General features: G+C 73.2%; 65 protein-coding genes and 1 tRNA gene (2 of these 66 only partly in view). 29 read left to right on the top strand and 37 right to left on the bottom strand.

Going from position 1 to position 53,808, the window contains the following annotated elements; translation table 11 throughout:
* Positions 1–1,123, top strand: the 3' portion of a protein-coding gene (locus tag BLU55_RS01080; protein WP_172833841.1) for an ATP-binding protein. The gene continues 992 nt to the left of window position 1, outside the view; only the last 1,123 of its 2,115 coding nucleotides appear in the window; its start codon lies beyond the left edge, outside the window; its stop codon occupies positions 1,121–1,123.
* Positions 1,124–1,148: 25 nt separating this feature from the next.
* On the opposite strand, the gene BLU55_RS01075 is transcribed toward BLU55_RS01080, so the two are convergent.
* Genes BLU55_RS01075 through BLU55_RS01060 form a run of 5 tightly spaced genes read right to left on the bottom strand, consistent with a single transcriptional unit; the run spans position 1,149 to position 3,988 of the window.
* Positions 1,149–1,397, bottom strand: a complete 249-nt coding sequence (locus tag BLU55_RS01075; RefSeq protein ID WP_231916991.1) for a DUF3618 domain-containing protein — start codon at positions 1,395–1,397, stop codon at positions 1,149–1,151.
* Positions 1,398–1,457: 60 nt separating this feature from the next.
* Complete coding sequence (locus BLU55_RS01070; protein WP_091725218.1) at positions 1,458–2,231, bottom strand: energy-coupling factor ABC transporter ATP-binding protein; 774 nt, start codon at positions 2,229–2,231, stop codon at positions 1,458–1,460.
* On the bottom strand, positions 2,228–2,926 hold the full coding sequence (gene cbiQ / locus BLU55_RS01065) for a cobalt ECF transporter T component CbiQ (protein WP_091725217.1): 699 nt from the start codon (positions 2,924–2,926) through the stop codon (positions 2,228–2,230). Before cbiQ ends, BLU55_RS01070 begins: the two co-directional genes overlap by 4 nt.
* A 4-nt stretch (positions 2,927–2,930) precedes the next feature.
* The gene (locus BLU55_RS19585) at positions 2,931–3,272 is read right to left on the bottom strand and encodes a PDGLE domain-containing protein (RefSeq protein ID WP_172833840.1); all 342 of its coding nucleotides are present in this window, start codon (positions 3,270–3,272) and stop codon (positions 2,931–2,933) included.
* Complete coding sequence (locus BLU55_RS01060) at positions 3,269–3,988, bottom strand: energy-coupling factor ABC transporter permease (RefSeq protein ID WP_172833839.1); 720 nt, start codon at positions 3,986–3,988, stop codon at positions 3,269–3,271. The genes BLU55_RS19585 and BLU55_RS01060 overlap by 4 nt, the downstream gene beginning before the upstream one ends.
* A gap of 68 nt (positions 3,989–4,056) precedes the next feature.
* On the opposite strand from BLU55_RS01060, the gene bcp reads away from it, so the two are divergent.
* The 3 genes from bcp (at position 4,057) to BLU55_RS01045 (ending at position 4,940) form a co-directional block, all read left to right on the top strand.
* Positions 4,057–4,554, top strand: a complete 498-nt coding sequence (bcp, locus tag BLU55_RS01055) for a thioredoxin-dependent thiol peroxidase (RefSeq protein WP_091725215.1) — start codon at positions 4,057–4,059, stop codon at positions 4,552–4,554.
* Between the two features lie 30 nt (positions 4,555–4,584).
* A complete protein-coding gene (locus BLU55_RS19685) occupies positions 4,585–4,845 on the top strand; it encodes a hypothetical protein (protein ID WP_197681055.1) in 261 nt (86 codons plus the stop codon).
* Positions 4,846–4,858: 13 nt separating this feature from the next.
* Positions 4,859–4,940 (top strand) — tRNA-Leu (locus tag BLU55_RS01045).
* 26 nt (positions 4,941–4,966) lie between these two features.
* Here the strand turns inward: BLU55_RS01045 and rdgB are convergent.
* The 5 genes from rdgB to BLU55_RS01020 are packed head-to-tail and all read right to left on the bottom strand — an operon-like array spanning position 4,967 to position 8,585.
* Positions 4,967–5,605: an RdgB/HAM1 family non-canonical purine NTP pyrophosphatase gene (rdgB, locus tag BLU55_RS01040; protein ID WP_269457932.1), complete on the bottom strand. Its 639-nt coding sequence runs from the start codon at positions 5,603–5,605 to the stop codon at positions 4,967–4,969.
* The gene (rph, locus tag BLU55_RS01035; RefSeq protein ID WP_091725214.1) at positions 5,602–6,324 is read right to left on the bottom strand and encodes a ribonuclease PH; all 723 of its coding nucleotides are present in this window, start codon (positions 6,322–6,324) and stop codon (positions 5,602–5,604) included. Before rph ends, rdgB begins: the two co-directional genes overlap by 4 nt.
* 22 nt (positions 6,325–6,346) lie before the next feature.
* The gene (locus tag BLU55_RS01030; protein WP_091725213.1) at positions 6,347–7,132 is read right to left on the bottom strand and encodes an ABC transporter permease; all 786 of its coding nucleotides are present in this window, start codon (positions 7,130–7,132) and stop codon (positions 6,347–6,349) included.
* The gene (locus BLU55_RS01025) at positions 7,129–8,070 is read right to left on the bottom strand and encodes an ABC transporter ATP-binding protein (protein ID WP_197681054.1); all 942 of its coding nucleotides are present in this window, start codon (positions 8,068–8,070) and stop codon (positions 7,129–7,131) included. Before BLU55_RS01025 ends, BLU55_RS01030 begins: the two co-directional genes overlap by 4 nt.
* Before the next feature lie 41 nt (positions 8,071–8,111).
* Positions 8,112–8,585 (bottom strand): MarR family transcriptional regulator, encoded by a 474-nt coding sequence (locus tag BLU55_RS01020; RefSeq protein WP_197681053.1) that lies wholly within the window; start codon positions 8,583–8,585, stop codon positions 8,112–8,114.
* A 63-nt stretch (positions 8,586–8,648) separates the two neighbouring features.
* Here BLU55_RS01020 and BLU55_RS01015 point away from each other — a divergent pair, with 63 nt between their 5' ends.
* From BLU55_RS01015 to BLU55_RS01005, 3 genes are read left to right on the top strand one after another with little or no spacing between them, the layout of a single operon-like run.
* Positions 8,649–9,776 (top strand): ABC transporter substrate-binding protein, encoded by a 1,128-nt coding sequence (locus BLU55_RS01015; protein WP_091725209.1) that lies wholly within the window; start codon positions 8,649–8,651, stop codon positions 9,774–9,776.
* Between the two features lie 57 nt (positions 9,777–9,833).
* The gene (locus BLU55_RS01010) at positions 9,834–11,249 is read left to right on the top strand and encodes an APC family permease (protein ID WP_091725207.1); all 1,416 of its coding nucleotides are present in this window, start codon (positions 9,834–9,836) and stop codon (positions 11,247–11,249) included.
* Positions 11,246–12,259 carry an acetamidase/formamidase family protein gene (locus tag BLU55_RS01005; RefSeq protein ID WP_091725205.1) on the top strand — a complete coding sequence of 338 codons (1,014 nt, stop codon included), beginning with the start codon at positions 11,246–11,248 and terminating at the stop codon, positions 12,257–12,259. The genes BLU55_RS01010 and BLU55_RS01005 overlap by 4 nt, the downstream gene beginning before the upstream one ends.
* Positions 12,260–12,262: 3 nt before the next feature.
* Here BLU55_RS01005 and BLU55_RS01000 read toward each other — a convergent pair whose 3' ends face one another.
* Genes BLU55_RS01000 through clpS form a run of 9 tightly spaced genes read right to left on the bottom strand, consistent with a single transcriptional unit; the run spans position 12,263 to position 17,212 of the window.
* The gene (locus BLU55_RS01000) at positions 12,263–13,021 is read right to left on the bottom strand and encodes an MBL fold metallo-hydrolase (RefSeq protein ID WP_091725203.1); all 759 of its coding nucleotides are present in this window, start codon (positions 13,019–13,021) and stop codon (positions 12,263–12,265) included.
* On the bottom strand, positions 13,018–13,845 hold the full coding sequence (gene murI / locus BLU55_RS00995) for a glutamate racemase (RefSeq protein WP_091725201.1): 828 nt from the start codon (positions 13,843–13,845) through the stop codon (positions 13,018–13,020). Before murI ends, BLU55_RS01000 begins: the two co-directional genes overlap by 4 nt.
* Before the next feature lie 27 nt (positions 13,846–13,872).
* Positions 13,873–14,289 carry a hypothetical protein gene (locus BLU55_RS00990; protein ID WP_091725199.1) on the bottom strand — a complete coding sequence of 139 codons (417 nt, stop codon included), beginning with the start codon at positions 14,287–14,289 and terminating at the stop codon, positions 13,873–13,875.
* A complete protein-coding gene (locus tag BLU55_RS00985) occupies positions 14,282–14,671 on the bottom strand; it encodes a hypothetical protein (RefSeq protein ID WP_091725197.1) in 390 nt (129 codons plus the stop codon). The genes BLU55_RS00990 and BLU55_RS00985 overlap by 8 nt, the downstream gene beginning before the upstream one ends.
* Complete coding sequence (locus tag BLU55_RS00980) at positions 14,668–15,618, bottom strand: PLP-dependent cysteine synthase family protein (protein WP_091725195.1); 951 nt, start codon at positions 15,616–15,618, stop codon at positions 14,668–14,670. Before BLU55_RS00980 ends, BLU55_RS00985 begins: the two co-directional genes overlap by 4 nt.
* The gene (locus BLU55_RS00975; RefSeq protein ID WP_091725194.1) at positions 15,615–15,899 is read right to left on the bottom strand and encodes a MoaD/ThiS family protein; all 285 of its coding nucleotides are present in this window, start codon (positions 15,897–15,899) and stop codon (positions 15,615–15,617) included. Before BLU55_RS00975 ends, BLU55_RS00980 begins: the two co-directional genes overlap by 4 nt.
* The gene (locus BLU55_RS00970; protein ID WP_091725192.1) at positions 15,896–16,324 is read right to left on the bottom strand and encodes a Mov34/MPN/PAD-1 family protein; all 429 of its coding nucleotides are present in this window, start codon (positions 16,322–16,324) and stop codon (positions 15,896–15,898) included. The genes BLU55_RS00975 and BLU55_RS00970 overlap by 4 nt, the downstream gene beginning before the upstream one ends.
* Before the next feature lie 19 nt (positions 16,325–16,343).
* Positions 16,344–16,919, bottom strand: coding sequence for a DUF2017 domain-containing protein (locus tag BLU55_RS00965; protein WP_091725190.1), 576 nt, complete (start codon positions 16,917–16,919; stop codon positions 16,344–16,346).
* Positions 16,916–17,212: an ATP-dependent Clp protease adapter ClpS gene (gene clpS, locus BLU55_RS00960; protein WP_091725189.1), complete on the bottom strand. Its 297-nt coding sequence runs from the start codon at positions 17,210–17,212 to the stop codon at positions 16,916–16,918. Before clpS ends, BLU55_RS00965 begins: the two co-directional genes overlap by 4 nt.
* 46 nt (positions 17,213–17,258) lie before the next feature.
* On the opposite strand from clpS, the gene BLU55_RS00955 reads away from it, so the two are divergent.
* Positions 17,259–18,545, top strand: a complete 1,287-nt coding sequence (locus tag BLU55_RS00955; RefSeq protein WP_197681052.1) for a nicotinate phosphoribosyltransferase — start codon at positions 17,259–17,261, stop codon at positions 18,543–18,545.
* A gap of 11 nt (positions 18,546–18,556) precedes the next feature.
* Positions 18,557–19,111: a nicotinamidase gene (locus tag BLU55_RS00950; RefSeq protein ID WP_091725187.1), complete on the top strand. Its 555-nt coding sequence runs from the start codon at positions 18,557–18,559 to the stop codon at positions 19,109–19,111.
* Positions 19,112–19,400: 289 nt separating this feature from the next.
* On the opposite strand, the gene BLU55_RS00945 is transcribed toward BLU55_RS00950, so the two are convergent.
* A complete protein-coding gene (locus BLU55_RS00945; RefSeq protein WP_091725186.1) occupies positions 19,401–20,183 on the bottom strand; it encodes an enoyl-CoA hydratase-related protein in 783 nt (260 codons plus the stop codon).
* 63 nt (positions 20,184–20,246) lie between these two features.
* Here BLU55_RS00945 and BLU55_RS00940 point away from each other — a divergent pair, with 63 nt between their 5' ends.
* Positions 20,247–20,918, top strand: coding sequence for a metallophosphoesterase family protein (locus BLU55_RS00940; protein WP_091725184.1), 672 nt, complete (start codon positions 20,247–20,249; stop codon positions 20,916–20,918).
* A 19-nt stretch (positions 20,919–20,937) separates the two neighbouring features.
* Positions 20,938–21,825, top strand: coding sequence for a ParB/RepB/Spo0J family partition protein (locus BLU55_RS00935; RefSeq protein WP_091725183.1), 888 nt, complete (start codon positions 20,938–20,940; stop codon positions 21,823–21,825).
* A 30-nt stretch (positions 21,826–21,855) separates the two neighbouring features.
* Here BLU55_RS00935 and BLU55_RS00930 read toward each other — a convergent pair whose 3' ends face one another.
* The 7 genes from BLU55_RS00930 to BLU55_RS00900 form a co-directional block, all read right to left on the bottom strand.
* Entirely contained in the window at positions 21,856–23,046 is a 1,191-nt protein-coding gene (locus BLU55_RS00930) for an ABC transporter ATP-binding protein (RefSeq protein ID WP_091725181.1), read from the bottom strand.
* A 30-nt stretch (positions 23,047–23,076) separates the two neighbouring features.
* Complete coding sequence (locus tag BLU55_RS00925) at positions 23,077–23,916, bottom strand: carbohydrate ABC transporter permease (protein WP_091725179.1); 840 nt, start codon at positions 23,914–23,916, stop codon at positions 23,077–23,079.
* Entirely contained in the window at positions 23,913–24,845 is a 933-nt protein-coding gene (locus BLU55_RS00920; protein WP_269457931.1) for a carbohydrate ABC transporter permease, read from the bottom strand. Before BLU55_RS00920 ends, BLU55_RS00925 begins: the two co-directional genes overlap by 4 nt.
* Entirely contained in the window at positions 24,842–26,134 is a 1,293-nt protein-coding gene (locus BLU55_RS00915; RefSeq protein ID WP_197681051.1) for an ABC transporter substrate-binding protein, read from the bottom strand. The genes BLU55_RS00920 and BLU55_RS00915 overlap by 4 nt, the downstream gene beginning before the upstream one ends.
* A 155-nt stretch (positions 26,135–26,289) precedes the next feature.
* Positions 26,290–28,002 (bottom strand): glycoside hydrolase family 13 protein, encoded by a 1,713-nt coding sequence (locus BLU55_RS00910; RefSeq protein WP_091725178.1) that lies wholly within the window; start codon positions 28,000–28,002, stop codon positions 26,290–26,292.
* Positions 28,003–28,068: 66 nt separating this feature from the next.
* Positions 28,069–28,881 (bottom strand): hypothetical protein, encoded by an 813-nt coding sequence (locus BLU55_RS00905; RefSeq protein WP_091725176.1) that lies wholly within the window; start codon positions 28,879–28,881, stop codon positions 28,069–28,071.
* A gap of 160 nt (positions 28,882–29,041) precedes the next feature.
* On the bottom strand, positions 29,042–30,238 hold the full coding sequence (locus BLU55_RS00900; protein WP_091733237.1) for a homogentisate 1,2-dioxygenase: 1,197 nt from the start codon (positions 30,236–30,238) through the stop codon (positions 29,042–29,044).
* Between the two features lie 37 nt (positions 30,239–30,275).
* Here BLU55_RS00900 and BLU55_RS00895 point away from each other — a divergent pair, with 37 nt between their 5' ends.
* From BLU55_RS00895 to BLU55_RS00880, 4 genes are read left to right on the top strand one after another with little or no spacing between them, the layout of a single operon-like run.
* Positions 30,276–31,067, top strand: coding sequence for a hypothetical protein (locus BLU55_RS00895; RefSeq protein ID WP_091725174.1), 792 nt, complete (start codon positions 30,276–30,278; stop codon positions 31,065–31,067).
* A complete protein-coding gene (locus BLU55_RS00890; RefSeq protein ID WP_091725172.1) occupies positions 31,064–32,224 on the top strand; it encodes a fumarylacetoacetate hydrolase family protein in 1,161 nt (386 codons plus the stop codon). Before BLU55_RS00895 ends, BLU55_RS00890 begins: the two co-directional genes overlap by 4 nt.
* A gap of 55 nt (positions 32,225–32,279) precedes the next feature.
* Entirely contained in the window at positions 32,280–33,212 is a 933-nt protein-coding gene (locus BLU55_RS00885; protein ID WP_091725170.1) for an NAD-dependent epimerase/dehydratase family protein, read from the top strand.
* Complete coding sequence (locus tag BLU55_RS00880; RefSeq protein WP_231916990.1) at positions 33,209–33,583, top strand: VOC family protein; 375 nt, start codon at positions 33,209–33,211, stop codon at positions 33,581–33,583. Before BLU55_RS00885 ends, BLU55_RS00880 begins: the two co-directional genes overlap by 4 nt.
* Before the next feature lie 64 nt (positions 33,584–33,647).
* On the opposite strand, the gene BLU55_RS00875 is transcribed toward BLU55_RS00880, so the two are convergent.
* Positions 33,648–34,097: a hypothetical protein gene (locus BLU55_RS00875; protein ID WP_091725167.1), complete on the bottom strand. Its 450-nt coding sequence runs from the start codon at positions 34,095–34,097 to the stop codon at positions 33,648–33,650.
* An 83-nt stretch (positions 34,098–34,180) separates the two neighbouring features.
* Here BLU55_RS00875 and BLU55_RS00870 point away from each other — a divergent pair, with 83 nt between their 5' ends.
* From BLU55_RS00870 to BLU55_RS00855, 4 genes are all read left to right on the top strand, one after another.
* Positions 34,181–34,729, top strand: a complete 549-nt coding sequence (locus BLU55_RS00870) for a hypothetical protein (protein WP_091725165.1) — start codon at positions 34,181–34,183, stop codon at positions 34,727–34,729.
* 8 nt (positions 34,730–34,737) lie between these two features.
* Positions 34,738–35,412 carry a hypothetical protein gene (locus tag BLU55_RS00865; protein ID WP_091725162.1) on the top strand — a complete coding sequence of 225 codons (675 nt, stop codon included), beginning with the start codon at positions 34,738–34,740 and terminating at the stop codon, positions 35,410–35,412.
* Between the two features lie 92 nt (positions 35,413–35,504).
* Positions 35,505–35,819, top strand: a complete 315-nt coding sequence (locus tag BLU55_RS00860; protein WP_231916989.1) for a DUF1905 domain-containing protein — start codon at positions 35,505–35,507, stop codon at positions 35,817–35,819.
* A 234-nt stretch (positions 35,820–36,053) separates the two neighbouring features.
* Positions 36,054–36,392 carry a YciI family protein gene (locus BLU55_RS00855; protein ID WP_091725159.1) on the top strand — a complete coding sequence of 113 codons (339 nt, stop codon included), beginning with the start codon at positions 36,054–36,056 and terminating at the stop codon, positions 36,390–36,392.
* 45 nt (positions 36,393–36,437) lie between these two features.
* Here the strand turns inward: BLU55_RS00855 and BLU55_RS00850 are convergent, their stop codons facing one another.
* Positions 36,438–38,576: a sensor histidine kinase gene (locus BLU55_RS00850; RefSeq protein WP_157682655.1), complete on the bottom strand. Its 2,139-nt coding sequence runs from the start codon at positions 38,574–38,576 to the stop codon at positions 36,438–36,440.
* Between the two features lie 404 nt (positions 38,577–38,980).
* Between BLU55_RS00850 and BLU55_RS00845 the strand changes: the two genes are divergently transcribed.
* Positions 38,981–40,612 carry a S8 family serine peptidase gene (locus BLU55_RS00845; RefSeq protein WP_157682654.1) on the top strand — a complete coding sequence of 544 codons (1,632 nt, stop codon included), beginning with the start codon at positions 38,981–38,983 and terminating at the stop codon, positions 40,610–40,612.
* A 73-nt stretch (positions 40,613–40,685) separates the two neighbouring features.
* Here BLU55_RS00845 and BLU55_RS00840 read toward each other — a convergent pair whose 3' ends face one another.
* Together BLU55_RS00840 and BLU55_RS00835 are read right to left on the bottom strand one after the other, a co-directional pair.
* Positions 40,686–41,360, bottom strand: coding sequence for a response regulator (locus BLU55_RS00840; RefSeq protein WP_091725154.1), 675 nt, complete (start codon positions 41,358–41,360; stop codon positions 40,686–40,688).
* Between the two features lies 1 nt (position 41,361).
* Positions 41,362–42,516, bottom strand: coding sequence for a sensor histidine kinase (locus BLU55_RS00835; RefSeq protein ID WP_157682653.1), 1,155 nt, complete (start codon positions 42,514–42,516; stop codon positions 41,362–41,364).
* 167 nt (positions 42,517–42,683) lie between these two features.
* Here BLU55_RS00835 and BLU55_RS00830 point away from each other — a divergent pair, with 167 nt between their 5' ends.
* The 3 genes from BLU55_RS00830 to BLU55_RS00820 all read left to right on the top strand — a co-directional run bounded on the left by BLU55_RS00830 (position 42,684) and on the right by BLU55_RS00820 (position 44,456).
* Positions 42,684–43,382: a hypothetical protein gene (locus BLU55_RS00830; protein ID WP_091725151.1), complete on the top strand. Its 699-nt coding sequence runs from the start codon at positions 42,684–42,686 to the stop codon at positions 43,380–43,382.
* A 76-nt stretch (positions 43,383–43,458) separates the two neighbouring features.
* Positions 43,459–44,142, top strand: coding sequence for an AzlC family ABC transporter permease (locus tag BLU55_RS00825; protein ID WP_091725149.1), 684 nt, complete (start codon positions 43,459–43,461; stop codon positions 44,140–44,142).
* Positions 44,139–44,456: an AzlD domain-containing protein gene (locus BLU55_RS00820; RefSeq protein WP_231916988.1), complete on the top strand. Its 318-nt coding sequence runs from the start codon at positions 44,139–44,141 to the stop codon at positions 44,454–44,456. The genes BLU55_RS00825 and BLU55_RS00820 overlap by 4 nt, the downstream gene beginning before the upstream one ends.
* Before the next feature lie 168 nt (positions 44,457–44,624).
* Here BLU55_RS00820 and BLU55_RS00815 read toward each other — a convergent pair whose 3' ends face one another.
* The gene (locus tag BLU55_RS00815) at positions 44,625–45,431 is read right to left on the bottom strand and encodes a hemerythrin domain-containing protein (RefSeq protein WP_091725147.1); all 807 of its coding nucleotides are present in this window, start codon (positions 45,429–45,431) and stop codon (positions 44,625–44,627) included.
* 120 nt (positions 45,432–45,551) lie between these two features.
* Between BLU55_RS00815 and BLU55_RS00810 the strand changes: the two genes are divergently transcribed.
* Complete coding sequence (locus BLU55_RS00810; protein ID WP_197681050.1) at positions 45,552–46,586, top strand: response regulator transcription factor; 1,035 nt, start codon at positions 45,552–45,554, stop codon at positions 46,584–46,586.
* A 213-nt stretch (positions 46,587–46,799) separates the two neighbouring features.
* Here BLU55_RS00810 and BLU55_RS00805 read toward each other — a convergent pair whose 3' ends face one another.
* A complete protein-coding gene (locus BLU55_RS00805) occupies positions 46,800–47,690 on the bottom strand; it encodes an AurF N-oxygenase family protein (protein WP_091725144.1) in 891 nt (296 codons plus the stop codon).
* A 59-nt stretch (positions 47,691–47,749) separates the two neighbouring features.
* Here BLU55_RS00805 and BLU55_RS00800 point away from each other — a divergent pair, with 59 nt between their 5' ends.
* Entirely contained in the window at positions 47,750–48,445 is a 696-nt protein-coding gene (locus tag BLU55_RS00800; protein ID WP_091725142.1) for a TetR/AcrR family transcriptional regulator, read from the top strand.
* A 14-nt stretch (positions 48,446–48,459) separates the two neighbouring features.
* On the top strand, positions 48,460–48,726 hold the full coding sequence (locus tag BLU55_RS00795; protein WP_091733231.1) for a DUF4873 domain-containing protein: 267 nt from the start codon (positions 48,460–48,462) through the stop codon (positions 48,724–48,726).
* A 126-nt stretch (positions 48,727–48,852) separates the two neighbouring features.
* On the opposite strand, the gene BLU55_RS00790 is transcribed toward BLU55_RS00795, so the two are convergent.
* The 4 genes from BLU55_RS00790 to BLU55_RS00775 all read right to left on the bottom strand — a co-directional run bounded on the left by BLU55_RS00790 (position 48,853) and on the right by BLU55_RS00775 (position 51,700).
* Positions 48,853–49,056, bottom strand: a complete 204-nt coding sequence (locus BLU55_RS00790) for a zinc-ribbon domain-containing protein (RefSeq protein WP_091725141.1) — start codon at positions 49,054–49,056, stop codon at positions 48,853–48,855.
* Positions 49,057–49,122: 66 nt separating this feature from the next.
* Positions 49,123–50,493 carry an FtsX-like permease family protein gene (locus BLU55_RS00785; RefSeq protein WP_091725140.1) on the bottom strand — a complete coding sequence of 457 codons (1,371 nt, stop codon included), beginning with the start codon at positions 50,491–50,493 and terminating at the stop codon, positions 49,123–49,125.
* Entirely contained in the window at positions 50,490–51,179 is a 690-nt protein-coding gene (locus BLU55_RS00780) for an ABC transporter ATP-binding protein (protein ID WP_091725138.1), read from the bottom strand. The genes BLU55_RS00785 and BLU55_RS00780 overlap by 4 nt, the downstream gene beginning before the upstream one ends.
* Positions 51,176–51,700 (bottom strand): PadR family transcriptional regulator, encoded by a 525-nt coding sequence (locus tag BLU55_RS00775; RefSeq protein WP_091725137.1) that lies wholly within the window; start codon positions 51,698–51,700, stop codon positions 51,176–51,178. Before BLU55_RS00775 ends, BLU55_RS00780 begins: the two co-directional genes overlap by 4 nt.
* Positions 51,701–51,793: 93 nt before the next feature.
* On the opposite strand from BLU55_RS00775, the gene BLU55_RS00770 reads away from it, so the two are divergent.
* The 3 genes from BLU55_RS00770 to BLU55_RS00760 all read left to right on the top strand — a co-directional run.
* Complete coding sequence (locus BLU55_RS00770) at positions 51,794–52,219, top strand: MarR family winged helix-turn-helix transcriptional regulator (protein ID WP_091725135.1); 426 nt, start codon at positions 51,794–51,796, stop codon at positions 52,217–52,219.
* 45 nt (positions 52,220–52,264) lie between these two features.
* A complete protein-coding gene (locus BLU55_RS00765) occupies positions 52,265–53,479 on the top strand; it encodes an MFS transporter (RefSeq protein ID WP_091725134.1) in 1,215 nt (404 codons plus the stop codon).
* 192 nt (positions 53,480–53,671) lie between these two features.
* A protein-coding gene (locus BLU55_RS00760) for a GntR family transcriptional regulator (RefSeq protein WP_091725132.1) crosses the window boundary here: on the top strand, positions 53,672–53,808 show its beginning. Its footprint extends 532 nt past the window's final position; 137 of the gene's 669 nt are visible here — the first part of the coding sequence; the start codon lies at positions 53,672–53,674; its stop codon lies off the right edge, out of view.

Genomic DNA, 53,808 nt, shown 5'->3' with positions numbered 1-53,808 from the left:
GGGCTACCGGGCCGACGACCTGGTCGGCAGCAGCGACCCGGTCCGCTTCCACGACGACCGCGAGATCCACGAGCGGGCGCGCGCGCTCGGCGTCGCCCCCGGGTACGCCGCCGTGACCGCCCCGGTGGCAGCCGGGGCCGAGCAGGACACCCGTGACTGGACCTACCTGCGCCGTGACGGCAGCCAGGCCACCGTGTCGGTGAGCGTGACCGCGGTCCGGGGCGTCGACGGCGCCCGCGTGGGCTTCCTCAGCGTGGTGCGCGACGTGACCGACCGGCGGGCGGCCGAGCAGGCGATGCTGCAGGCGCTGGACAAGGAGCGCGAGACCAACCGCCGGATGCTCGAGCTCGACCGGGCCAAGAACGAGTTCGTCAGCTCGGTCAGCCACGAGCTGCGCACCCCGCTGACCAGCATCGTGGGCTACACCGAGATCCTGGGCCACGACCTCGCCGACAACCTGACGCAGATGCAGCGCGACCTCGTGGACCGGATCGACCGCAACGGCGAGCGACTGCTCAGCCTCGTCGAGGACCTGCTGACGCTGGCCCGCGTCGAGGACGGCGAGCTGCGCCTCGACCTGGTCGAGACCGACCTGTGCCGCCCCGTGCGGACCGCTGGCGAGGAGGTCGCGCACGCCGCCCGCAAGCGCCGCATCGCGCTCCAGGTGCGCACGCCCGACCACCCGGTCGTGCTCATGGCCGACCCGGGCCACGTCGAGCGGCTGGTCCTCAACCTGCTCAGCAACGCCATCAAGTTCACCCCGGAGGGCGGCTGCGTCGACCTGCTGCTCGAGGTCGACGAGACCCACGCGGTGGTCGTGGTCAGCGACAGCGGGGTGGGGATCCCGCTGGAGGAGCAGGACCAGCTGTTCACCCGCTTCTTCCGCTCCTCGACCGCCACCGCGGGGGCGATCCAGGGCACCGGGCTCGGCCTGGCGATCGTGCGCTCGATCGCGCAGGCGCACGGCGGCAGCATCGAGGTCGACTCCGCGCCGTCGGAGGGCACCACCTTCACCTTCCGGCTGCCGCTGCGCGCGGTCGTGCCAAAGGTCGTGCCCGACCTCGACGGCGGCGCCGCGGGGGCCCCGCTCGCGCTCCCGGCCGGGGCCGAGCCGACGCGCTAGGCGGCGTCGCTGCCGGTGCGCGAGCTCAGTCGCGGACCACGCGACGGACGAGGACGAAGAGCGCGACGACGCCGGCCACCCCGCCGACGACCTTGATGATGTTGTCCTGGCGGGGCGCACCGCTCGGGTCCACGAAGTAGGCCTTCACCGAGGCGACCTCGCGCTTGACGATCGTCTTGGGGCTGGCCCGGTAGACGAGCTGGTCGATGGTCGCGGCGAGGCGGTCGCGAGTCTGCTCGATCTCGCGCTCGAGGGACGACACCTGGTCGTTCACAGTGGCTGGCTCCTGTCGGATCACACGTCGCGTGCCCGGCCGGGAGGTCCCGGCGGGCGGTCAGGCAGGAAGGTTACCAACGGCCCCGGGGCGCGGCAGGCTGGCCGGGTCGAAGCCGAACGGCAGCTCCAGCCGGTGGCGGCGCATCAGCTCCGCGTCCGTCATCAGGTCGTACGTCGCCCCGTCGGCCACCACCTGGCCGTCGTGCAGCACGACCGACCGCGGGCACAGCTCCAGGGCGTAGGGCAGGTCGTGCGTGACCATGAGGATCGTGACGTCCAGCGCCCGGAGCAGGTCGGCCAGCTCGCGGCGCGAGGCCGGGTCGAGGTTGGACGACGGCTCGTCCAGCACCAGGATCTCGGGCTGCATCACCAGCACGGTCGCGACCGCCACCCGACGGCGCTGGCCGAAGGAGAGGTGGTGGGGCGGCCGGTCGGCGTGCTCGGCCATGCCGACCTGCGCCAGGGCGGCCTCGACGCGGTCCTGGAGCTCGCTGCCGCGCACGCCCAGGTTGGCCGGTCCGAAGGCGACGTCCTGGCGGACCGTGGGCATGAACAGCTGGTCGTCCGGGTCCTGGAACACGATGCCGACCCGACGGCGGACCTCCTGCAGGTGGGCCTTCTCGACCGGCATCCCCGACACGTGCACCGAGCCCGCGCCGGCGGTGAGGATGCCGTTGAGGTGGAGCACCAGCGTGGTCTTGCCAGCCCCGTTGGGGCCCAGCAGGGCGACCCGCTCGCCGCGGTGGACGTGCAGGTCGACGCCGAACAGGGCCTGGTGGCCGTCGGGATAGGCGTGGGCGAGACCGCGCACGTCGAGGACCGGGACGCTCACGCGTGGGCCTCCCGCCGGTGGTCGTCGAGGTCGGGCATGCGGCCGTCGTACCCCCGGGCGAGCATGGCGAGGTGCACCCGCTCGCCGCGCTCGTAGGAGCGGATGAACAGCGCGCCGAGCGTGCGCCCCAGCAGCGGCCAGTGGCGCGGCGAGCGCGGGTCGAGGCCGCGCGAGCGCATCGCGACGGTCATCCGGCCGAGCTCGGCCGTCACCACGTCGAGGTAGCGCAGCATGAAGCCCATGATCTGCACGATCTGGTCGGGCATCCGCAGCCGCCGCAGCCCCACCAGGACGTCCTGCGGCTCGGTGGTGGCCGCCAGGGTCAGCGAGGCGAGCACGCCCAGCGACCCCTTGACCAGCAGCCCCCAGGCCGCCAGCAGGCCGGGCCCCGAGAGCGAGAGGCCGAGCACCTCGACCCGCTCCCCCTCGGCGATGAACGGCACCAGCACCGCGAACAGCACGAACGGCGTCTCCACCAGCATCCGCTTGGCCAGGAACAGCGGCGGCACCCGGCTGAGCGCGACCACGGCGAGCAGCACCACCAGGTGGACCCCGAACACCGGGAACCACTGGCGGGGGGTGGCCACCACCACGAGGACGAAGCCGAGCAGCACCAGCAGCTTCACGTGCGCCGGCGCGCGGTGGACGACGCTGTGGCCGTGGACGTGCAGGCGGTGGCCGTGGCCGGCCCCCACCGGGTCAGGCCCCCGCGCGGGTGGGGCGGCGCTCGTCGTCGGTCGACCCCGCGGGCTCGTCGCGGCGTCGGAGCAGCCAGAACAGGCCTCCGGCGAGCAGCAGCGTGATCCCGGCGCCCGCGACCCCGGCGATGCCGCCGCTGAGGCGGTCGTCGTCGACGCCCTTGGTCTGGTAGCCCGCGAACGGCCCCTCGGCGGTCGGCGAGGCCTGCTCCCGGTCGATGAAGCCGGTCTTCTCGGCGACGAAGTTGAGGCCGTCGGGGTGGGAGCTGGCGTAGAAGCTGCCGACCCCGGCGATCAGCAGGCTGACCACGAGGAAGGCGAGCAGGAAGCGGGTGCGGCTCATGCGGTCTCCTGCCGGCGGATCGTCTGCTGGGGGACGACGGGCTCGCGGATCTCGAGGGCGCGCTCGCCGAGGACGCGCCGGGCGCCGTGGACCAGGTCGGGCCGGACCGCGACCACGGCCCCCACGACCAGCGCGGTGATGACGGCCTCGCCGACGCCGATGACGACGTGCCAGGCGAGCATCGCGGTCAGCACCCGCTCGAAGGCGATGGGTGCGGTGCCGCCGACCTCGAAGAGCAGCGCGAACACCAGGGCGGCGCACGGCACGCTGACCAGGGCACCGAAGGCGGCCGCCGGCGCGACGGAGCCGAGCCGCCGGGGCAGCACCCGTCGGGCGAGCACGAAGGCCCCCCAGCCCACCCAGACACCCACGATCGCCATCAGGTCGATGTTGGTGCCGATGGCCGTGATGCCTCCGTCGGCCATGAACAGCGCCTGGACGATGAGCACGGTCGACAGGCACAGGGTCGCGGTCCACGGGCCGACGAGCACGGCGGCGAGCGCCCCGCCCAGCAGGTGGCCGCTGGTGCCCGCCGCGACGGGGAAGTTCATCATCTGGCCGGCGAAGACGAAGGTGGCGACGAGGCCGGCCATGGGGGCGGTACGGTCGTCGAGCTCCCGCCGGGCACCGCGCAGCGCCAGGGCGAGCCCACCCGCTGCGACCACCCCGGTGGCGATGGACGTCGGTGCGTCGAGGAACCCGTCGGGAACGTGCATGCGACGCACACTACGTTATTGCAAAACGTTCGCAACAACTCTCCGACCGGACAGGACAGGACCCCCCGATGAGCGAGCCGACCCCCACCCCCGCCGCCCGCCTCTCCCCCGGGGACGAGGCCCCCGACTTCACGCTGCCGACCGACACCGGCGACCAGGTCAGCCTCTCCTCGCTGCGCGGCCGCAAGGTGATCGTCTACTTCTACCCGGCGGCGATGACCCCGGGCTGCTCCACGCAGGCCTGCGACTTCACCGACTCGCTCGACTCCCTGCGCGGCGCGGGCTACGAGGTCGTCGGCATCTCGCCGGACAAGCCCGCCAAGCTGGCGAAGTTCCGCGAGCGCGACGGCCTCACCATCACGCTGGCCTCCGACGAGGACCGCGCGGTGATGTCGGCGTACGGCGCGTTCGGCGAGAAGAAGCTCTACGGCAAGGTCGTCCAGGGCGTCATCCGCTCCACCGTCGTGGTCGACGAGGAGGGCCGCGTCGAGGTCGCGCAGTACAACGTCAAGGCCACCGGCCACGTCGCCAAGCTCCGCAAGGACCTGGGTCTGGCCACCGCCTGAGCTGTCGGCGGGCGACCGTACGGTCCTGCTGTGGCCGCCCATCGCAAGTACACCCGGGAGCTCCTCGAGGAGGCCGTCCGCCACTCGACGTCGGTCGCCGACGTGCTGCGGTTCCTGGGGCTGCTTCAGGCCGGCGGCACGCACGCCCACGTGAGTCGCACCATCCGGGCGTTCGACCTCGACACCACGCACTTCGTCCGTCACCAGGGCGGAGGCCAGCACCGCAGACTCGGGCCCGAGCACGTCTTCCAGGTGCTGCCTGCGGGATGCACCGACGCCCCGCCCTCCTAGACTCCATCCACCCGTCGGAGTGGTGGAACCGGTAGACACGCGGCACTTAGGATGCCGTGCCTCAGGGCGTGGGGGTTCGAGTCCCCCCTCCGACACCCAGGCCGCGCGACCTGTCGTCTCGTCAGCCCCGCAGGGCGGCCGCCACCTGCGGTGCGATCTCGCGCAGGGCGCGGCCCCGGTGGGAGACGGCGTCCTTGTCGTCGGGCGTCATCTCCGCGGCCGTGAGGTCCGCCCCGGCCGCCTGGTCGTCGGGCACGAACAGCACGTCGTAGCCGAAGCCCCCGGACCCGCGGGTCTCGCGGACGACGCGGCCCGGCATCCGGCCCTCGACGACGAGCTCGGTGCCGTCGGGGGCGGCGTACGCCACGGCACAGCGGAACTGTCCCGCCCGGCGCGGGTCGGGGACGTCGGCCAGCTGGTCGAGCAGCAGCGCGTTGTTGCGCTCGTCGCTGCGCGGCTGGCCCGACCAGCGGGCCGAGAGCACCCCCGGCATGCCGTTGAGGGCGTCGACGCACAGGCCGCTGTCGTCGGCCAGGGAGGGCAGGCCGGTGGCCCGCAGCCCGGCCCGCGCCTTGAGCAGGGCGTTGCCCTCGAAGGTGGGCTCGTCCTCGACCGGCTCGTCGTAGGCCACCACGTCGTCGAGCCCGAGCACCTCGACACCGGGCAGGTGCGCCTCGAGGATGCGTCGCATCTCGGCCAGCTTCTTGGCGTTGCGCGAGGCCAGGAAGACCTGCGTGCCGCCCGGGCTCCCGGCGCTCACCCCTGGAGGGCCTCGGCCTGGATCCGGGTCAGGTCGGCGCAGCCCGAGACCGCGAGGTCGAGCAGCGCGTCGAGCTCGCGGCGGTCGAAGGGGGCGCCCTCGGCCGTGCCCTGGACCTCGATGAACCTGCCGGTGCCGTCGATGACGACGTTCATGTCGGTCTCGGCGCGCACGTCCTCCTCGTAGGGCAGGTCGAGGCGCGGGACGCCGTCGATGATGCCGACCGAGACGGCGGCCACCGAGCCGGTGAGCGGGTCGCCGCTCAGGGCGCCCTGGCCGCGCAGGTGCGCCACGGCGTCGGCGAGGGCGACGTAGGCCCCGGTGATCGCGGCGGTGCGGGTGCCGCCGTCGGCCTGGAGGACGTCGCAGTCGAGCACGATGGTGTTCTCGCCGAGGGCCTGGTAGTCGATGACCGCGCGCAGCGAGCGGCCGACCAGCCGCGAGATCTCGTGGGTGCGGCCACCGATCTTGCCCTTGACCGACTCGCGGTCCGAGCGGGTGTTGGTGGCCGACGGGAGCATGGCGTACTCCGCGGTGACCCAGCCCAGCCCGGAGCCCTTGCGCCAGCGGGGCACGCCCTCGGAGGCCGAGGCGGCGCACAGCACCCGGGTGCGGCCGAACTCGACGAGCACGGAGCCGGCCGGGTGGTCCTGCCAGTGGCGGGTGAGGGTGATGGGGCGCAGCTCGTCGTCGGCGCGCCCGTCTGCTCGGGTCGTCATGCGGGCGAGCCTACGGGGCGGGCTACTTCACCTCGGCGCGCAGGATCCGCACCAGCCCGAGACCGAGCGGGAGGCCCAGCCACAGCAGCCCCGAGACCAGGAGGTGGGCCCACTCGACGCCCGAGATGCTCCAGTCGAACAGCGGCGCCTGGGCGTTGGCGAAGTCGATCCAGGGCCGCAGGTCCTCGAACCAGCCGATCAGCCCGGCGGCCACGGCGAACAGGATCGGGACCACGAAGGAGTAGGCGAAGTAGACGACGATCGCGGCGGCCGTGTTGAGCAGCAGCGCGGCGATCGCGAAGCCGGTGACCATCGAGACGCCCTGGAGCACCACGAAGCCCTGCAGCGAGGTGTCGCCGAGGTCCCACGAGATGTCGCTGCCCGACAGCACGCCGAAGACCAGGTTGCTGAGCACGGCGGTCACGACCGCGATCACGGCCACCACCAGGGCCAGCACGAGCCCGGCCACCAGCTTGGCCAGCACCACGCGGCTGCGGGCGGGCTCGAGCGCGAAGGTGACCATCGCGGTCCGCTGCCCCCACTCCCCCGTGACGAGCATGATGCCGAGCACGGGCAGCAGCAGCCCGGTGGTGTACGTCGTGGTGGCCATCAGCACGCCGAAGTCGAGCGGCAGGTCCTGCACCGCGAAGGTGACCATGGCCAGCACCATCACCACGATGGTCAGGCCGGCGGTCACCGCGAGCAGCCAGAAGCCGGCCCGCGTGTCGTAGCTCTTGCGCAGCTCCACCTTGACCAGCCGGCTGAACGGCGTCCGGATGGTGCGGGACAGGTCGAGGGTCTGGCTCATCGAGGCGCTCCCGGGGTCGCGGTGGGGGCCTGCGGTGCGGACGTCTGGAGCGGCTCGCGGGCGTCGTCGGCGGTCAGCTGGAGGAACATCTCCTCCAGGCCGGCGCCCTCGGCGGGCCGCAGCTCGACCAGCACCACGCCGGCGGCCGCCGCGGCGCGGCCGACGTCGACGGGGTCGGCCTCGGCACGGAAGGCACCGTCGCCCGAGGGCAGCGCCGCGATCCCCGCGGCCGCCAGGGCCTGCGCCAGGGCACCGGTCTCGAGCGGCTTCACGTAGGTGCCCTTGGTCTGCAGCAGCTCGGCCTTGCTGCCCTGGGCCACGATCCGGCCGCGGCCGATGAGCACCATCTCGTCGGCGATCATCTCCACCTCGTGGAGCAGGTGCGAGGAGAGCAGCACGGTGCCGCCGCCGGCGGCGAAGCTGCGCAGCAGCCCGCGCATCCAGTGGATGCCGGCGGGGTCGAGCCCGTTGACGGGCTCGTCGAGGACGAGGACCGAGGGGTCCCCCAGCAGCGCGTTGGCGATGCCGAGCCGCTGCCGCATGCCGAGGGAGTAGTTGCGGACCCGGCGCTTGGCCTCGACCCCGTCCAGGCCGACCAGGGCCAGCATCGCCTCGACCCGCTCCTTGCCCACGCCCATCGTGTCGGCCGAGAGCCGCAGGATCTCGCGGCCGGTGCGGCCGGCGTGCTGGGCGGAGGCGTCGAGCAGGACGCCGACGTGGCGCGAGGGGTTGGGGATGTCGGCATACGCGTGGCCGCCGATCAGCGCCCGGCCCTCGTCGGCCGAGGTCAGGCCGACCATGATGCGCATGCTGGTGGACTTGCCGGCGCCGTTGGGTCCGAGGAACCCGGTCACCAGACCGGGCTTGGCGGTGAAGGAGACCCGGTCGACCGCCGTGAAGCTCCCGTAGCGCCTCGTCACGTTCTCGAGGGTGATCACGCGCGCCATCATGCCAAGCCGGAGCGGCGCGGACGTGAAGGTCAAGTGCCCTGGGCGCGGCTCCCGGGGGGCCGCGACAGGCCGTGGAGCTCGTCGAGGTCGGCCCGCCACCGCGGATCCGCGAGCAGCGCCTGCTCGTGGGCCGCGACCACGGCCTCGAGCACCTCGAGGCGGCGGCGACCGACGCGGGCGAGGTGCACCCGCACCCGCCGGCGGTCCTCCCCCGCCTGCCGCCGGTAGACCAGCGCGGCGTCGGCCAGGGCGTCGGTGACCCGGGTGAGCGTCGCCGCGGGCAGCGCGAGGACCTCGGACAGCTCGCCCATGGTGTGGCCCTCGCCGTCCCCCAGCGCCCGCAGCAGCCGCCACTGGTCGAGCGTGCAGCCGTCGGCGGCCAGGGCCTCGGCGGCCCCGCGGGCCGCCCGGCGCTGGAGCGCGCTGAGCCGGTCGACCAGCGACGGGGGCAGCGCGTCGGCGTGGCTCGTGCGGTCGGGCGCGGGCACGGTGGTGGTCGTCACGGCCGTCGTCCCCATCGCCCGGCACCCCCTCGTCCTCCCGGTGACGCGGAGCATACTCACCCCGTGGAGATCGAGGTGGCGCTCACCGACCCGCTGGAGGCGCGGCTGGTCCCGCGCCCCGCCGGTCGGCTCCGCGTCGGCCTGGTGATCCCGCAGTCGGGCCCGCTGGGCCTCACCGGGCCCTCCGCCCTGGACGCCGCGCTGCTGGCGGCCCACGAGGTCAACACGGGCGACCGGGTGCGGGGGCGGGCCCTGGACCTGGTGCTCGTCGACGGTGGTCGGCGGCCCGCGGAGGTCGCCGCGGAGGTGGCGGCGCTGACCGCGGTCGGGGCGGTCGACGCGCTCGTCGGCTTCCACACCAGCGACGTGCACCGTGCCATCGAGACGGTCGTCGGCGGCCGCACGCCGTACGTCTTCACGCCGCCGCACGAGGGCGGCCGGCGCCGCGCCGGGGTGGTCTGCCTGGGGCCGGACCCCGCCCGGCAGCTGCGCGGACCGATCGCCTGGCTGACGCGGACCCACCTGCTGCGGCGCTGGGCGCTGGTCGGCAGCGACTACATCTGGCCCCGGTCGGTGCACCGCCACGCCCGTCGGCTGGTGGCCGAGCAGGGCGCCGCGGTGGTGCTCGAGGCCCGGGTGCCGCTGGGCGGTGTCGACGAGCGTCTCGACCGGCTCCTCGACGACCTGGCCACCTCGCGGGCCGACGCCGTGCTGCTCAGCCTCGTCGGACGCGACCTGGCCGCCTTCAACGCCGCCGCCCGCGCGGCGGGGCTCGACCGCCGCCTGGTGCGGCTCTCGGGCGCGCTGGAGGAGAACGGCCTGATGGCCTCCGACGGCGACCGCACCGGCACCCTGTACGCCGCGATGTCGTCGTTCACCTCGCTGACCGACGACGCCCACCTCGACCTCGCCGCCCGCCACGCGGCCCTGCTCGGCCCGCAGGCACCCGTCCTCGACTCGTACGCCGAGGGCGTCCACGACGGCATCCACCTCGTCGCCTCGCTGGCCTCCCGCGACGCGCTGGACGCCCTGGTCGCGACCGACCGGACGCCCCTGTCGCGCTCGGCCCCCGAGGTCGGCGCCGTGCGCAGCCGCCGCGGGATGCACCTGGCCCGGGCCGAGGCCTTCGGGTTCGAGGTCGTCGCCGGCGCGCCCACGGGTCGGACACGAGATCCTTCCATCTGGAAGTAGTTGGTCCTAGGCTCCCCCGTGGCCGCACCGGCGGCCCGGACCCCGACGAGGACCCCCATGCGCGAACCCGACCTCTCGCCCCACGACGTGGAGCGCTACGGCTACACCCAGGAGCTGCACCGCTCGCTCAGCTTCACCGACCTGCTGGTCTACGGCCTGGTCTTCATGGTCCCGATCGCCCCCTTCGGCATCTTCGGCGGCGTCTTCCAGGGCTCGGGCGGGATGGTGGCGCTGGCCTACGCCATCGGCATGGTGGCGATGATGTTCACCGCCCTGTCGTACGCCGAGATGTCGCGGGCCTTCCCGATGGCGGGCTCGGTCTACACCTACGCCGGCCGCGGCATCGCCGCCCCGGTCGGGTTCCTGTCGGGCTGGATGATCCTGCTCGACTACGTGCTGATCCCCGGCCTGCTCTACCTGATCGCCTCGATCGCGATGCACTCGCTGCTCGGCAGCATCCCGGTCTGGCTGTGGCTGGTCGCCTTCGTGCTGCTCAACACGGTCGTGAACTACACGGGCATCGAGATGACCGCCAAGGTCAACAAGGTGATGCTGGTGGGCGAGCTCGTGGTGCTGGCGATCTTCGTCGTCATCGGCGTCGTCGCGCTGGCCATGGGCCGAGGCCGCGGCTTCGACCTCACCCCGCTCTACAACGCCGACACCTTCTCGGTCTCGCTGGTGCTCGGCGCGGTCTCGATCGCGGTGCTGTCCTTCCTGGGCTTCGACGGCATCTCGATGCTGGCGGAGGAGAACAAGGAGTCCGCGCACGCGATCGGCCGCGCCATGATCGCCGCGCTGCTGCTCGCCGGCACCCTGTTCGTCGTGCAGACCTGGATCGCCGCGCTGCTCGTGCCCGACCCGCAGGCGCTGATCCGCGACGGCGACTCCGGCGGCACCGCCTTCTACGACGCGGCCGCCGTGGCGGCCGGTCCGTGGCTGGCCAAGCTGACCGCGCTGGCCACCGCCATCGCGTGGGGCTTCGCCAACGCGCTGGTCGCCCAGCTCGCCACGTCGCGGCTGCTCTACGCCATGGCCCGCGACCGCCAGCTGCCGTCGTTCCTGGCCAAGGTCCACCCCACCAAGGGCGTCCCGGTCAACGCGACCCTGCTCGTCGCCGTGGTCTCCCTCGTCCTCGGCCTCTACATGGCCTCGCGCGACGACGGCATCACGCTGCTCAGCACGCTGGTCAACTTCGGCGCCCTCAGCGCCTTCCTCGTGCTCCACGTCTCCGTGGTCTGGCACCACGTCGTGCGCCACGGCAGCCGCGAGTGGTTCAAGCACCTGGTCTCCCCCGTGCTCGGCTTCGTGATCCTGGCCTTCGTCGTCGTCAACGCTGACGTCGCCGCCCAGACCCTCGGCTTCGTGTGGCTGGCCATCGGCGTCGCGCTCCTGGTCTTCCTGCTCGCGACCGGCCGTCGCCCCGAGCTCGTGCTCGACGACACGGCCGGTGCGGACCAGGGGGCGACCCGATGACCGAGGTCCGTCGCCTGGCCCCGACCCCGGAGCAGTACTCCTTCGCCTTCGGGGGCCGCGAGCCGCTGCTCACCGTCGCGCCCGGCACGATCGTCGAGGTCACCACCGAGGACTGCTTCGGGGGCCTGGTGCGCGGCCACGACGACCTGCCCAGCCAGGTCTGCACGTTCCCCTACCTCAACCCCGTCAGCGGCCCGATCGCCGTCGAGGGCGCCGAGGTGGGCGACACCCTGGCCGTGCACTTCGTGGAGATCGTGCCGCGCCGGGACTGGGCGGTCTCGACGACCTTCCCGCACTTCGGGGCGCTCACCACCACCCACGAGACCGCCATGCTGCACCCCGCCCTCGAGGAGCGGGTGTGGGTCTACGAGCTCGACGTCGCCGCCGGCACCTGCCGCTTCACCGCCCGCCGCTCCGACTTCTCGGTCGAGCTGCCGCTGGACCCGATGCACGGGACCGTGGGGGTCGCCCCGGCGGCCGGCGAGGTCCTGATGAGCATCACGCCCGCCGCGCACGGCGGCAACATGGACACCCCCGAGCTGCGGGCCGGCGTCACGGCGTACTTCCCGGTCAACGTGCCCGGCGGGATGCTCTCGATCGGCGACGGCCACGCCCGCCAGGGCGAGGGCGAGGTCTGCGGGACCGCCGTCGAGGCAGCCATGGACACCGTGGTCGTGGTCGACCTGGTCAAGGGCGGCGCCCCGTCGTCGCCCCGCCTGGAGAGCGACGACTTCCTCATGACCACGGGCTCGACGCGGCCGCTGGAGGACGCCTACCGGATGAGCCAGCTCGACCTCGTCGGGTGGACCGGCTCCCTGCTCGGGCTCGACGACCTCGACGCCCTCCAGCTGGTCAGCCAGGCCGGCCTGGCGCCGGTGGGCAACGTCGTGGACACCAGCTACACGATGGTCAGCAAGCTGCCCAAGGCGCTGCTCGGCGCCGCCACGGCGTACGACGGGACGCACGACCGGCTGCGCCGCATCGGGGCGGAGCACCTGCGTCGGCGCTGAGGCTCAGACGTCGTACGTCGCGCCCGGCACGGCGAGCTCGGCCGGGCCGGCGTACTCCCCCTGGGCCTCGCGGAGGACCTGCTCCCGGTCGTGCCACGGCGGGACGTGCGTCAGCACCAGCTTGCGGGAGCCGGCGCCGGCGGCCGTGCGGCCGGCCTCGGCGCCCGTGAGGTGGAGGTCCGGCGGGTTGGGGGCGCCCTCCATGAAGGACGCCTCGCAGAGGAACACGTCGGCCTCGCGGGCGGTGTCGTCGAGCCCGTGGCACACGCCGGTGTCTCCCGAGTAGGCCAGCACCCGGCCGTCGGCCTCGATCCGCAGGCCGTACGCCGTCACCGGGTGCACCACCCGGCGGGCGGTCACGGTGAAGGGACCGACCTGGATCGCGGTGGTGCCGTAGGGCACGAAGTCGAACTCCTCGGTCATGCCCGGCTCCTCCTCGAGGTCGTAGGCGCGCGCCATCCGCCCCGCGGTGTCGGTCGGACCCCACACCGGGATCCGCGGCATCGCGCCGTCGGGGTGGTACTTGCGCATCACGTAGTAGCCGCACAGGTCGAGGCAGTGGTCGGCGTGCAGGTGGGAGAGGAAGACCCCGTCGATGGTCGCGGCGTCGACGTAGCGCTGCAGCTGGCCCAGGGCGCCGTTGCCGAGGTCGAGCAGGATCCGCCAGGTGCGGCCGCCGTGCTCGGCCTCGACGAGGTAGCAGCTGGCCGAGGACTCGGGGCCGGGGTAGGAGCCCGAGCAGCCGACGACGGTGAGCCTCATCCGGCCATCACCCAGGCGCCGCCGGCGTACTGCGTCGCCTGCTGGAGCTCGGGGCCGAGGAAGCGACGGCCGATGGTGGCGAACTCCTCGGGCTGCCCGGTGGTGAGGAAGCGGTGGACGGGCCGGTCGCCCGACTGGTCCTGGACCCGACGCTCGAGGCCGTGCTGGACCAGCGTGCGGTAGACGTCCTTGGCGCACTCCTCGGCGCTGCTCACCAGCGTGACGCCGTCGCCCATGACCAGCGAGATGACGCCGGTCAGCAGCGGGTAGTGGGTGCAGCCGAGGATGAGGGTGTCGACGTCGTCGGCCAGCAGCGGGTCGAGGTAGTCGTGGGCCGCGGCCAGCAGCTCGGGTCCGCTGGTGACGCCCTGCTCGACCAGCTCGACGAAGCGCGGGCAGACCCGCGTGGACAGGGTCACCTGCGGCACCGCGGCGAAGGCGTCGTCGTAGGCCATCGACTCGGCGGTGGCGCGGGTGCAGATGACGCCGACGCGACCGCTGCGGGAGGCGGCCACGGCGCGCCGCGCGGCGGGCAGGATCACCTCGACCACGGGGACGTCGTAGCGCTCGCGGGCGTCGCGCAGCACCGCGGCGCTGGCGGAGTTGCAGGCGATGACGAGGGTCTTGACGCCCTGCTCGACGAGGTGGTCGAGGCACTCGAGGGCGTACTCGCGGACCTCGCCGATCGGCTTGGGGCCGTAGGGCTGGCGCGCGGTGTCGCCGAGGTAGACGACCAGCTCGTGGGGCAGCTGGTCCATCACGGCACGGGCGACCGTGAGCCCCCCGAAGCCCGAGTCGAAGATCCCGATCGGCGCGTCACTCACAGGGGCGAGGCTAACCGGCCACGTGGCTCAGCGGGGCGTTTGGCGAGCCAGGTCACGACGTGTCAGCCACCACAGGCCGGCGACCGGCAGCACGAGCGGCACGAAGCCGTAGCCCGCACCGAAGTCCGACCACACCGTCTGGTCCGGGTAGTCCTGGGGCAGCACGAGGCTGGTCAGCCCCACGGCGAGCACGCCGACGAGCTCGATGCCGACGGTCGCCAGGCCCAGGCGGCGCCGGCCGGTGGCGAGCGCGAAGGTCGCCACGCAGTAGACGAGCGCCGCCAGCGCGCTGAGCAGGTAGGGCACCGGGGCCTGGGAGAACTCCGTCGACAGCTGCAGCACCGACCGGCCGGTGGCGGCGAAGGCGAACACGCCGTAGACGAACACCAGCACCCGGCCGAAGCCGCGGGTCAGCGCGCCGGAGCGGCGGGTCGGCTCAGCCACCGGCCCTCATCCCCGCCAGCGTCCAGATGTCGCTGAGCCGCAGGAACATGAACGGCACCAGCAGCACCGCGACCAGCAGGACGGCGGTGCCGCCGCGGGTCCGCTCGCCGACCGACCACACCACCCCGGCGGGCAGCAGCAGGACGGTGCCGACCAGGTAGCCGACGTACTCCACGACGGGCAGCGCGTCGGGCGCACCGTCGCCCAGCGCCCGGACCACGCCGAGCACCAGGAGCAGGAGCAGCAGCACCTCGACGGCCGCCAGCAGGTTGAGCAGCCACCGGTCGGGGGTGCGGTCGCGCACCAGCAGCACCACGATCCAGACCGTGGCCACCGCGCAGCCCGCGCCGGCGACCGTCATCACGGCGGCGAACGCGCTCACGCCCAGAGCTGCCCTTCGAGCCGGTCCTCGGCCTCGTCGATCGTGCCCTCGTAGGCGCCGGTCGAGAGGTACTTCCAGCCGCCGTCGCACACGATGAAGGCGATGTCGGCCCGCTCCCCCGCCTTGACGGCCTTGGCCGCCTGGCCGAGCGCGGCGTGCAGGATGGCGCCGGTCGAGATGCCGGCGAAGATGCCCTCGGCCTCGAGCAGCTCGCGCACCCGGCGCACCGCGTCGCGGGGCCCGACCGAGAAGCGGGTGTCGATGAGCGAGGCGTCGTAGAGCTCCGGGACGAAGCCCTCGTCGAGGTTGCGCAGGCCGTAGACCAGCTCGCCGTAGCGCGGCTCGGCCGCGACGATCCGCACGTCGGGCTTGTGGGCCCGGAAGTAGCGGCTGACGCCCATCAGGGTGCCGGTGGTGCCGAGACCGCCGATGAAGTGGGTGACCTCGGGCAGGTCGGCCAGGATCTCGGGGCCGGTGCCCTCCTCGTGGGAGAGCGCGTTGGCGTGGTTGCCGTACTGGTAGAGCATCACCCAGTCGGGGTGCTCCTCCGCGACCCGCTTGGCCACCCGCACGGCCTCGTTGGAGCCGCCCGCGGCGGGCGAGGACACGATCTCGGCGCCCCACATCCGCAGCAGCAGCCGCCGCTCCTCGCTGGTGTTCTCCGGCATCACGCACACCAGGCGGTAGCCCTTGAGCTTGGCCGCCATGGCCAGGGAGATGCCGGTGTTGCCCGAGGTCGGCTCGAGGATGGTGCAGCCGGGCCGCAGCAGGCCGTCCTGCTCGGCCTGCTCGATCATCCGCAGCGCCGGCCGGTCCTTGATGGACCCGGTCGGGTTGCGGTCCTCCAGCTTCGCCCACAGGCGTACGTCGGGCGACGGCGAGAGCCGCGGCAACCCGATCAGCGGGGTGCCGCCGACCGAGTCGAGGAGGTTGTCGAAGCGGGTCATCCGCCGGCGACGGCGGGGAGCACGACGACCTGGTCGCCGTCGGAGAGCTCGGTGCCGAGCCCACCGGTGAAGCGGACGTCCTCGTCGTTGACGTAGAGGTTGACGAAGCGGCGCAGGTCGTCCTGGCCGTCCTTCTGCTCCACGAGGCGGTCCTTGAGACCGGGGTGGTTGCTCTCCAGGTCGGCGATCAGGTCGGCCAGCGTGGCGCCGGCGCCCTGGACGGCCTTCTCACCGCCGGTGTAGGTGCGCAGGATGGTCGGGATGCGGACCTCGATGGTCATGAGTACTCCTTCACGAAGGTGACCTCTTCCTCGGCCACCTCGCCGTCGATGATGCGGTATGACCTGAACTCCACAGGCCCGTCGCTATTCCCGTGCTCGCGTGTGCTGACGAGCACGTAGTGCGCACCGGGCTCGCTCGCGAGCCCGATGTCGGTGCGGCTGGGGTAGGCCTCGGTGGCGGTGTGCGAGTGGTAGACCACGACCGGCTCCTCGTCGCGGTCCCACAGGTCCTTGTAGAGCGCGAGCAGCTCCTGGGAGTCGAACTCGTAGAACGTCGGGGAGCTCGCCGCGTTGACCATCTCGACCACGCGCTCGGCGCGGTCGCTGCCCTCGGGGCCGGCGACGATGCCGCAGGCCTCGTCGGGGTGGTCACGCTTCGCGTGCGCGACCAGCTGGTCGCGCACGGCCGTGGTGAGGGTCAGCACGGGGAAAGGGTAGGCGAGATCAGGCTGCGGACCGGACCAGGGTCTCCTGGAGGAACCCCAGCCACTCGTAGATCGCGTGCACCTGGGACCGCGGGTCCTCCTCGGGCAGGTCGTGCCAGTGCTCCTCGTCACCGTCCTCGATGCCGAGCCGGGTGGCGATCGCGAGGCGCATGTCGGTGAACGAGCGCATCCACGTCATGGCGGCCGCGTCGTCGAGCTCGACGTCGATGAACACGCCGTCCTCGGGCTCGGTGCCGAGGCCGGCCTCCTCGAGGGCGTCGATGACGGCCGCGGCGGCCGAGGCCTTGCCGTCGCGCAGCGTGGCCTCGGTGAAGCGCCGGAAGTCCGAGGCCGCCTCCTCGTCCTCGAGGTACGCCGTGGGGAACAGCCGCGCCAGCACGGGGTCCTCGGGCTCGGTGGTGGGCCCGGAGAAGTCGAGCAGCTGCTCGAGGGGGTCGCCGGTGGGCTGGGTCGCCTCCTCGTTGCGCAGCAGCTCGATCAGCTGACCGGCCAGCGAGCGCAGCAGGTCGGCCTCGAAGGCGGTGAAGGTGGCCACGGCGAGGCCGCTGCGGCGCACCCGCTTGAAGCCGCTCACGGGGCGTCCGAGCGCTGCATCGTGGCCCACAGGCCGAACTCGTGCATCGCCTGCACGTCGCGCTCCATCTCCTCGCGGGTGCCGGTGGACACCACGGAGCGGCCGTCCTCGTGCACTTCCATCATCAGCTTCTCGGCCTTCTTCCTCGAGTAGCCGAAGTGCCGCTGGAACACGAAGGTGACGTAAGACATCAGGTTGACCGGGTCGTTCCACACGATCGTCACCCACGGCGTCTGCAGCCCGGTGACCTCGTCGACGACGGGTTCGTCGAGCTCGACGGGAGAGGTGGGCACGACCTCATTGTGCACGGGCCCGTCGGCCCCGCCCTAGGGTGACCCGGTGACCACCGCGCTGCTCACCGACCACTACGAGCTCACGATGCTGCAGGCCGCGCTTGCCTCCGGGGCGGCCGACCGCCGCTCGTTCTTCGAGCTCTTCCCCCGGCGGCTGCCGGCCGGACGCCGCTACGGCGTGGTCGCGGGCGTCGGGCGGGCGCTGGACGCCATCGAGGACTTCCGCTTCGGCGAGGCCGAGCTGCAGATGCTCTCCGAGGAGCGCATCGTCGACGACCGCACCCTGGCGTGGCTGGCCGACTACCGCTTCCACGGCAACATCTGGGGGTACGCCGAGGGCGAGGTCTACTTCCCCTACTCCCCCCTCATGGTCGTCGAGTCGACCTTCGCCGAGGCGGTCGTGCTCGAGACGGTGCTGCTCTCGATCTACAACCACGACTCGGCCATCGCCTCGGCCGCCTCGCGGATGACCTGGGCGGCCGGCGACCGGCCCTGCATCGAGATGGGCTCGCGGCGCACCCACGAGTGGGCGGCGGTGGCGAGCGCGCGGGCGGCGTACGTCGCGGGGTTCACGGCGAGCTCCAACCTGATGGCGCGGCTGCGCTACGACGTGCCCACCACCGGCACCAGCGCCCACTCCTTCACGCTGCTGCACGACAGCGAGGCCGACGCGTTCCGCGCGCAGGTCGACTCGCTGGGGCGCTCCACGACGCTGCTCGTCGACACCTACGACATCGAGGAGGCGGTCCGGCTCGGGGTCGAGGTCGCCGGCGCCGAGCTCGGGGCGGTGCGCATCGACTCGGGCGACCTCGGCGTGCTGGCCCACCGGGTCCGCGCCCAGCTCGACGACCTCGGCGCCCACGACACCCGCATCATCGTCACCTCCGACCTCGACGAGTTCGCCATCGCCGGGCTCTCGTCGGCGCCGGTCGACGGCTACGGCGTCGGCACCGAGCTCGTGGTCGGCAGCGGCCACCCCACCTGCGGCTTCGTCTACAAGCTGGTCGCCCGCGAGGACGACCACGGCCGGCTCGTCGGCGTCGCGAAGAAGAGCACCGACAAGATCTCCATCGGCGGCCGCAAGTACGCCCTGCGACGGCTCTCCCCGCGGGGCGTCGCCGAGGCCGAGGTGGTCGGCATCGGCCAGCCCGCCGTCAACGACGGCGACGACCGGGTGCTGCTCACCCCGCTGGTCAAGGACGGCGAGGTCGTCGGGCGCGAGCCGCTCAAGGCCGCCCGGCAGCGCCACCTGCGCTCGCGCGGCGAGCTGCCGCTGGTCGCCCGCCAGCTCTCCAAGGGCGACCCCGTGATCGAGACCGTCCACGAGCGATAGCCTCGGGCCCCATGAGCCAGGCGCTGATCGTCGTCGACGTCCAGAACGACTTCTGCGAGGGGGGCTCGCTGCCGGTCACCGGTGGCGCCGCCGTCGCGGCCAAGATCTCCGAGCTGCTCGGCGGGGCGACGTCGTACGACGCGGTCGTGGCCACCCGCGACCACCACGTCGACCCGGGCGCCCACTGGTCGAGCGACCCCGACTACGTCGACACCTGGCCCCGGCACTGCGAGGTCGGCACGACGGGCGAGGAGTTCCACCCCGACCTGGTCAACCGGCCCTTCGACGCGATCTTCCTCAAGGGCGAGCACCAGGCGGCGTACTCCGGGTTCGAGGGCACCGCCTCCGACGGCTCCGCCCTGGCCGACTGGCTCCGCGAGCGCGGCGTGGACCACGTCGACGTGTGCGGCATCGCCACCGACCACTGCGTCCGCGCCACCGCCCTCGACGCCGTCCGCGCGGGCTTCTCCACGCGCCTGCTCGGCGACCTGTGCGCCGGCGTCGCCCCCGCCTCCACCGAGGCCGCGCTCGCCGAGATGCGCGAGGCCGGCGTCCAGCTCGCCTGACCCCTCGAGACGGTCGCCAGGGCGACCTCCTCGGGGAACGACCACGTGTCGGTCCCTGAGGAAGGACGAAGTCCTGTCTCGAAGGGCCCGATCCGACCCCGACCACCGGTCCCTGAGGAAGGACGAAGTCCTGTCTCGAAGGGCCCGATCCGACCCCGACCACCGGTCCCTGAGGAAGGACGAAGTCCTGTCTCGAAGGGCCCGATCCCGCCACGACCCTTCGAGACGGTCGCTGGAGCGACCTCCTCAGGGAACGAGCGTCGAAGGGCCCCGGACGAGCCTCGGCGGGCTACTCCCCGCGGAACACCGGGGGCCGGCGCTCGGCGAAGGCCCGCATGCCCTCGGCGGCGTCGGCCGTGCGCAGCAGCACCGCCTGGCCCGCACGCTCCCGGGCGAAGGCGGCCTCGAGGCCGTCGAGGGCGGCGGCGTTGACGGCGCGCTTGGTGGCGGCCTGCGCCAGCGGCGGACCGGCGGCGAGGCGGGCCACGAGTTCGGCGAGCACGCCCGCGTGGTCGGCGTCGGCTGCGACGTGGGAGACCAGCCCGGCGGCGTGAGCCTCCTCCGCACCCACGCGCTCCGAGAGCAGCGCGAGCCGCATCGCCCGCGCCCGGCCGACGGCGGCGACGACCAGGGCGGAGGCCCCGCCGTCGGGCATCAGGCCGATGCCGGTGAAGGCCAGGGTGAGCGAGGCCGACGCGGTGGCGACGACCAGGTCGCAGGCCAGCGCGAGGGGGACGCCGACACCGGCCGCGACGCCGTTGAGCCCGCACACCACCGGGGTGTCGAGCTCGAGCACCGCCCGGACCAGGGCGTTGGCGCCGTCGACGGAGCCGCCGTCGTAGTTGTCATGGGCGTCCTGCCCGCCCAGGTCGGCCCCGGCGCAGAAGGCCCGGCCGGCGCCGGTGAGCACCACGACCCGCACCTCCTCGCGGGCCTGGGCGCCCCGCAGCTCGGCGGTCAGCGCCGCCACCATCTCGCCGGTGAGCGCGTTGTACTGCTCGGGCCGCTGCAGCGTCAGCCACAGCGCCGCGCCCTCCAGCCGTACGTCGACGCCGGTGCTCGTGGGGGTCATCGCGCCAGCGTCCCAAAGCGCGACGAGGTGCGTGATCCACGCCACGCCGGTAAAGTCGAGGGGATGGTCCACACCCTGGTGATCGCCGACGAGATCGCGTCCAACCTGCAGGAACGCACCCTGCGGGAGATCGCGCCCGACCTCGTGCTGTCCGCCGGCGACCTGCCCTGGGACTACCTCGAGTGGGTGGTCTCCACCGTCAACTGCCCGATGGTCTTCGTGCCGGGCAACCACGACCCCGAGGTCCGCTCGGCCCGCGAGAGCCGCAGCGGCCTGTGGACCGAGGGCGGGATGTTCTCCGACGGTCCGCGTCCGCTCGGCGTCATCCACGGCGACCAGCAGGTCGTGGAGGTGGCCGGGCTGCGGATCGCCGGACTCGGCGGGTGCGTGCGCTACCGGCCCGGCCCCCACCAGTACACCCAGCGCCAGTTCGCCACCCGCGCGGCGCGGCTGGCCCGCAAGGCGCGGCGCGGCGGTCCGGTCGACGTGCTGCTCACCCACGCCCCGCCGTTCGGGGTCGGCGACGAGGAGGACCGCCCCCACGTCGGGATCGAGGCGCTGCACCCCCTCATCGCCAAGCTCGAGCCGACCTGGCACCTGCACGGCCACATCCACCCCTTCGGGATGGCCAAGCCCGACCGCGTGATCGGCGACACGGTGATCCGCAACGTGATCCCCTGGCGCGTGCTGGACATCACCCCCCGAACCGCTGCGATCGTCTCGAAGCCGGCCTGAGGCGGAGGACAATGGAGCCATGGTGAGAGACACCGGCTCCCCCCGCCTCGATGCCGAGAACGACTTCCTGCGTGCCCGTCGGCACCAGTCGCTGTCGAAGCTCGCGGGCTGGCTGCGCGCCGACGCGGACGCCGCCAAGGAGAGCCTGTCGTTCTCCGAGGTGGTCGCGGCCCTCGGCCGTCGCGGCGAGCGCTCCCTCGGCGTCCAGCTGATCCCACTGGAGCAGATCGTCGGCTCGGTCGACAAGGTCCGCGACTTCGACCGCCGCTTCCGCCCGACCTCCGACCGCAGCCGCCAGCGCTGGGAGCAGATCTCGCGCAAGACCCGCGAGGGCCACTCGTTCCCGCCGATCGACGTCTACAAGCTCGGCAACCTCTACTTCGTGCGCGACGGCCACCACCGCGTCTCGGTCGCCCGGTCGCTCGGCGCCACCGAGATCGAGGCGCTGGTCACCGAGATCGACACCGTGGTGGACACCGAGGGCATCGGCGGGCGCCGCGACCTCGACGGCAAGAACTGGGGCTTGCGGTTCCTCAAGCGGGTGCCGCTCACGGGTCGTCGCCGCGCCGAGATCACCTGCTCGGACCCCCACGACTACCACCGGCTCGCCGAGATGGTCGAGGCCTGGGCCGCGCGGCTGATGCACGCCGAGGGCGCCTACTTCGACAAGGAGGAGATGGCCCGGCGCTGGTTCGACGAGGAGTATTCCCCCGTGCTGGAGATGATCGACTCCGCGGGCGTCCGCGGCCCCCTCGAGACGGGTGCCGACGCCTACATCCGGGTCGCGGGCGAGCGCTACCGGTTGATCCGCGAGCACGCCTGGAACAACGACGTGATGGACATGATCCGCGAGCAGCAGCAGCGGGCGCGCCGACGCACGACGCCCGGCGGGGCCGTCCGGGCCTGACCCGGACGACCCCTCCTCCCGGGCCCGGTCTCAGGCGGGGGTGCCTGCCTCGGCGTGGCTGGTGTCGGTGAGGTTGTCGCCGGTGTCGGCGTCGAAGACGTGCATCTTCGAGGTGTCGACCCACAGGTGGGCCTGCTCGCCGGAGCGCACCCGGGCGGCGGCGTCGAGGCGCGCGTTGACCTGCGTGCCCTCGCCGTGCATGTCCTGGCCGGTGTCGGCGGCGAGGTCGTCGAGGTCGCGCGAGGCGGCGGCGTCGCCGCGGATGGTGAAGTAGGCGAACACGTCGGAGCCCATCGACTCGACCAGGTCGACGCCGACGTCGAACGTCGAGCCGGGCTTGTCGCCGACCAGCGCGGCGTCCTCGAAGTGCTCGGGACGGATGCCGACGATCACCTGCTTGCCCTTGGCCCGGCTGACCGCCTGCCGGATCCGGTCGGGCATCTGCAGCGGGCCGAGGCCGGTCTGCAGGGTGTCGCCCTCGATGGTGGCGGGCAGGAAGTTCATCGCGGGGCTGCCGATGAAGCCGGCGACGAACAGGTTGCGGGGGCTCTCGTAGAGCTCGCTGGGCGAGCCGACCTGCTGCACGATGCCGCCGCGCATCACCACGACGCGGTCGCCGAGCGTCATCGCCTCGGTCTGGTCGTGGGTGACGTAGAGGGTGGTGGTGCCCAGCGACTTCTGGATCCGCGAGACCTGGGTGCGCATCTGCACGCGCAGCTTGGCGTCGAGGTTGGACAGCGGCTCGTCCATGAGGAAGGCCTTGGGGTTGCGCACGATCGCGCGGCCCATGGCGACGCGCTGGCGCTGGCCGCCCGAGAGGTTGGCCGGCTTGCGGTCGAGGTGCTGGGTCAGCTCCAGCATGGTCGCGGCCTCGTCGACCTTGGTCTTGATCGTCGCCTTGTCCACGCCCGCCAGCGTGAGCGGGAACGCCATGTTCTCCCCCACCGTCATGTGCGGGTAGAGCGCGTAGGACTGGAAGACCATCGCGATGTCGCGGTCCTTGGGCGCCTTGTCGTTGACGACCTTGCCGTCGATGCGCAGCTCGCCCTGGGTGATGTCCTCGAGCCCGGCGACCATGTTGAGCGTCGTGGACTTCCCGCAGCCCGAGGGGCCGACCAGGATGATGAACTCGCCGTCGGCGATGTGCAGGTTGAAGTCGTCGACGGCCAGCGCGCCGTCGGGGTACCTCTTGACCACGTGGTCCAGGACGATGTCAGCCACGAGATGCTCCTTTGTTGGTGGTCGCGGGCCTCAGCCCTTGACCGCTCCGGACGTGAGACCGGCGACGATGCGCCGCTGGAAGAACAGCACGAAGATCACGATCGGGATCGTGATGATGACCGCCGCCGCGGCGATGGCGGCCGTCGGCTTCTCGAAGGTGGTGGCGCCGGTGAAGTAGCTCATCGCCGCCGGCACGGTGCGGGCGTTGTTGGTCGAGGTCAGCGAGATGGCGAACAGGAAGTCGTTCCAGCAGGCGATGAAGACCAGGATCGCGGTGGTGAACACGCCCGGCATGGCCAGCGGCGCGATCACCTTGCGGAAGGCCTGGTACGGCGTGGCGCCGTCCATCTTGGCGGCCTTCTCCAGCTCCCACGGGATCTCGCGGAAGAACGCCGAGAGGGTGTAGATGCCCAGCGGCAGCGCGAAGGTGATGTAGGGCAGAATCAGCCCCGGCCAGGTGTCGAACAGGCCCAGCGTCGTCCAGATCTTGAACAGCGGCGTCACCAGCGCGATCTGCGGGAACATCGAGACCAGCAGCGACATCGCCACGATGGTCCGCTTGCCGGGGAAGTCCAGCCGGGCGATGGCGTACGCCGCCATGGTGCCGAGCACCAGCGCGATGAAGGTCGCGATCAGGCAGATGCCGATCGAGTTGACCAGCGCGCGGATGAAGTCCTGGTTGCTGAAGATCTGGGAGTACGCCGTGCCGACCGGGTTGCGCGGCAGCAGGTTGCCGTCGTTGAGGGTGTCGTCGCCCTTGAGGGAGAGCGAGATGATCCAGACGACGGGGATGAAGGCGTAGAGCAGGACCAGCACGTCGGCGACGGCCCAGCCCGCCTTCTTCGCGGGGCTGATCGTGGCGGTGCTCATCGGCTCTCTCCTTGCCCCGGGGCGGCCGCTCCGAAGAGCTTGACGAACACGAAGGCGATGATCGCGATCGTGAGGAAGATCAGCACCGACATCGCCGACCCGATGCCGAGGTTGAGCCCGCGGATCAGGTTGTTGTAGGCGACGCCGGACACCGAGGCCGTCCCGTTGGACCCGCCCGTCAGCACGTAGATGTTGTCGAAGATGCGGAACGCGTCGAGGGTGCGGAACAGCAGCGCCACCAGGATCGAGGGCTTGATCAGCGGGACCGTGATCTTCCAGAAGCGCTGCCAGGCGGTGGCGCCGTCCATCGAGGCCGCCTTGAGGAGGTCCTCGGGCACCAGCGCGAGGCCGGCCATGAGCAGCAGCGCCATGAACGGCACCGTCTTCCAGACCTCGGCCAGGATGATGATCCAGATCGCGGTCCACTTGTCGGTCAGCGGCGCGGAGTCGCCGGCCAGCCAGCCCAGCCCCTGGGTCCAGGCGAAGCGCCAGGAGAAGGCGGCCACCACGGTGACGATGGCGTACGGCACCAGCGCCGAGGTGCGGACCAGGCCGCGACCCACCAGCGTCCGGTGCATCACCACCGCCAGGACCATGCCGAGGACCAGCTCGAAGAAGGTGCTGATCACCGTGATGAACATCGTGACGCCGAAGGCGTTCCACCAGATGCCGCTGGTCAGGACGGTGACGTAGTTGTCGAGGCCGATGAACTCGTTCTGACCCGGCAGCCGCAGGTCGGCCTTGAAGAACGACAGGTAGATCGCGTAGAGGATCGGGTACGCCGTGACGGCGATCATCACGAGCACCGCGGGTGCGCAGAGCATCATGCCGAGGCGGCGCTCGGCCCGCTTGCCCTCGCTGGCGCGCTTCCTGGCGATCGCCACGCCCTCGTCGTCGGTCTCCTGGGGTCGGCTGGTCGTCGTGCTCACGGGAGGATCCCCTTGCCGTCGATGGCGTCCTGGATCTTGCTCTTGAGCTCCTCGGCCGTCTTCTCCGGGTCGATGGAGCTCGGGGGCGAGAGCGTGCTCGACACGATGGTCGAGATGTTCTGGTAGAGCGGCGTCACCGGGCGCGGCACCGCCGTCTCCAGCTCGGCGAGGATCTCGGGGGCCATCGGGTAGGCCTTCTTGAACTCCGGCTCCTCGAAGACGCTCTTGATGACCGGCACGTTGCCGGCGTCGAGCGCGCCCTGCAGCAGGTTGTCGGGGTTGCGCAGGCACATGGCGGCGTCGTAGGCGAGGTCGGGATGCTTGGAGTACTTGCTGATCGCGTAGTTCATGCCGCCGAGGGTGGCCTTGGGCTCCTCCCCGGAGGCGAACTCCGGCAGCTCCTCGACGCCGAGGTCCTGGGCCACCTCGGGGTTGGCGGCCTTCATCGCCGACAGCACGTAGGGCCAGTTCATGATGAACGCCGCCTCGCCGTTCTGCATCTGGGCGAACAGCTCGGGCTCCTGGCTGTTGGACAGCGACTTCGAGGCCACCCCGCTGGTCGCGAGCTGCTTGATGATCTTCAGGGCCTCGACGGTCTTGTCGTCGACGGTGACCTCGGTGCTGTCCTCGTTGACCAGGGTGCCGCCGAGCGAGGACAGGATGGTGTTGAACCCGACGACGTAGCCCTCGTACTGCGCGGCGGTGATGCCGACGACGTAGGGCTTGTCCTCGGTCTTGAGCTTCTCGGCCTGGGAGATGACGTCCTGCCAGGTCTTCGGCGGGTCGGGCACCAGCGACTTGCGGAACCACAGCAGCTGCACGTTGGTGGTGCGCGGGATGCCGTAGAGCTTGTCCTTCCAGGTCGCGGTGTCGATCGGCGGCTGCAGGACGTCGTCGGTCGCGGCCTCGGCCTTCTCGCCGGTGAGCTCGCGGATCCAGCCGGCCTCGGCGAACTCCGCGGTCCAGGTGACGTCCATGCCGAGGACGTCCATGCCGTCGTCCTGCGCGGCGAGGCGGCGCACGAACTGCTCGCGCTGGCTGTCGGCGTCGCTGGGGATGAGGTTGCCGACGATGCGGTAACGCCCCTGGGCCGCCTCGTTGCAGCTGGCCAGGATCTTGTCGAAGCCGGCGTCGGAGGCGCTGCCGTAGAGGTTGATGGTCGGCACGCCGCCGTCCGACCCGCCGCACGCGGTCAGCGCCCCGCTGGCCACCATCCCGGCCACCGCCACGGCGACGAACCGGCGGCGGCGGCGGCCGAGTCGCGGTCCAGGTGCGCTGCGTCTGCTCATGAGGCGGCTCCTCGTCCCGGGATGACGTGATGCAGATCACATCGGGCAACGAAGGTAGACCTGCCGGGTCGCGGGACACAAGAACCCCGCGGCGTGCCGCCGCGGGGTCCTCGCAGGTGGGAGCGGGGTGCGTGGCCCCCCGGTGCCCGGTCCGGTCAGCCCAGGTGGAGCCACGCGGTGGAGTCGGCCGGGAGCGTCGCACCCTCGAGCCCGAGGCTGCTCACGAGCACCTCGGCGTCCGCCGGCAGCTGCACGTCGGACCCGCCGACGTTGGTCACCACCCGCACCGTCGCGCCGTCGCCGTGGAGGTCGAAGGCGACGACGTCGTCACCGAGGTCGACCCAGGTGAGGGTGCGGGTGCCGAGGTGGTGCTCGCGGCGCAGCCGCAGCAGCTCGCGGTAGAGCTCGAGCGTGGAGCCCGGCACGCCGGTCTGCCGGTCGACGGCGAGGTCGGCGTACACCTCGGGCTGCGGGAGCCAGGAGGCCTCGGTCGGACCGAAGCCGCAGGACGGGGCGTCGCCCTCCCACGGCACCGGCACCCGGCAGCCGTCGCGGCCGCGCTCGGTGTGGCCCGAGCGCACCCAGGTCGGGTCCTCCAGGACGTCGTCGGGCAGCTCGGTCGCCTCGGGCAGGCCCAGCTCCTCGCCCTGGTAGAGGTAGGCCGAGCCGGGCAGCGCGAGCATCATCGCGGTGGCCGCGCGGGCGCGCCGCAGGCCGAGCTCGGCGTCGGGCTGCGGGTCCTCGGGACCGATGCCGCCCATGCGCACGGGCTCCGGCACGACGGGGTAGCCCAGCCGCGAGGCGTGGCGCACGACGTCGTGGTTGGACAGCACCCAGGTCTGCACCGCGCCGTGGGGCTCGACCGCCGCCAGCGACTCGCCGATGGAGTCGCGCAGGTGGGGGGCGGACCACGGGGTGACGAGGAAGGGGAAGTTGAAGCCCTGGTGCAGCTCGTCGGGGCGGACGTACGCCGCGAGCGCCTCGGCCGGCGTCACCCACGCCTCGGCGCACAGGATCCGGTCGGCGTCCTCGCCCTCGACGGCGTAGGAGTCGGTGACGCGGCGCCAGCGGCGGTAGATCTCGTGGACGTCGGGCTGGTCCCACATCGGGTGGTCGGCGGTGCGGCCGAGCATCTCGTGGCTGAGCACGGCGTCGTCGGGCAGGCCCTCCGCCTTGACCAGGCCGTGGGCGACGTCGATGCGGAAGCCGTCGACGCCCCGGTCGAGCCAGAAGCGCAGGTTGCGCTCCATCTCGTCGCCGACCTCGGGGTTGTCCCAGTCGAAGTCGGGCTGGGTGACGTCGAACAGGTGGAGGTACCACTGGCCGGGCGACCCGTCGGCCTCGGTCACCCGCGTCCACGCCGGACCACCGAAGTTGCTGATCCAGTTGTTGGGCGCCTCGGCGCCGTCGGGGCCCTTGCCGTCGCGGAAGACGTAGCGCGCGCGCTCGGGGCTGCCGGGCGCCGCGGCGAGGGCCTCCTGGAACCAGACGTGGTCGCTCGAGGAGTGGTTGGGGACGATGTCGACGATGACCCGCAGGCCGAGCTCGTGGGCGCGGGCGATCATGGCGTCGGCGTCGGCCAGCGTGCCGAAGCGCGGGTCGACGTCGCGGTAGTCGGCCACGTCGTACCCCGCGTCGTGCTGCGGCGAGGTGTAGAAGGGCGAGAGCCAGACGGCGTCGACGCCGAGGTCGCGCAGGTGCGGGAGCCGCGAGGTGATGCCGGGCAGGTCGCCCATGCCGTCGCCGTCGCCGTCGGCCCACGAGCGCGGGTAGACCTGGTAGATGACGGCGTGGCGCCACCAGGGCGCGCTCGTGGCGGACTGGCCAGCGGGCTGCGTCGCGGGCTGGGCAGGCGTGTTCTCGGTCATGGACCCCACTTGTTCGGCGAGCTGTCGTGTCGCCGAGAAGGCTACGGGGCGGGTCGGACGCCGGGGTCAGCCCCCGTGGCCCGCGTGGGCCCCGGGGAGGTTGCCCGGCAGCACCCCGCTGTGGGCCGACATCAGGGCGAGCACCACGGTCACCGCGACCACGACCAGCGCCGCGGCCACCAGGGGCAGGGGGGCCCGCGACCCTCCGGCACGCACCCAGAAGGCCAGCGCCGTGAGGGCCAGGGAGAAGTAGAGCGCCAGCTCGACGGTCTCCTGGAACGCCACGACCGGGGCGATGTCGAGCACCAGCATCGCCGCGCGGTACGCCGCGATCGCGACGAACCCGGGCAGCGCGACCAGGGGCGGCGCCACGGCGTACCAGAACCCGGTGGTGGCCCGGCCCGGCCGGGAGCGGAACGCCAGCGAGAGCGAGGCGGCGACCAGGCCGAGGAGCAGCTCGAAGACCTTGAAGACGTCCTCGAGGTCGACGCCGACGTCGATGTTGTGGATGTTGGTCTCGGACTGGTGGTTGAGGCTGCGGAGCTCGGCCGGCGTGGCCAGCCCCAGCACGCGCTGGCCCCACGAGATCTCCTCGCCGGCCAGCACCAGCATCCCCACGGCGACGAGCACCATCAGCGCCGCCAGCCCCGGACGGCCCGACCGCCGGAAGCGCACGGCGGCGAGCACGCTGACGACCAGGGCGAAGGCGCACGGCGCGAACTGCGCCCACTCGACGGGGTGGTCCTCCTGCTGGACGGTGTAGAACGTGGACCGCGCGACCACGAACAGCACGGCCACCGCGACCGCGACCACGACGGGGGCGAGCACGAGCGCGGCCGCCCAGCGGGCGCCGACACCGTCGGCGGCGGCGTCGGCCACGAGGCGGCCGCGCCACCCCGCAGCCCGTTCCCCACCCGCGCGGTGCAGTGGTGTCGACGTCGCCGCCATGCGTGCCCTCCCGCCTGTTCGGACCGAGGTCGTCCGGTGTTCAATTACACCGCACCCGCCGGACAGCTGGCCTAGACACGACATCCCGGATTCAGGCGGTCGGCCCCCTCCCCGCCCAGGTCCAGGCGTACGCCGGGTCCTCGACCGCCGCGCCCGCCTCGCCGAGCTCGAGCGGCCGGAAGGTGTCGACCATGACCGCGAGCTCGTCGAAGTGGTCGACCCCGATGGAGGCCTCGATCGCGCTGGGCTGCGGCCCGTGGGCGTGGCCGCCGGGGTGCAGCGAGATCGAGCCGAGGCCGATGCCCGAGCCCTTGCGCGCCTCGTAGTCGCCGCCGACGTAGAACATCACCTCGTCGGAGTCGACGTTGGAGTGGTAGTAGGGCACCGGGATCGACTGCGGGTGGTAGTCGACCTTGCGCGGGCAGAACGCGCAGATCACGTAGCCGCCGGCCTCGAAGACCTGGTGCACCGGCGGCGGCTGGTGGACCTTGCCGGTGATCGGCATGAAGTCCTCGACGTTGAACGTGTAGGGGTAGAGGCAGCCGTCCCACCCGACCACGTCGAGCGGGTGCGTGGCGTAGGTCAGCCGGGTGCCGACCAGGCCGCCCGGTCCGTTGCCCCGGTGCTTGACCAGCACCTCGACGTCCTCGCCCTCGAGGAGCAGCGGCTCGGTGGGGCCGTGCAGGTCGCGCTCGCAGTAGGGCGCGTGCTCCAGCAGCTGGCCGTAGCGCGACAGGTAGCGCTTCGGCGGTGCGACGTGGCTGGTCGACTCGATGGCGTAGAGCCGGCTGACCTCGCCGTCGACGTCGGAGGGCACCCACCGGTGGGTGGTCGCGCGCGGGACGACGACGAAGTCGCCGGTGCGGTAGGACAGCCGGCCGAAGACCGTCTCGAGGGTGCCGCTGCCGTCCTCGACGTAGACGCACTCGTCGCCGACGGCGTTGCGGTACCACGGCGACGGCGCGTCGCTCACGACGTACTGGATCCGCACGTCGGCGTTGCCCAGCACCTGCCGGCGACCGGTGACCGGGTCGCCGCCGACCGGCTGGTCGTGGAGCCTGAGGTGGCGCGGCTTGAGCGGGTGGTTGGGCGTGGTGGTCAGGTCGGGCAGCTCCCAGACCTGGCTGTCGACGATCGCGGACGGCACGCCGCGGTGGTAGAGCAGCGAGGAGTCGCTGGAGAAGCCCTCCTCCCCCATCAGCTCCTCGTGCCGCAGCCGACCCTCGGGATCGCGGAACGCCGTGTGCCGGGTGCGCGGGACGTCGCCGACGCTTCGGTAGTAAGCCACGCCCGCCACCCTGCCCCGCGTCCTCTAGCCTCGCAACATGCCCGCTCCCTGGCTGCACCAGCTCCTCGACGACGCCGCTGTGCTGCCGCCCCGCGGCGAGCTGCTGGCCCGCGCCCTGGCCGCCCACGCACCGCTGCGCCGCGGGGACCACGCCGAGGCCGTGGGCGGCTTCACCGTCACCGACCGCGACTTCCCCCACCTGCGCACGGGCGACCTCCCGCTGCACCTGCGCCTGGCCGGCGGCGCCGGGATGCTGGAGGCGGCGCTGCGCTCGCTGCCGGGCGCCGCGGTGGCCGTGCGGCGCGTCGAGGTCGCCCTGCGCGACGAGGCCGACCTCGCCCACAACGCCCGGCGCGTGGTCCAGGTCCTCGACGGCGCGGAGCCCTCGGTCGTCGACCCGCTGGCCGTGCACGTCGGCGTGCCGGTGCCGCCGGACGCCCCGTCGGCGGGCTGGCTCGCGGCGCTCGACGAGCTGGCCGCTCGCGAGCTGGGCCTGCTGCTGCCGCTCGGGGACGGGGTGTCCGCGACGGGCACGGCCGTGGCCGTGGAGGCGGCCCTCGACCGGGAGCTGCCGATCACCTTCCGCGGCGCCGGACCCGACGACGCGCTGACCGCGCTGCGCGCCGTGCGGACCGCGCTGGACGGCGACGGCGTCGAGGCGGTCGCCGCCGCGCTCGCCGACCCGGCCGGAGCGGCCGGCTGGGTGCGCTCGGACCCCGCCGTGGCCGCCCGCACCCGACGCTGGTGCGTCTCGGTCTCGGTGCCCGACCTGCCGGCGGCGCTGTCGCACCTGGCGTCACGGGGTCTGCTCGACGAGCCGGCGACGTGACCTGCTGGGTCGAGGGCGTGGCCGGGTCGGGGCACGACCTGGACCACCTGCCGCACGCCGTCGTCCGGACCGCCTCGCGCGGCCCCCACGTGGTGGTGCGGGTCGGTGACCTGGCGCTCGACCTGGCCGCCCTGACCGGCGAGGCGGTCCTGGCCACCGGCACGCTCGACGCCTTCCTGGCCCAGGGGCCGGCCACGTGGACGCGGGTGCGCGAGCAGGTGGTCGCGGCGCTCACCTCGCCGACGCGGCGGGCCGAGGTCGAGCCGCTGCTCACCCCCGTCGACGAGGTGGTGCCGCTGCTGCCGGTCGAGGTGGCCGACTACGTCGACTTCTACTGCTCGCTGCACCACGCCACCAACGTCGGACGCATCTTCCGGCCCGACGGCGAGGCGCTGACCCCGGCGTGGCGGCGGCTGCCGATCGGCTACCACGGCCGCGCCGGCACGGTGGTCGTCTCCGGCACCGACGTGCGGCGCCCGCGCGGGCAGCGCCCGTCGTACGGCCCCACCGAGCGGCTCGACCTGGAGGCCGAGCTCGGCTTCGTGGTCGGCGTGCCCTCGGCCCAGGGCGAGCCGGTGCCGACCGCGGCGTGGGCCGACCACGTCTTCGGCGTGACGCTGCTCAACGACTGGTCGGCACGCGACGTGCAGGCCTTCGAGTACCGCCCGCTCGGTCCCTTCCTCGGCAAGTCCTTCGCGACCTCGGTCAGCGGCTGGGTCACCCCGCTGGCCGCGCTCGAGGCCGCGCGGGTGCCGCTGCCCGGCCAGGACCCGCCGCCGCTCCCGCACCTGGCGGTGGCCGAGCCGGCGGGCTACGACATCGACCTCGAGGTGGTGCTCGACGACGAGGTCGTCAGCCGGCCGCCGTACGCCTCGACGTACTGGTCGCCCGCCCAGATGCTCGCCCACCTGACCTCCAACGGCGCCTCGCTGCGCACCGGCGACCTCTTCGCGAGCGGCACCGTCAGCGGGCCCGGCCCCGACCAGCGCGGGTCGCTGCTCGAGCTGACCTGGGGCGGCACCGAGCCGCTGCCGGACGGACGGACCTGGCTGCGCGACGGCGACACCGTCACCCTGCGCGCGACGGCGCCCGGTGCCCTGGGCGGCCGGATCGCGCTCGGCGAGGTGACCGGGACGGTGCTCCCGGCGCCGGCCTGAGGGTCCCGCCGGCTCCGGGCCGCGGGCTGTCGGGGGCGCGTGGTTGGCTGGCGCCATGACCGAGTCGAGCACCACCTCCTCCCCTGGTTCGTCCCCCGTCGTCGTCGTCACCGGCGCCAACGGGCTCGTCGGCGCGCGCACCGTCGCGGCCCTGGTGGAGCGCGGTGCCAGCGTGCGCGCCGTCGTGCGCCGGGCCGGCACGGCGCCCGCGCTGCCCGGCGTCGAGGAGCACGTCGGCGACTTCTTCGACCCCGAGGTCGCCGAGACCGTCGTCCAGGGCGCCGAGGCCGTCGTCACCACGGTCCACCCCATGGGCTCGGACCTCGAGACCCAGCAGCGCATCGCCGTCGAGGGCACCCCCGTGATCGCGCGCGCCGCCCGCGACGCCGGGGTCACGCGGCTGGTCCACGTCTCGACCGCGGCCGTCTACGACCGCTCCCCCGAGGCCGGCGACGTCGACGAGGACTCGCCCCTGGTCGGGGAGGACGGCGGCGACTACCCGGTCACCAAGCTGGCCACCGACCGCGCGCTGGCCGAGGTCGACGGGCTGACCACGGTGCTGCTGCGGCCGCCGGCCATCCTCGGCGCCGGCGAGACCTCGGTGTGGAACACCCTGCGTCCCGCCGCCGTCCGCGACGACGAGCAGGCCCGGCAGGCGCACCCCGACCAGACCTTCCCCTGGGTCCACGTCGACGACCTCGCGGCCGTGGCGGCCGACCTGGCCGCGGGCCGGATCCCGATCGGCACGGACCCCGCCACCGGCCCCGTCGCGGGCGCGACCACCGCGCTCAACGTGACCGGCGAGCACGCCACGCAGCGCGACTACTACGGCACCGTCGCGGGGGCGCTCGGCGTCGAGATGCAGTGGCAGGACGGGCCGGCCTGGACCGGTCGCTTCTCCGCCGACCGGGCGCACGCCTGGGGCTGGGCCCCGGCCGTGGGGCGCGACCAGGCGCTGTCCGAGATCGACGCCGGGCTGCGCGCGTGAGCCTCCGGATGCGCCTGGAGCTGGTGCCGCTGCGCTCGACCGACGTCGACCGCAGCAAGGCCTTCTACGTCGACCAGGTCGGCTTCGGCCTCGACCACGACGTCGAGCCCGGCAACGGCATGCGGATCGTGCAGCTGACGCCCCCGGGCTCGAGCTGCTCGGTCGTGGTCGGCACCGGCATGGGCGACCCGGACGGGCCCCCGGTCTCGGGGCTGCACCTCGTGGTCGACGACCTCGACGCGGTGCGCGAGGAGCTGCTGGGGCGCGGCGTCCCCGTCTCGGAGGTGCAGGACCTCGGCGGCGGCGTCCGCTACGCCTACTTCAGCGACCCCGACGGCAACTCCTGGGCGCTGCAGCAGATCTCGCGCTGACCTGCGGTCCCGGCCCGTCGTTCCTCAGGGCTGCTGGTCGGCCAGGACCCGGGTTCGGGCATGGTCACGCCTGGGCGGTCGGCACCAGCGCGGCCAGCACCACCCCGGCGTCGACGTCGCGCCGCAGGTCCTCGCGCGAGGTGGTGCCGTCGGGCCGCACCGCCGCCTCCACCAGCAGCACGGCCGCCTGGCCCTGCTCGACGACCCGCGCCAGCCAGGCCCGGTCGAGGTCGGTCAGGGGGATGCGGCTCGCGCCGTCGGCCCCGATGCGCAGGAGCAGCTCGGCCTCCTCCTCCCCCGTGCGGGTCAGGGCACAGCCGTTGGCGGGCTCCAGCTCGAGGTCGTCGGTCTCGACCACCGGGCGGAAGCCGCGCCGCTCGAGCAGCGTCTTCATGGCGTCGCGGGCGCGGTCGCCCTCGACCACGGGCACCGGCGGCAGCTGGAGCACGAGGAAGTCAGGCCCGGTGTGGGTGGCCCAGCGGATCCGGCGGTCGGGCGCAGGCAGGTCGGTCACCGCACCAGCCTCTCAGGCACCCGAGCGACCAAGGTCACAGCGGCAACCGGTCTGGGCCCCCCGGTCGTCGGGCACGGAGGACCATGAGCAACTCCCAGGACACAGGTCCGGCAGAACAGGCCCGCAGCGGTCTCCTCGACAGCGTCGCCGGCAAGGCGAAGGAGGTCGTCGGCGCCGTGCGCGGCAAGGACGACCTGGTCGAGGAGGGCCAGCTCCAGCAGGCCGGCGCCCGGCAGCGCAAGGAAGCGGTCGCCGACGAGGCCGTCGCCGACGCCAAGCGCCAGGAGGCCAGCGAGGAGCTGCGCGAGACCAGCACCGAGGCCGCCCGCGAGCAGGGCCAGGCCCGCGCCCAGGCCGAGACCGACAAGGCCGCTGCCGACCGCCAGGCCCGCCAGGAGCGCGAGGAGGCCGAGCGGATCGGCGTACGTCGCGAGTCCGCCGGCCGCCAGCAGGCCGAGCAGCACGCCAACGACCTGGCCGAGACCCGCCTCCGCGAGGCGGAGGCCGTCGAGTCCGACGCCGACGCCACCGAGCGCCGCGCCCGCGACGAGCAGGCCCGCCTGCAGCGCGAGGCCGACGCCGCCGACCAGCAGGCCGCGCAGCTGCGCGCCCGCACCGAGAACGACACGTGAGGACCACCATGATCAGCACCGTCATCGCCCTGCCCTACGAGATCGCCCGCCTGCCTCTGGTGGCCGTCGACAACCGCCTGGTCGGACGCCTGGCCGAGGACTCGTTCGCGCGGGTCGGCCTGGACCGCACCATCGGCTCGGCCGACCGGATCGCCGGCACCCTGCTGCGCAACCGCGCCATCGCCGAGCGCGGCACCGAGCGCCTCGAGCGCTCGGAGAAGCTGCAGGCCGCCGTCCAGCTCGAGGAGGAGGCCGCCACCCGTCGTGAGCAGGCCGCCAAGAAGGCCGCCGCCGGGCGCAAGCAGGCCGCGCGCAAGCGCAAGCAGGCCCAGGAGCGCGCCGAGCAGGGCCTGAAGGAGGCCGACGAGGCCGAGGCCCGCGGCAAGGCGAAGGCCAAGGCCGACGCCGCGAAGCTGGAGGCCGCGAAGAAGGCCGAGGCCGAGAAGCGTGCCGACGACAAGGCTGCCGCGGCCGAGAAGCGCCAGCAGGCCGCCGACGCCGAGGCGAAGGCCAAGAAGGACGCCGCCCAGCGCGAGGCCAAGAAGGAGCTCGACGACGCCCGCGCCACCAAGAAGGCGGCCGACGACGCCCGCGCGGACGCCGCGCGCCTCGGCGAGCTGACCGAGGCCAAGAAGCAGGAGCGCCAGCAGGCCCAGCAGGACGGGTCCGGCACCGCGAAGTAGCCCCACCGACGACGGGGAGGACCACTGCCACCAGCTGGCAGCGGACCTCCCCGTCGTCGCGCTCCGGCACGGACGGGCGGCATACTCCGCGGATGAGCGAGATGGAGTTCGAGTTCGAGGGTGAGATCGTCGAGTGGCGCGGTCCCGCGCCGTACTACTACGTCGCGATCCCCGAGGACGTCAGCGAGGACATCAAGCTCGCCGCCAAGGGCATCGAGTACTGGGGCCAGGTCCCCGTCGAGGTGCGCATCAACGGCGCCAACTTCACCACCGCGCTGTTCCCCAAGGACGGCGCCTACCTGCTCCCCCTCAAGGTGGCCGCCCGCCGGGCCGCCGGCATCGACCTCGCCACCGACGACCTGCTCACCGTCGCCCTCGACGTCGGCCGCCGTCGCCCGGGTGGCTGACCTGCCGGCGATGGGTCTGAGCGGTCGAGCGGGATAGTCCGAGACGTTCGGCAGCCGTTGTGTCCCGATCGTCCTGTCGAACGTCTCGGACTATCCCCACCGGGAGGCAGCACCCCCCCACCCCACGCACCCGACGTACGCCGCGTGGGGCCGGGCCGGCGATGAGTCCCGCGGGCCAGGACGGTCTGCCCCTCGACCGCCGCGCCCGTGCGGCGCCGAACCGAGGAGGCCCCCGTGCCGCGCTACCTGATCTCCTTCGACGAGGGATCCATGACGTTCCCGGAGGCCGAGCTGCCCGACGTCGCCGCGGCGTCTCTCGCCGTGGTGGCCGATGCCGAGGCGGCCGGTGTCTGGGTCTACGGCGCCGGGGTGGGGCCCGAGCCCGCGAGCGTGGTCGCCACCGACGGCACCGTGTCGCGCGACCCCGCCCTCGACGCCAAGCCGCACGTCGGCGGCTTCTGCGTCCTCGACGTGCCGACGCGCGAGGAGGCCGAGGCGTGGGCCGGCCGGATCGCGGAGGCGTGCCGCTGCGCCCAGGAGGTGCGCGCGCTCCTGGTCGACCCGCGCGACTGAGCCCGTCCCCCGCCGGCCGCCACGGGCGGGGCCGGGACGACCGGGTCAGGCCCGGGCGCGGGCCCGCGCGGCGGCGACGGGGTCTGCGGGCACGGCCTGGACGCCGGGGACCGGGAGCAGCGGCAGCCGCACGGTGAAGATGCTGCCGACCCCGAGCTCGCTCTCGACGCCGATGGTCCCGCCCATCAGCTCGGCGAGCTGGCGGCAGATCGCCAGGCCGAGGCCGGTGCCCTCGTAGCGACGGGTGGCGGACCCGTCGACCTGGCTGAAGACCTCGAAGATGGAAGTGTGCGCCGCCTCGGGGATGCCGATGCCGGTGTCGGCCACCACGAGCGCCACGCCGGGGGTGCCGTCCTCGGCGTCGGCGGGCTCCACCGCGAGGCTGACGCGTCCGTGGTGGGTGAACTTGAGGGCGTTGTCGAGCAGGTTCGTCATCACCTGGAACAGCCGGCCGGGGTCACCGACGACGACCCGCGGCACCCGTGGGTCGAGGTGCCACTCGAAGCGCGTGCCGCTCGCGCTCGCGCGGGGCTCGTAGACCTCGGCGGCGTCACCCACCATGGCGTGCAGGTCGAACCTCGTCGAGGCCAGGGAGAGCTCCCCCGCCTCGATGCGGGAGAAGTCGAGGATGCCCTCGACGAGCCGCTTGAGCAGCTCGCCCTGGCGGTGCATCTTCTCCACCAGGCTGACCTGGAGGCCGTCGAGGTCGGTGTCCTCGAGGATCTCGGCCGTGGCCAGCACCGTGGTGAGCGGCGTGCGGATCTCGTGGCTCATGTTGGCCAGGAAGAGCGACTTGGCCTCGGACGCGGCGAGGGCGGCGTCGCGCGCGACCGCGAGCTCGTCCGCCAGCGCCTCGAGGTCGCTGGTGCTGCGGGCCCGCTCGACGGCGACGCCCGCGTGCGCGGCCAGCGCCTCGAAGACCTGCACGTCGTCGGTCCCGAAGGTCTCCTTCTCGAAGGACCGGTCGCACACGAGCAGCACGTAGCGGGTGGCGCCGCTGCCGCGCAGCGGGGCGGCGAGGCCGTCGCCGTGGGCCGCGACCACGCCCGCCGCGACCGGTTCGGGCTCGTCGCGACGTCCGGGACGGGAGCGCTCGTGCTGCACGACGCCCTGCTCGAGCGCGGCCCACCACCAGGCGTCGGGCTCGTGGGGCGCGAGCACGCCCTCGCCTCCGCCCCCGGGGCGGGAGGCGTAGCAGCGCACCTGGTGGTCGTCGACGACCTCGACGAGGTAGGCGTGCTCGGCGTGCATCAGGTCGGCGGCCTCCCCCAGGACGATGTCGACGACCTCGGGCAGCGACCGGGCGGCCGACGTCCGGTCGACGAAGCGGTAGAGCAGCTGGGTCTGCGCGTGGCCGCGGGCCAGCGCGATGTAGACGCGGTAGGCCAGCACGAGCAGCACCACGACGACGCCCAGCAGCGGCAGCGCGGAGGGCTGCACGAGCACGAGGGTGGCGACGAGCAGGGCGACGCAGGTGTTGATGAACGCCGCGACCGATCCCGACCGCATCGCCTCCTGCAGCACCTCGCCGTCGAAGGCGTTCTCGGTGAGGCTGATCGCGGCCGTGACGGCGGCGGCCGAGATCAGGTCGGTGGCCAGCACCGCGACCAGGACGGCCACCCAGCCCGTCCACGACAGCGGGTCGCCGCCCTGCAGGATCGCGTGGTACGTCAACACCCCCAGCGCCGCCTCGAGCGCGAACATCGCCGCGTTGAAGGCCAGCTTGACCCCGCCCATGCGAGCGGCGACGACCAGCGCGAGCACCGCCCCGACGACGTACGCCGTGACGTACTGCTGCGGGACGAGGAAGGTGAGACCGAGCACCGCGGGGATCTCGCGCAGCGTGTGTCCGTGGGCGTTGCGCTGGGTCGGCAGGTGGATGACCACCACCTCGGCCAGCGCGAACAGCGGCACCAGCGCGGCCCAGCGCAGGCCCGGCACGGCCGCACCGGGGTCGTCGACCATGGCCGGCGCCGCGATGAGGAGCGCGGCCACGGCCATGGCCGCCGCGAGCAGCCAGGTGAGGACCAGCTGGCGACGTCCGGGACCGGGCTCGTCGGCCTCGGACCCGGGGGTCCCCACCGCCGTCACCTCGGACGGCACCGCGGACGGGACGGCGGGGACGGCGACGGGTGCGACCACGCGCTCGCCCCCGGGGCCTACCGGGAGCTGCTCGAGGGCCATGGGGCGTCCCGTCCCGGCCGACCCCCGCACGACCCGGTCGGGGCGGCCGCGCGGACGCGTCGTACCGCCGTCCCGGGGTCGTCGAGGTCCATGCGCGCTCCTTGCAGGTGAGGCCGCACCGCTCGCGGCTACTTCACACGTCGTCCTGACGGTAGGCCAACTGAGCCGATTTGTCGGGCTAATCCGATTCATTCCGAGACGGCGACCAGGGTCGCCGACCCTCCTGCCTCCTCGACCCCGTCGCAGCTGCCACGGCGTTCCGCCCGGCGTCAAGGGTGGGCACGAACCGGACCATCTCGGACATGACACTGCCGCACATGACTGTCCAAATAGTCCGTTTCAGGGGCATCATTGCCTGGTCGCGGCGACGACGTCGGACACGAGCCACCTGGAGGGACCTGACGATGAGCATCACGTGGACGAGGAGCACACCGGTCGTGGTCCTGGTGTCGGCCCTGCTGGCGGCGGGCGCGGGACCCGCGCTGGCCGAGGACCTCCCCGACCAGCCGGCGCCGCAGGCCGAGGTCGAGGCCCCCGGCGGCGTGGTCGAGCCCGACTGGGGCGACGACGACACGCGGGAGGGCACGCAGGCCTCCCACGGCGTCGGCGGCTGGAACGCTGCCCAGGACCTCGGCTCGCTGTGGTCGCTGACCCGCGGCATCGGCGCCCAGGCGGCGTGGGCGCGAGGCGCGACCGGGAAGGGCGTCACCGTGGCGCTCATCGACACCGGCGTCGTCGGCGTCCCGGGGCTGGCCCAGGACGACAAGGTCGTCGACGGCCCCGACCTGTCCTTCGAGGGCCAGGGCGAGGGGACCCGCTACCTCGACGGGTTCGGCCACGGCACCCACCTCGCCGGCATCATCGCCGGCAAGGACGACGGCTTCGACCCGAGGAGGCCGCAGCCGGGGCTGTTCGCCGGGGTCGCCCCCGACGCCGAGCTGCTCAACATGAAGGTCGCCACGGGTGACGGTGGCGCCGACGTGTCCCAGGTGATCGCGGCCATCGACTGGGTGGTGGAGCACCGCCGCGACGAGGGCATGGACGTCCGGGTGATCAACCTGTCCTACGGCACCACCTCCGAGCAGGGCTGGCAGGTCGACCCCCTGGCCCGCGCCGTCGAGAACGCCTGGGACCACGACATCCTCGTCGTCGCCTCCTCCGGCAACGACGGCCTCCAGGCGCCGAGCCTGCTGATGCCGGCCGTCGACCCGCACATCCTGGCCGTCGGCGCCACCGACCACCTCGGCACCGACTCCACCGCGGACGACGTGGTGGCCGACTTCACCAACGGCGGCGACGACGTACGCCGCTCCGACGTGCTCGCCCCGGGCAAGTCGGTGGTCTCGCTCCGCGTGCCCGGCTCCTTCGCCGACGAGGCCCACCCCGAGGGTCGCCTCGCCGGTGACGACGAGGGTCGCTTCTTCCGCGGCAGCGGCACCTCCCAGGCCGCCGCGGTCGTCTCCGGCGAGGCCGCGCTGCTCTTCAGCGCCCAGCCCCAGCTGACGGCCGCGCAGGCCAAGGCCGTGCTGCTGCAGACCGCGGTCCCGCTCGCCGGCGACGACCCGGCCCAGGGCCACGGCGTCACCGACGTCGCGGCCGCCGTGGAGATGGTGCAGTCCGGGGCCGCACTGCCCTCCTCGACCTCCTCGCAGCCGGCCTCGACCGGCCTGGGCTCCCTCGAGGCCACCCGCGGTGGCGAGCACGTCGTCGACCCCGCGACGGGCGAGCCGCTCGTCGGCGAGCGCGACGCGCAGGGCTCGCCCTGGCACCCGCTCGCGTGGGTCCAGGCGCAGGACCAGGGCGCGACCTGGGTCGACGGCACGTGGAACACCAAGACGTGGACCGGCACCACGTGGGAGCACCGACAGGTCCTTCCCGCCCCGTGGACCGGCAGCTCCTGGACCGGCGTCCCCTGGGCCGAGCACGCCTGGCCGACCGACCAGTTCCAGGCGCGCAGCTGGCGCGGCGACAGCTGGAAGGCGCGCAGCTGGCGCGGCAACAGCTGGAAGGCCCGGAGCTGGCGCGGAGCGCCGTGACCCCCTCGTGACGGCTACCTGACGACGAGCGCCCGACCCCCTCCCGGCAGCGGGGGTCGGGCGCTCGTCCGCGTCAGCGGGGTGTGGGCCCGGCTGGATCCATCAGACCGGACTCGTAGGCGACGACGACCGCCTGGACACGGGTCTCCGCTCCGAGCTTGGCCAGGATGTGCGAGACGTGGGTCTTCACGGTCGCCTCGCTGATGCGCAGCCGCAGCGCGATCCCCGCGTTGCTCTCGCCCGAGGCGAGCTCACGCAGCAGCGTCGTCTCGCGCGGTGTCAGGACGCGGAGCAGCTGGTCGCCGACGCTGGCCCGGGTCGCGAAGCTGGCCACCAGGCGCACCGTGAGGCGGGCGTCGAAGAGGGCGACACCGTCGACGGCAGCGCGCACCGCAGCGACCAGTCGCTCCTCCGGCGCGTCCTTCAACAGGTAGCCGCAGGCACCGGCCTGCACGGCGGTCCAGACGTAGCGGTCGAGGTCGAACGACGTGAGCACGACGACCGCGGGCGGCTCGGTGAGACGCCGCAAGCGGCGCGTCGCCTCGATGCCGTCGACCCGGGGCATCCGCACGTCGACCAGGGCCACGTCCGGGCGCACGGACCGCGCCACCTCCACCGCTTCCTCGCCGTCGGCTGCCTCGGCCACGACCTCGATGCCGTCGGCCGCCGCGAGGATCCCCCGCAGCCCGCGCCGCACGAGCCGGTCGTCGTCCACGACCAGCACCCGCACCGGGGTGGGCGTCGCCACCTCAGCGCCCCACCGGCAGCTGCGCGCGCACGGCGAACCCGCCGTCGTCGTCCCTGCGCACGACCAGCCGGCCGCCGACCAGCGCTGCCCGCTCGGCCATCCCCACGAGGCCCCGGCCACCTCCCGGGTCGGGCACGGCCGGACCCTCGTCACGGACCTCGACCACCAGGTCGGGGCCGGTCCAGTCGAGGACGACGTGGGCCACGCCCGAGCCGGAGTGGCGCATCACGTTGGTGAGGGCCTCCTGCACGATCCGGTAGGCGGCCAGGGAGAGCCCGTCGTTCACGGCGCGCGGGTCGCCCCGCACGCTCAGGTCGACCTGGAGCCCGGCCGAGGTGGTGCGGCCCGCGAGGTCCGCGAGGTCGTCCAGCCCCGGCAGCGGGTGGTGCCGCACCGGTGCGGGGTCGGGGCCGAGCTCCGTATCCCGCCCCTGGTCGAGCTCGAGGAGCAGCCGGACGTCGGCCAAGGCCCGGGTGCCGACCTCCTCGACGTCGCGCAGCGCCTCGAGACCCGCGGCGGGATCGACGTGGTGCTCGTGCACGCCGCCACGCGCCCGCAGCACCATCACCGAGATGGAGTGGCCGAGCACGTCGTGCAGCTCGCGTGCCAGCCTCGCCCGCTCCGCCTGGACGGCGAGGCGGGTGTTCGCCTCGGAGGTCTGCAGCACGCTCGCGGCGACCTGCTCGGACTGCCGCGAGTGCTCGATGTGCACGCGCACGGCCGCGGCGACGCCCCACGCCATGGTGGCGTAGACGGCGTTGGCGACGACCGCCCCCGTGGCCTCGAACCGCGGGTCGACGGCCCCCTGCAGCACGAGCAGCACGAGCGACCCGGTGCCGGCCAGGACCGATCCTCGCCACGACCGGGGACCGAGAGCCGCGACGTAGGTGGCCACCAGGAACACCGACACTCCCTGGGCCAGCAGCTCGACGTCGCGGACCCAGGGCGTGCCTGCCAGGAAAACCAGCTGGATCCCGAGACCCACGGCGACCGGCGCAGCGCCCCTCAGGGCCAGCGGGAGCGTGGTCAGCGCAGCCCACAGGACGAGCAGCGCGGTGGTCTCGTGGGTCGCGCCGAGCTGCGCGAACGACCCCACCGCCAGCACGATGGCCAGCAGCGCGTCGCGCACGCGTGGGTCCAGGACCGCGGCCCTCATGCCAGCGACCCTAGGCGGCGCGGGCCGTCTCGGCATCCGTCGCAGGTCGTACGCCGGGTCCTCCCGTCCCCCTCGCGAACGACCCCGGTCCACCTGCCGCCGGACGCGGCGAGTGGCGATCGTTCCTAGCGTCGGTGGTCGACCACAGCCGACCCCCTGGAGATCCGATGCACCGTCCCAGCCCCACCTCAGCCTCCGCCGACACCCCGGCCGCCGGCGACCCCGCCACCACGAGGGTCGCCCGCCGCCAGCAGTGGGCCGGCGTCCTGCTCGTCCTCGGCGGCGCCACCCTCGCCGCTGCCGCGATCGTGCAGCCCCGCGGGAGCGACGAGGAGCTCGCCGTGTCCCTGGCCGAGTCGTCCGCGGCGTGGAGCAGCTGGGGACTGCTGATCATGGCCACGGCGCTGCTGCAGCTGCCGGCCGTCGTCATGCTCCGGGCCGCGATCACCAGCGGACCCGGGGTACGCCTGGTCGCCGCGGGTGGGGGCCTCACTGCCGCGTCGCTCGTGGCGCTCTTCGCCTTCGGCCAGTCCCACGCCGAGGGCGCGACGATGGTGGGCAGCCCGCCCGTGTCGCCCGAGCTGCTCGAGGCGTTCGCCCGCACCGACAGCTCGGTCAGCCTCGGCGTGACCGCCGTGCTCGCGCTGATCGGCTTCCACCTCGGGTGGCCGCTCCTGCTCGCGGGGCTCGCGCGCGCCGGCGCCCTGCCGGCGCCACTGGCCATCGTCGGCGGCCTGGCCGTGCTGCTGTCGTTCTTCGGCGCCGCGCTCGGACCCCTGGGAGAGGTCGCGCTCTTCGTGGTGGCCGCGTCGTCGCTCGCCGCGGTCGGGCTGCACGTCCTGCGGGGCTCGCCCCCTCCGTCCTGACCGGCGGTCCCGGCGCCGTACGGCCTCGCGGCCCCTCCGCCCGCGCCCGAGAAGCGGCCGTTCCTAGACTGCAGCGGTGCCAGGACCGAGTGACGAGGGAGCGCGGGCAGCGTTCCGGCGCGGCGTACGCCTGGGCGTGCCGTTCGCGGCGGTCGGCTTCCTGCTGAGCCTGTCGTTCGCGGTCCTCGCGCGTCAGGCAGGTTTCAGCGTCGCGCAGGCCATCGCCACGTCCGTGATCGTCTTCGCCGGCTCGGCGCAGTTCGCGCTGCTGTCCGTGGTCACCGTCGGGGGCGGCATCCCCGCCGCCCTGACGGCGGCGAGCCTGATGAACGCGCGGTTCCTCGCCATGGGGGTCGCCCTGGCCCCCTCGCTGCCCGGCGGGCCGTTGAAGCGCGCGGCCCAGGGGCAGACGGTCGTCGACGCCTCGTGGGCGCTCGCCAACCGGGGTGACGGCACCTTCGACCGGTGGCTGCTGTTCGGGACGACGCTCCCCCAGTACGTCACCTGGGCGCTCGGGTCGGTCGTCGGCTCGGTCTTCGGCAGCGCCCTCGGCGACACCCACCGGCTCGGCCTCGACGCGATCTACCCGGTCTTCTTCCTCTCGCTGCTGATCGCGGAGCTGCGGGACCGCACGTCCCGCTGGGCCGCCGTGGGCGGTGGCCTCGTCGCGCTCGCCCTGGTGCCGATCAGTCCCCCGGGCATCCCCATCCTGGCCGCCAGCACCGTGGCCCTCATCGGCCTCGCCCGGAGGCCGGCGTGAGCCTGACGTACACCCAGGTCTGGGTCCTCATCCTCGGCTGCGCCGCCCTGACCGCGCTCATCAAGGCCTTCGGCCCCGTGCTCCTCGGCGGCCGGGAGATGCCGCCGTGGATCACCCGCGTCATCGTCCTGATGGCCCCCACCCTGCTGTGCGCCCTGGTCGTGACCTCGGTGTTCGCCAGTGGCCGCTCGTGGTCGGTGGGCGCCCACACCATCGGCGTCGCCGTCGCCGCGGTGATGCTGTGGCGGCGGCTGCCCCTGTTGCTGTGCGTGCTCGTGGCGGTCGTCGTCACGGCAGGGGTGCGCGCGCTCTGACGCCTCGGCCCGGTCGTGAGCCGGTCGTTGCCTCGAGACCGTGCCGAGAGCTGTCCATGCGTCGGCAGCCAGCGGGCGCCACGAACGCGGCGGAAGGACGCGCCATCGAAGGCACTGATGGCGGCAGGTGCAGACGTCCTCGGTCGCGGTGTCGTGACTGCGCGAGGCTCACGGCGTACGGGTGCCGTAGACCTTGGCGGCGCGGCGGGCGTAGATGCTGGGTGCGAGGCGCGGGACCAGCAGGCGGGGTACGAGAGGGGCGGAGGCGAGCATCGCCTTGAGAACCACGGGGTCTCCCTCGTAGGCGAACATGCCGAAGACGAGTGGCAGCGCAGGCTTGGGCGTGCTGGCAGCACCGTGCTCTCCGATGGCGTGCCACTCGGCTGCCGTCAGGTACGTCGCAGCGAGCGGGAGCAGGTTGCGCTCCTCGTCGTCCAGGTGCTCGGTGAGCAGGACTGACAGGCTCTCGAGGGCCTGGACGAGCGCGTCGCGGCTGACGGTGGAGGCGTTCTCGATCCAGGCGTGCCGTGCGACACCGACAGCGCCGAGCGCCTCGTGAAGGCCTTCGTGCTGCGCCTCGGCACGTTCGAGCAGCGGTCGCAGGTTCGCAGGGAGACGGCCGTACATCAGTGGCCAGAGCAACTCGTCCTCCCCCTCGTGATGGTGGTGCAGCAGGTCGCACACGAGCCTGAGGTGGTCCTCGACGACGCGGGCCTGGACGCGGTCGCCGTCGGCGACGCCGGCGACGGCTCCGCTCAAGAGACGGAACTCCCGCAGCATGGCGGTGTGGACGACGACCATGTCGCGTGTGTCAACCTCTGCGTGGTCGACCTCGGAGACGATCGGCGTGGTGCTGCGCGGGGCGTTCTCCTCGCCGGTCGGGCAGATCCAGCCCGGCTTGGTGTAGTCCCACCAGCAGCGCGAGGTATGGGCGTGGGTGGCGGGGTGGACGGGGGTCACGGAGTCTTCGTTCATGCCACGAGGTTCGGTCCTGGGCGGGGTGCGGGCCCATCCCAGAAATGTGGGGAATCAAGGATCGCCGTTGTCTCGGACCATCGGCGGCATGAGGATGGCGGCATGCCTGTGACTAGGTGGGTGAGCCTGGAGGACCGGCTGCGCGCGTGCCTCGATGGCGAGGCACTCGAGCTGCCGACGCTCGCCGGCGAGGTGTATGCGGCGGTCGCCCGCCACGTTCCCTACGACTTCGCGTGCCTGGCCACCACGGACCCGGCGTCCGGGGTGGTGACGTGGGCGTCCAAGACGCGAGACCTCGGCATCGGTGACGAGGAGTTCGCGGCTGCCGAGTACGGCTCGGCGACCGACATCAACAAGTTCGAGGACATCGCACGCCGCCAACCGCCGGTCGGCGCGATCCACCTCGACACCGGCGGCCACCCTGAGCTCAGCTACCGGCACCGCGAGTTCATGCAGCGACGCTTCGGGTTCACCGACGAGCTGCGCGCCGCGTTCGTGAGCCGTGGTGCCTGCTGGGGCGCACTGGGCCTGGCGCGCGCAGCCGGCGATCCGCCGTACACGCAAGACGACCTCGACCAGGTTGCCACCATCTGCGACCTGGTCGCAGGCGCGATCCAACGCAGCCTGTTCCGACACGGAACGGCCGCGGACCCGGTGCCCGTTCCTTCCGGTCCGTCTGTTCTGATCGTCGATCCCACGAACCGGCTGACCCAGGCCACCCCGGCGGCGCGAGCAGCGATCCAGGACCTCGGCGGATTCGATCACGGCTCACTGCCTGCCAGTGTGCTGGCCGTGATCGCCACCACGCGGCTGCGCGGGGAACCGTTTCAGTCGCGCACCCAGCTGGAGGACGGCCGATGGCTCACGCTGTGTGCCGCACCCCTTGCGGGGTCGACCGGCGGGTCAGCTGACATCGTCGTCACCCTCGAGCGCACACCGCGCTCCGTGCTCAGTCGCCTCGCTCTCACGGCACACGGCCTCACATCACGCGAGGAGGATGTCGCCCTGCTGGTGCTCCAAGGCGTCGACACGAGAGGCATCGCCCAGTCGCTGCACATGTCGCCGCACACCGTTCAGGACCATCTGAAGGCAATCTTCACCAAGCTCCGCGTCGGCAGTCGACGCGAGATGACCGCGCGGCTGACCCTCGACTGACACCATTGCTGCAGGAGGACACCTCGCTGAGTGGCGACGTTTCCGCGGCGGACACCTGGACGATCAGCTCGGCTCCCGAGCCGACGTCCTCCTACGGAGTCACTGTCAGGCGAGAGCGAGCTGATCGTCCGCGTGCCCGGAGCGCTGCCCCGACCGGGTCTCGAGAAGTGCGTGCGTCTGACAGGCGGTGGAATGGGCGAGGCACTGGCGCCACTACCCAAGCAACAGCGCCCCCCGCCACGTCCGCTCCTGGTGGGCCGGGAGCAGCCGGTTCTCCCGCAGAAACGCCAGCGGCTTCTCCCCCATCCACTGCATCGTGGCGCGGTAGTGCGGGTTGCCGAGGGCCGCGCGTCGGCCGACCCGCGGGTCGATGCCGACGGCGCGGTAGATCTCCGGGTTGACCAGCGAGCGGGCCACCATGAAGCAGGTCTGGGCGGTCAGCACCTGCTGCTTGAGCAGCGCGAGGCCGGAGAGGTCGGCGACCTGGCGGCGCACCTCGTCCCGGGCGAAGGTCATGTGGCGCGCCTCCTCGAGCACGTGGATCCGCGCGACCATGCGGGTCACCGGCTGCACCCGCTCGTCCTTCATCACCTCGCGCTGCCAGGTGTCGAGGATCTCCTCGGCCACCAGGATCGAGGCGTACGCCGAGGGCCCGCGCACCACCGCGTTGAAGAGCCGGCCGAGGCGGTGGACCTTCGCGGGCGGGCCGTACGCCGGCACGCCGAAGTGGGCGATCGACTTGCCGAACATCGTCGAGTGGCGGCACTCGTCGGCCACCTCGGTCAGGGCGTAGTGCATGTGCGCGGCGGTCGGGTCGTCGTCGTACGCGTCGCGCAGCATCATCTGCATGAGGATCAGCTCGAACCACAGCCCCACGCTCGCGATCGAGGCGACCTCGTGGTGGGACAGCGTGATCCGCTGCTCCTGGGTCAGGCCCTCCCACAGGTCGGTGCCGTAGAGCGACATCCGCTCCGGCTGCATCCCCCACAGGGTCGGGTCGACGGGAGCGTCCCAGTCGATGTCGACCTCGGGGTCGTAGGAGTGGCGCGCCGACGACCGGAGCAGCCGCTCGGGGACCGACGTGGGGGAAGCGGTGGTCGTCATCAGGACTCCTGACTCGCAGTAACTGTTACTTGCCGTAACAGTCAGCTACTGTGACGCGCATGACACGCCGCGTCAAGGACGTCACCGACCAGGTCAAGCAGCTCGTGTCGCCCGACGACGGGCGCTCCTCCCGCTGGGACGAGCACCGCGAGGCGCGCCGCGCCGAGCTGGTCGACGCCGCCGTCCGCGCCATCGACGAGCACGGCCCGACGGCGTCGATCGCGCAGGTCTCGGCGTCGGCGGGGGTGAGCCGCCCGGTGCTCTACCGCTACTTCACCGACAAGGACGACCTCTACCGTGCCGTCGGCGCCTGGGGCGCAGCGCAGGTGATCGAGGGCCTGATGCCGGTGCTGCTGGGCGACGCCCCGGTCCGCGAGCGCGTCGAGCGCGGCTGCGCGGTCTACCTGGATCTCATCGCCGCCCACCCGCACGTGTTCTTCCTGCTCGTCGAGCACCGCAGCGGTGACGACCCGCTCGCCGACGGCAAGGAGATGGTCGCGGCCACCATCGCCCGCACCCTGGGCGACGCGCTGCGCGACCTCGGGCTCGACGCCGCCGGAGCGGAGCCCTGGGCCCACGGGCTGGTCGGCCTCGGGCTCTCCACCGGCGAGTGGTGGCTGCGGCGCCGCACCATGAGCCGCGCGGCGGTCTCGCGCTACCTCAGCTCCTTCGTCTGGCACGCCTTCGAGGGCATCGCCGCCGAGCACGGCGTCCGCGTCGAGGGCGACGGCACGCTGCGGCTGGTGGCCGAGTGAGCACGCCCGGGTCCGTGACCCACGAGCCCCAGGAGGCGTACGACGGCCCCGCCCACGTCGGTGACCTCGAGCTGCAGGTGCGGCTGCGGGGTCACTTCGAGCCGATCGACGGCCGCTTCCACTGGTGGGGCCGGCTCGCCGCCGACGCGTCGCTCGACGACGCGGTGGCGGGCTCGACGGTCACGCTGCGGACGGCGTACGGCGAGGCGCCGGGCCGGCTCTCCGACCGCGACCCGTGGCGCCGTTTCCGGATCGCGGGGACGGGGCGGCCGCCGTTCTGAGCCGCCCCTTCGAGACACGACTCCGTCGTTCCTCAGGGGACGACAGCCCCGTTCCCTGAGGAGGGCCGCCAGGCCCGTCTCGAAGGGCCAGGCCCGTCTCGAAGGGCCAGGCCCGTCTCGAAGGGCTCAGGCGGCGATGGTCGTGCCGCAGATCCCGCACACCTCGAGCTCGCGGCGCTTCCAGCGGGCGACCGGCACGAAGAACAGCGTGAGCTGGCGGTGCTCCCGCACCCGCGCCCACGTCGTCGCGTTGTGGCAGCGGGGGCAGGTGCGCGTCGCGCCGGCGCCGAGCGGCTTCTGGCGGGTGGCGAGGCCGAAGAGGAGGAACACCGCGCCAGCGTAGGGAGCCGAGCCTGAGCCCCCCGCGCCCCGGCTCGGCTCCCCGACGTGCACCGCCTAGGCGGTGCGGAGGTGCTCGGGGTCGACCACCCGGGCGGCGACGGGGCCGGTGAGGCGCACCGCGAGGCGTACGGCGACCAGCGCAAGCCACGGCGTCACCGCCACCCCGAGCAGGGTCGTCAGCACGGCGAAGAGACCGCCGTCGAGCAGGGCGATCCCGAGCCCGCCGAGCGCCGCGCCGATCACGGCCATCGGGACCGCCACCAGGGCGCCCTCACGGACCTGGGAGGCACGGATGTCGCCGGTCGGCACGCCGAGCGCGTGCAGCGAGGCCATCGAGCGCTGCCGGTCGGTGAGCGTCTCCGCGGAGTGCACCGCCAGCGACAGGCTCACCACCACGAGCGCGCCGACCAGGCACACCGCGACCAGCACCATCGGGAACAGGTAGTAGGCCTCCGCCTGGCCCGCGTCGACCAGGCTCCCCAGCAGGCCCGCCACCGCACCGGCGGCCAGCCCGATGCCCCCGACCGCCGCCCCGGCGCGTCCCGCGGCGCGCGGGTCGGCCACCAGCCGCTGCGCGGCGAGCAGGCCCGGGACGTCGCCGACCCGTCCGGCGGCCCGCCGACCCAGGACGTACGCCGTCCACGGCGCGAGCAGCAGCAGCCCCAGCACCGCGAGCCCCAGGGCACCGAAGAGCCCGACGTCGGCGAGCGTGCGGCCGTGCGCCGAGATCGCCACGCCCATCAGCACCGCGGCCACCACCAGCACGACCAGGCCCCACGGCCGCGGCCGGCGCCGGGTGCTGCGGCGGGTGACGCCGTGGGGCGTGGTCGTGACCGTGCGGCCGGTCGCCAGGCCCATCACCAGGCCCAGCAGCGCGACGCCCAGCACGACCAGCAGCACGCCCCACCAGGGCGGGGAGACCGTGGTCGGGACCAGCCTGAGGCCGACGCCCGTCCCGGAGAAGGTGCACCCGACGTAGTCGGCCGTCTCGCGGCACTGGGGCCCGCCGGTGGGCGTCCCGCCGAGCACGACCCGCAGCAGCCACCACAGGCCGACACCCAGCACGGCCCCGGCCAGGGCGGGCAGCGCCACCTCGCCGGCGCCGAGCAGGCGCACCTCCCCCGGCGTCGCGCCGGCCAGCCGCAGCCCGGCCAGGCGACGCTCGCGGGCCGCGTTGCCCAGGCGCAGCGCCTGGTGGAGCAGCAGGAGCAGCGGCACCGTCAGGATCGCGGCCCCGAAGGCGACACCACCCCGGGTGCCGGACTCCGCGACGATGGCGAGCAGCTGCTCGTCGGCGTACTCGGGCATCAGCAGGATGCTCACCGCCACCAGCAGCAGGGCCGTCACGACGGCGGTGCACCCGGCGACCAGCACCGGACGCGTCCAGCCGCCGCGGCGGAGCAGCATCACGACCAGCGCCCTCACGGCGTCACCGCCGCTGACGGGTCGAGGGTGCCGTCACGGAGCACGACCTCGCGGTCGGCGTACGCCGCGACGCGGTTGTCGTGGGTGACCAGCACGATCGCCGCGCCGGTGTCGCGGGCGGTCGAGACGAGCACCTCCATGACCTCCTCGCCGCTGACGGTGTCGAGGGCGCCGGTGGGCTCGTCGGCGAAGACGACCGCGGGGCCGGTGACCAGCGCCCGGGCCATCGCCACCCGCTGGGACTCCCCGCCCGACAGGTCGCCGGGCAGCGCGTCGGCCAGGCCGTGGGCACCGAGCCGCTCCAGCCAGGCCAGCGCCGCGGTGCGCGCGGCCGCCCGGTCGTGGCGCTCGAGCAGCAGCGGCACCATGACGTTCTGCACGGCCGACAGCTCGGGCACGAGCTGGCCGAACTGGAGCACCAGCCCGAACTCGCGCCGCCGCAGCCGGGTCCGCTCGCCCTCCCCCAGGTCGTCGAGCCGACGGCCGTCGTAGGTCACCGACCCGGCCTCGGGGCGCAGCACTCCGGCCAGGCACAGCAGCAGCGTCGACTTGCCGCTGCCCGAGGGGCCGGTCAGCGCCAGCACCTCGCCCGCCGCGACGTCGACCGACGCCCCGCGCAGCGCCTCGGTGCGACCGAAGGACTTGTGCAGGGCATGGGCTCGCAGCAGCCCCGTCGTGGTGGTCATCGCAGTGCGGTCCTCTCCTCGGCGACCCGAGAGGCCGCGGTGTCCAGCCACCTCAGGTCGGCGTCGAGGTGGAAGATCGTGTGGTCCAGCGCGATCCGCGCCTCGACGTCGACCGCGGCACGCTGCTCGGCGACCAGGCCGCGCATCCGGTCGAGGTGCAGCGCCCGCTGGGCGGTGAGGAACGGCCGCGCGTCGCGGTGCAGGCGCAGCGCGGTGACGGTCTTGCGGACCAGCTCCTCCGCGGCGTACGGCCCCGGCGCCTCCGGCGTGGCCAGCCAGTCGAGCAGCGCCTCCTCGCCGGGACCGGCGATGGCGTAGACGGTGCGCTCCGGGCCGCCGTCGTTCTCGGTGGTCGCGACCTCGATCTGGCCGTCGCGCTCGAGGCGGGCCAGGGTCGCGTAGACCTGCCCGTAGGCCAGGGGCTTGGCCCCCGGGAGGCGCGCGTCGTGCTCGCGCTTGAGGTCGTAGCCGTGGGCCGGGCCGGCGGCCAGGATCCCGAGGAGGACGTGGGCGGTGGGCATGCCGGGACTATACACACAGAGACTACTCGAAGTGAATAGTCGCGTTCCAGCTCGGAGTTGATATCCATAGCCTTCCTATGCATACTGGTTGTCATGAGCAACCACGCGGTCGTCGAGGTCCAGGACCTCAGCAACGAGCTCGTGGTGCTGAGCGCCCGCCTGGTCCGCGTCGTGCGTCGCAACACCACCGACGTCCCGGCCGCCAGCACCCGGCTGCTCAGCCTGCTCGACGAGCTCGGCCCCAGCGCCGTGGGCGCCCTGGCCGAGGCCGACCGATGCAGCCAGCCGACCATGACCGGGCTGGTCAAGGGCCTCGTCGAGAAGGGGTGGGCCGCGCGCTCGCCCCACCCCGACGACGCGCGCTCCAGCCTGGTCGCGCTGACGCCGGCCGGCCTCGAGCAGCTCGCCCACGTCCGTGAGCGCAACGCCGCGCTCGTCGCGGAGCGGATCCGGGACGCCGACCTCTCGCCGCAGGACCTCGCCACCACCGTGGCCGTGCTGCGCGACCTCGTCGGCTAGCGCCCCACCGCTCGCACCACCCGTCCCCACCAGCCAGAGGAAGTCATGCTGAAGCAACCACGTGCCGTCTGGGCGGTCGCCTTCGCCTGTGTCATCGCCTTCATGGGCATCGGCCTGGTCGACCCGATCCTGAAGTCCATCGCCTCCCAGCTGGACGCGACGCCCAGCCAGGTGTCGCTGATGTTCACCAGCTACATGGCCATCATGGGCATCGCGATGCTCGTCACCGGCGTCGTCTCGAGCCGCATCGGCGCCAAGCGCACCCTGCTCTCCGGGCTCGTGCTCATCATCATCTTCGCCGCGCTCGCCGGGGCCTCCGACTCCGTCAGCGCGATCGTCGCCTTCCGCGCCGGCTGGGGCCTGGGCAACGCGCTGTTCGTCGCGACGGCGCTGGCCACCATCGTGATGTCGGCCAAGGGGTCGACCGGCCAGGCGATCATCCTGTTCGAGGCCGCCCTGGGCATCGGCATCGCGTCGGGCCCGCTCATCGGCGGCGTCCTGGGCGAGCAGTCGTGGCGCGCCCCGTTCTTCGGCGTCTCGGTGCTGATGGTGATCGCGCTCGTCGGCACGGCGGTCTTCCTGCCCAGCACCCCGCCGACCGGGCGTCGCACGTCGCTGGCCGACCCGTTCAAGGCGCTCACCCACAAGCCGCTGCTCGTCGTCGCGGTCACCGCGATCTTCTACAACATCGGCTTCTTCACCATCCTCGCCGCCGGCCCGTTCGCGCTGCCGGAGCTGGGGATCATCCAGATCGGCTGGGTCTACTTCGGCTGGGGCCTGCTGGTCGCCTTCGTCTCGGTGGTCGTCGCCCCGATCGTGCAGCGCGCCATCGGCACCGTGCCGGCCATCCTGGCCACCCTCGTGCTGTTCACCGCCGACCTCGCGATCATGGGCATCTTCGCCGACCACCCGACCGTGGTGATCGTCGGCATCATCGCCTCGGGCGCCTTCATCGGCTCCAACAACACCCTCATCACCGAGGCCGTCATGGGTGCGGCGCCCGTCGAGCGGCCCGTCGCGTCCGCGGCGTACAGCTTCGTGCGGTTCACCGGCGGCGCCGTCGGCCCCTACGTCGCCCTGCGCCTGTTCGGCTCCGAGGCCGCCCCGCACGTGCACGCGCCCTTCTGGTTCGGCGCGATCATGGTCGCCATCGGTGTCGCCGTCCTCGCCGCCGGCGCCCGCACCGTCGCCGCGACCACGCACCACGAGGAGACCGAGCAGCAGGAGGCCGAGGCCGTCCTGGTCGGCGACCTCGACTGACCCCCGGTCCCTGGGCCTCTCGGGGCTCCGGGACCTCGGGGCCTCGGGATCCCGGGGCCTCGGGCCTCGGGATCCCGGTAGTCCGCGACGTTCGGCACCCTCCAGCCCCCTGGAAGGCTGCCGAACGTCGCGGACTACCCGTCTCTGGTCCGAAACTGGCGCCCATCGCCCATCCGTGCTGCAATATATTGCATGCCGATCAGCGAGGTCCCCCTCCGACGCCGCCTGCTGCGCGACGACGTCCACGACCGGCTCGTCGACGCGCTGGTCAGCGGCGAGCTCGCGCCGGGCGAGCAGCTGCGCGACCAGGAGCTGGCCGAGCGCCTCGG

It is taken from the genome of Nocardioides scoriae, assembly GCF_900104965.1.
Taxonomy (GTDB): domain Bacteria; phylum Actinomycetota; class Actinomycetes; order Propionibacteriales; family Nocardioidaceae; genus Marmoricola; species Marmoricola scoriae.
Note: the sequence above shows the minus strand (reverse complement) of the source record. Positions and strands in the feature narration are given on the sequence as shown.

Bases quoted from the DNA above. Each gene is read 5' to 3' on its own strand.
- BLU55_RS19585 (WP_172833840.1), bottom strand. From the start codon at position 3,272: ATGAGCCGCACCCGCTTCCTGCTCGCCTTCCTCGTGGTCAGCCTGCTG.
- BLU55_RS01060 (WP_172833839.1), bottom strand. From the start codon at position 3,988: ATGCACGTTCCCGACGGGTTCCTCGACGCACCGACGTCCATCGCCACC.
- bcp (WP_091725215.1), top strand. From the start codon at position 4,057: ATGAGCGAGCCGACCCCCACCCCCGCCGCCCGCCTCTCCCCCGGGGAC.
- rph (WP_091725214.1), bottom strand. From the start codon at position 6,324: ATGACGACCCGAGCAGACGGGCGCGCCGACGACGAGCTGCGCCCCATC.
- BLU55_RS01030 (WP_091725213.1), bottom strand. From the start codon at position 7,132: ATGAGCCAGACCCTCGACCTGTCCCGCACCATCCGGACGCCGTTCAGC.
- BLU55_RS01010 (WP_091725207.1), top strand. From the start codon at position 9,834: ATGCGCGAACCCGACCTCTCGCCCCACGACGTGGAGCGCTACGGCTAC.
- BLU55_RS01005 (WP_091725205.1), top strand. From the start codon at position 11,246: ATGACCGAGGTCCGTCGCCTGGCCCCGACCCCGGAGCAGTACTCCTTC.
- BLU55_RS01000 (WP_091725203.1), bottom strand. From the start codon at position 13,021: ATGAGGCTCACCGTCGTCGGCTGCTCGGGCTCCTACCCCGGCCCCGAG.
- BLU55_RS00980 (WP_091725195.1), bottom strand. From the start codon at position 15,618: ATGACCCGCTTCGACAACCTCCTCGACTCGGTCGGCGGCACCCCGCTG.
- BLU55_RS00975 (WP_091725194.1), bottom strand. From the start codon at position 15,899: ATGACCATCGAGGTCCGCATCCCGACCATCCTGCGCACCTACACCGGC.
- BLU55_RS00950 (WP_091725187.1), top strand. From the start codon at position 18,557: ATGAGCCAGGCGCTGATCGTCGTCGACGTCCAGAACGACTTCTGCGAG.
- BLU55_RS00945 (WP_091725186.1), bottom strand. From the start codon at position 20,183: ATGACCCCCACGAGCACCGGCGTCGACGTACGGCTGGAGGGCGCGGCG.
- BLU55_RS00940 (WP_091725184.1), top strand. From the start codon at position 20,247: ATGGTCCACACCCTGGTGATCGCCGACGAGATCGCGTCCAACCTGCAG.
- BLU55_RS00935 (WP_091725183.1), top strand. From the start codon at position 20,938: ATGGTGAGAGACACCGGCTCCCCCCGCCTCGATGCCGAGAACGACTTC.
- BLU55_RS00925 (WP_091725179.1), bottom strand. From the start codon at position 23,916: ATGAGCACCGCCACGATCAGCCCCGCGAAGAAGGCGGGCTGGGCCGTC.
- BLU55_RS00915 (WP_197681051.1), bottom strand. From the start codon at position 26,134: ATGAGCAGACGCAGCGCACCTGGACCGCGACTCGGCCGCCGCCGCCGC.
- BLU55_RS00910 (WP_091725178.1), bottom strand. From the start codon at position 28,002: ATGACCGAGAACACGCCTGCCCAGCCCGCGACGCAGCCCGCTGGCCAG.
- BLU55_RS00895 (WP_091725174.1), top strand. From the start codon at position 30,276: ATGCCCGCTCCCTGGCTGCACCAGCTCCTCGACGACGCCGCTGTGCTG.
- BLU55_RS00885 (WP_091725170.1), top strand. From the start codon at position 32,280: ATGACCGAGTCGAGCACCACCTCCTCCCCTGGTTCGTCCCCCGTCGTC.
- BLU55_RS00870 (WP_091725165.1), top strand. From the start codon at position 34,181: ATGAGCAACTCCCAGGACACAGGTCCGGCAGAACAGGCCCGCAGCGGT.
- BLU55_RS00865 (WP_091725162.1), top strand. From the start codon at position 34,738: ATGATCAGCACCGTCATCGCCCTGCCCTACGAGATCGCCCGCCTGCCT.
- BLU55_RS00860 (WP_231916989.1), top strand. From the start codon at position 35,505: ATGAGCGAGATGGAGTTCGAGTTCGAGGGTGAGATCGTCGAGTGGCGC.
- BLU55_RS00850 (WP_157682655.1), bottom strand. From the start codon at position 38,576: ATGGCCCTCGAGCAGCTCCCGGTAGGCCCCGGGGGCGAGCGCGTGGTC.
- BLU55_RS00845 (WP_157682654.1), top strand. From the start codon at position 38,981: ATGAGCATCACGTGGACGAGGAGCACACCGGTCGTGGTCCTGGTGTCG.
- BLU55_RS00835 (WP_157682653.1), bottom strand. From the start codon at position 42,516: ATGAGGGCCGCGGTCCTGGACCCACGCGTGCGCGACGCGCTGCTGGCC.
- BLU55_RS00830 (WP_091725151.1), top strand. From the start codon at position 42,684: ATGCACCGTCCCAGCCCCACCTCAGCCTCCGCCGACACCCCGGCCGCC.
- BLU55_RS00815 (WP_091725147.1), bottom strand. From the start codon at position 45,431: ATGAACGAAGACTCCGTGACCCCCGTCCACCCCGCCACCCACGCCCAT.
- BLU55_RS00805 (WP_091725144.1), bottom strand. From the start codon at position 47,690: ATGACGACCACCGCTTCCCCCACGTCGGTCCCCGAGCGGCTGCTCCGG.
- BLU55_RS00800 (WP_091725142.1), top strand. From the start codon at position 47,750: ATGACACGCCGCGTCAAGGACGTCACCGACCAGGTCAAGCAGCTCGTG.
- BLU55_RS00780 (WP_091725138.1), bottom strand. From the start codon at position 51,179: ATGACCACCACGACGGGGCTGCTGCGAGCCCATGCCCTGCACAAGTCC.
- BLU55_RS00775 (WP_091725137.1), bottom strand. From the start codon at position 51,700: ATGCCCACCGCCCACGTCCTCCTCGGGATCCTGGCCGCCGGCCCGGCC.
- BLU55_RS00770 (WP_091725135.1), top strand. From the start codon at position 51,794: ATGAGCAACCACGCGGTCGTCGAGGTCCAGGACCTCAGCAACGAGCTC.
- BLU55_RS00765 (WP_091725134.1), top strand. From the start codon at position 52,265: ATGCTGAAGCAACCACGTGCCGTCTGGGCGGTCGCCTTCGCCTGTGTC.